Here is a 44,567-nt window from a genome sequence, read left to right on the forward strand (position 1 = left end):
AAAATACGACTTAACGGTAAATTGGGGAATTGAAGACTGGCAAACTATCGACTTTCTAGACGGAAAGCTCACCGCGGTTCCGGCTTTGCACGGCCATGGATGGATTCACAAGGTAATGGCTAATGGTGTTGGATTTTTCTTGGCGCTCCCCAATGAGCCTTCTATTTACATTAGCGGTGATACAGTTCTAACCGATGGTGTAAAACGAGCGTTGACTGAGTTGAAACCTGATATCACAGTAGTCGCGGCAGGTCGTGCTCGTATGGACGTTGGTCAACCGTTATTGATGTCTATTGATGAAGTGATGGAGTTTATCCGTCTTTCCCCTAACAAGGTGATTGCGAACCATATGGAGGCACTAAACCACTGTGCAGTGACTCGACCAATTCTTAAAGAAGCAATTGATAAAAACGGTTTGTCAGATAAAGTCCTTATTCCTGCTGATGGTGAGACCTTGGAGTTTTAGATACCTGAACTAATCCGATGACTCTCGATTTAAGTAAATAATCTAAATGATTTTTGTCCAAAAATGAGTTTAGTGGTTAGTGTATGATTGTGTGAACAGGTGAAATCGAACCACGATTTTGTCAGACTGAGTATGAACCAGTACATATAAAGTTAGATAAAAATATAGTAGAGACCACCAATTTTTGGTGATCTAATTTTTTCATTTAGCACCTGAACTCTTACAGAAAAATTAGATCTACATGTAAAAGTTAGATAAATGGCTTCTAGCCCTCGTTGTGTAAGGGGTTTCTAACTTTTAAGTCTAACTTTAAGTTAAGTGTGCTTTTTTGTAACGTCTGAAAGCTGTTCGCAGCTAACCGTTCAAAGTCACGTTACAAAATAATGTTCATCAAGAACATTGCACCAAACGCATTCAATACCGAAATCGCGATCATCACCGGGATGTAGCGACCTTCAGTACCAATTGGTCCCATAATACGGCCCATGTATTGCACCTGAGAGCCCATCAAGTAGATAGCTGGCGCCAAGATAGCTATATGGTTGCCGTTCAGAATACCTTGGTCAAACAGCGTGATAACCACGCCCACCGCGCCACCCATCGACATCCACGCACCGATCAATACCGCTGCCGCTTCGCCAGGTAAACCAAATACCGCCATAATTGGAGCAAATACACTGCCCATCAAATCCAGCGCACCCGTTATCTGCAATGCCTTGATGATCACAAACGCCATCAGAACATTCGGTACCGTAGAGGTAGTCGCAATAACCCAGCCTTTCTTAGCACCTTCAACGAAAATATCAGTAACCATTGGTTTCTTTGCTTTAACTTCGCTCATTATGCTACTTCCTCTTCCAGTTTTTGTTCTTTGTCTGATTTTGGTTTGTCTTCTTTGCCTTCAGTAATGTTTAGGTAAATACGGAACAGATTCGCGCCGACAAACTTAAAGATAAACATCACAGCGACAGCCAAACCAATTGACGATGTCACCGCTAAAGAGCCGTCCATCGCGGTTAGAGTGAACAGCACCGCACCTGAAGAGAAAAAGTTAACGATCGCCGCACCCGCCGTAAACTGGAACATGGTGAACACATCGGTTTCACGCTTAGTCAGATGTCCTTCGTCTTTCAGCTGACGTGTCATCGCTGCGCCAGCATCGGTACTTTGCAAAGAAGCGATCAGTGCCAAGCCTGAGTTACCCGGAATACCCATCAGAGGGCGAAGCAGAGGTGTCAGTAGTTTACGAGCCGCATCCAGTGCACCGTAGTGCTCAAGTACGTTGATCATACCCAGTGCAAACATCACGGTCGGAATAAGTGTCAAAGCAAAAATGAAACCGTCGCGAGCACCACTACCGCCTTTACCACGCAGTGACGTCGTTGCCGCTTGAATACCATCGGCCGTTTCACTCACATCGTAAGCGACCTTACCGAATGAACCGTTGAGCGTTGTAAAATCGAACACTCCATACCATTCATTGGACTGCATTAAGCCTGAAAAGAACACCATCGCGAACGCGAGTGCGATATAGCTGCCGATCGTGACTTTACGATCGGTTTTGGTTGGATTAGTCATAAGGACCTCTATACATCTCGTTTATGTGGAACAGAACACGTATAGATAGTGCAAACTAATGAGCGAAAGGTTAATGACCAAAATCAAATAGCGTATCGGTTTAAATAAAAGAAGCACAGCAACATATAAAACTGTGATTTGGATTTAAAAGCAGGACCATACGCTAAATAAATTAGAATATTTCACATACAAAACTAAAAAATCTTGCTTCAACAGCGCAACCAAAAACGCACACAATCGCCACACAAATCTGGCTTCTAGTGAGAAGTTTTTACCTAGTGCGATCTCTGATAATGCTGTAAGAGATCTCTTACATTGTTTTTCTGGTCAATTTTAATTCGATTATAATACAGAGACTTAAAAAGTGATTTTGCTTCCAGAACGCAACCGTTTTCCCTTAGTTGATTGAGTTTTGAGCCAAGCGCAAACAGTGAGCCATTTTATAAAGAATTTGAGCTTAATTCGAAATTTCAGCCCTCAGAGGTGCTATAGACTTCGCGCAGCCAATATAGAAGGAGAACGGTGATGACTATGGAAATGAGAACGCTTAAATATCAAGTAATGGGCAAAGGCATGTGGATCACTGCAACAGTATCTCGCGTAGTAGCGGACAAACTTGCGCTTGAATACCAATCCTATGGCTGGCCTGTTGAAGTATGTGCAGCAGAACAAACACTGACGTTTGATCTCAATGCTGCATAATGTTGGCAATTTCGAATAAGCTCTATCGGCACTGAGTCCGGTAGGGCTTTTTCTTTGGTCTTTAGTCTTTAGTCTTTAACTTAAGTGTGGAAGACAGTAATTTTGAGTATGTAAGACCGTATTTCGTTCACATCACAGTCTATTCCTTTCATTATAATCTATTGAATTATTAAGATATCTATCACACTGCACATGGTTATTTAGGTCTACTCTTTTACCCGTGTTAATAACTTATTAACTTCGGAGCGTAATCCATGTTAGGTATCCAGCTTTCTGCTGTTCTCTCTTTGTTACTCTTTTCTTCGGTAGCAGGTGCTGCCACTTCTCAGTTGGGAGAACCACTCAAGCTCACCAACTCATTCGCTGGCTACCTATCCCTGACCATTTTCGTTGTCGCCTACATCGTGGTGATGATGGAAGAGTACCTAAAGCTCCGAAAATCTAAGCCAGTGTTACTTGCAGCAGGACTGATCTGGATAATCATTGGTTTTATCTACCAAGAACACAACCTTGTTGAAGTCGCTAAGCAAGCACTCGAACACAACTTACTGGAATACGCTGAGCTGTTACTTTTCCTACTCGTCGCCATGACCTACATCAGCGCCATGGAAGAGAGAAGACTGTTTGATGCGCTGCAAGCGTGGATGGTGGGCAAAGGCTTTAATTTCCGCTCTCTGTTCTGGCTAACCGGTATTCTGGCCTTCTTTATCTCACCGATCGCCGACAACCTCACCACAGCTCTATTGATGTGCGCCGTGGTTCTGAAAGTCGCAGGATCTAACCCTAAATTCGTTAACCTAGCCTGTGTGAATATCGTGATAGCCGCTAACGCTGGCGGCGCGTTCAGCCCATTCGGTGACATCACAACGTTGATGGTGTGGCAGGCTGGTTATGTGAGCTTCAGTGAATTCATTCCCTTATTTATTCCTTCAGTGATGAATTACCTCGTCCCTGCAATGATCATGTCTTACTTTGTTCCCACAACCCAACCCGACACGGTGCATCAGCACGTTGAATTAAAACGCGGTGCAAGACGCATCGTGTTGTTGTTCATCATGACCATCGGCACTGCGGTTGCTTTCCATGCCGTACTCCACTTCCCTCCAGTAATGGGCATGATGATGGGGCTGGCGTATCTACAGTTCTTTGGTTATTTCTTGCGTAAGACCTTACCAAATTCACTGGCGAAGAAAAAAGCGGTGGCGATTGCCAACAATGATGGGGGGGCATTGAAGCGACTCGGTTCAGTCGTGCCCTTTGATGTATTTCGAAGAGTGTCCCATGCCGAATGGGACACTCTGCTGTTCTTCTACGGCGTGGTAATGTGTGTAGGTGGCTTGAGTCTACTGGGATACTTGGAGCTTGCCTCTGGCGTGATGTATAGCCAATGGGATCCAATTTGGGCCAACATCATGGTGGGGATCTTATCTGCGATTGTCGATAACATTCCGGTGATGTTTGCCGTGTTATCGATGGAACCTCAAATGTCGATGGGTAACTGGCTACTGATCACCTTAACCGCAGGCGTTGGCGGCAGCTTGTTATCTATTGGTAGTGCGGCAGGTGTGGCGTTAATGGGCGCGGCGCATGGCAAATACACCTTCTTTGGCCACTTGAAATGGATGCCAGTGATCATGATTGGCTATGCCGTCAGTATCGCTGCACACCTATGGCTTAATGGCGATCTTTTTTAATTCGGAGATCTTTTCTAGTTCGAACTGTCTTTCACAGGCTTATCTACAAGTGTCCAGACGTTACTCAATTGTATCGCTGGACATTGGTTGCAAGTTAGCATCTCGCCCTTCTGTTGAATGCGCATCACTAGTCTAGAGTCAGTTCGGCTGCTTCCAGAATTGAATTCAATGGTGATCAAGTCATCATCAACACGATAGGTTCGAGTCACGGAATTATCCGTTGTTTGATAAGTCACTTGCCCGGATTCAAAAAGTAGATAACTGTCATTATCTGCGTTCTCATACATACCTTTGAACAGAGCAAGCTGTGGAACCTCGAAAGGTCGGCTGGTATCAGTTAAACAACCTGTCAGCAATAATGCAGAGCTGCAGCCAGATATTAGTAAGGGGAATCTATTCATTTGGGCATCCTTGCCTAGAGAACATAGTCAAAGAATATGCAACCAAATCGATATTTCCCAGAAAGCGTTGATTTTAATTCAAAGTCATATTTTAAGAACCACTCGCCTTCACCATTAAGTAGTACGAGATATTCAGCCAGCATCTCGACAGGCTCATGGCTAAATCGCTTGCTAGTCTTGCTCTCTTCCCTCTATCACCAATAAGTGCTGTTTACGTTCTACGCCACCTGCATAACCCGTCAGTTTGCCGTTTTTACCAATCACACGGTGACACGGCACAATCACTGAAACCGGATTTTTGCCATTCGCCAAACCCACAGCACGAACGGCTTTCGGATTGCCTATCGCATCGGCCAGTTGTGCATAGCTCCAAGTCTCTCCATAAGGAATGGTCGTCAGCGCCTGCCAAACCGACTGCTGAAATGGCGTGCCCTTGGCTGCAATCGGCACAGAAAACTGAATAGCTTCGCCCGAGAAATAGCGATTAAGCTGCTCGATAGCCAATGCAAAGATCGGAAAGCTATCATCTTGAACACCCAACGGTTCCGGCTTGGTGGTATGTGTCTCGAACCAAAGGCCGAGCAAGCCTTCATCGTTCGCCTGTAACGTCACGGTTCCCAATGGGCTCTCATAGTAAGTAAAACGGTTGTCCATGATATCTCCTAGCTTAGTATTCCGATTAAGACTGATTCCAACAGTGGAACGTGGCGTAACTACCCCAAGGCGAAACACTCTCCGTGTTGATGGCGGGGCGATGCTCAATAAACTTCTTCACCACCAAGTCACCAACCAACAGATGATTAGGTTCGCTTAACCCGCGAAGCAGTGCATATTGAATAGTCCAAGGCCCAATCCCTTTTAGCTCAATCCATTTGGAAGGATGCTCAGCTTCATTGTCGACCATGTATTCTGCAAAACGCTTTAGGGTCTCTTTGCGGCTTCCCGGCATTCTCAAGAAGCTAACATCAGCGTCCGCTATCTGTTTTGGTGTTGGGAAGCTGGCTTTCTCATGTTCATCAGAAAGCTCTTTGACCAATAAGTTAAGCTGACCAATCGCCGCGGTTACCGAAACTTGCTGTCCTAGAATCGCTCTCACGCCTGCCTCCCAAGCACTCCACACGCCAGGAATACGGATACCACTCTTAGCCACCAAGTTAGGATCGATAGTCGTAAAGAACGTCTCAACCTTGGCAATATCGACATCAAGATCAAACATACGGCGGATATTCGCAATCAAGCTTCTTAATTGGCTTATATCATCCAACTCGAATTCAATATCCAAGCGGTTATCTTTGGCTAAAGTCGCCTTGAACCAACCCTTTGACCCGTTCACATTTACCGTGCGCTTATAATAATCTTCGCCAACGCCTTCTAAGCCCTCAATCATTCTTCGTCGATAAAACCTCAACAAGTGGTTCCAATCTAAGGGTCCATGAAAACCAAGCTGAATATGATTACTCTGAGTGTCACTTGGCTTCGCTCGCCTAATTTGGCTTGGCGAAAGCTGCAGCTCTTTTTGAAAGGCATCATTAAAACGGCGCGTACTATTGAAGCCACTAGCAAAGCCGACATCAGTAATGCTCATGCTACTGGTGTGCAGCAACTGCTTGGCAAACATCAATTGACTGTACAGACTATATTGCTTGGGTGACACGCCGATGTAATTGTCGAATAAGGTTCGTAAATAACGATCTGAAATACCTAACCGCGTTGCAAGGTCGACGATAGATCCTGAATTCAGAGCGCCATTATCAATCAACTGCATCGCACGTAAGAAAGTGGTTTCGACGCCCTTCCAAGCCGGCGAAAAAGGTGCGCTGTCTGGTCGACAACGTAAACAAGGACGATATCCCGCTTTCAATGCTTGAGCTTGATGGGAAAAATATTCGACGTTTTCTTCTTTGGGTGGTGTGGCTGGGCAAATCGGGCGACAAAAAATTCCTGTCGTTTTCACCGCTGTAAAAAACATCCCATCAAAGCGAGCATCTCGTGCATATCGAGCCAAATGGCACTGCTCACTGGTTAAGCTGCTGTTGTGATTGATCTTTTTCGACATGCCGTACTCTTCCCACTTACCATAGCGTTTGATCCGATACCTAAAAGTTTACCGTGAACCACCATTGTCGCTAGCCACTTTCGGAAGCGAAGGTCAGATAAATCACAAAAAAGGGTTTTAATTTTATTCAATTCGACTAAATTTAACCTAGAGAGGGCATTCTTCTCACAACGTCAACGATCGGTACTTAGCACGCCAAGATGCAGAGACCGATCGAATATAAAAAGGAAAAGGCTATGGTTCTACACACATGTCGTATTGTTTTATCAAATCAACAGGTTCTCACCAGTCAATCAGTCGAGCAGTCTCTAAGCTTTCTTGAAGACAAAGCGGACAACGGGATTTCTATGATCGAGATTGACGCAACGGATGGCAATCAAATCCATTCGTACATGTCACACTCTCTTGAAGAGTCTATTGAGAATCTAATGAACCTATAGGGCTTTTAATAAAGGCTACACATACCAGGCCTAAACGATATTTATGGAATTAGAAACGATCTCTAGTTCCGAAAAGAAGTACATTTCTGGTTTAAAACAAAAATGGCTCCCAACTATACAATTAGTTGGGAGCCATTTTTTATTGAATCTAATCAGCAAAGCCACTGCTTACCGCGAATGCCGTTACTCAGGTGCTTGTTCAGCGGCTTGCTGCAATGTGTAAGCCGTCGATGGGTCAATCTCATTAACCAACTTCTCAACCTGCATGATCGCATCAACCGAGGTACTGCTTTTACGGTAGCTCAGATAAATTGGGAGATACCAGTCTTCAACCCCTTTCACCTTGTGCAGCTGACCCGAATCGATAAAAGGTTCGACTAGAGACACCGGAAGATACGCACTGCCGCCTTTCTCTAAAATGAAATCGAGGGCGATACGGGCTGTAGAGGTACGTAGGTACGGTGCTGGCACTTTAGGGTGACGTTCTGCGTGTTCAGAACCAAAGCGCGTTCCCCAATCCACATAAACATACTTATGTTGAAATACAGATTCCAGATCATCTTGCTGCGTTGATACCAACACCAAAACCAAGTCAGCGACTTTTTTACAGTTCAGCTCTTCTGCTTTGATCTGATCGAACGCGAAAGCCATATCTAAGGTTCGTTCTAACAAATTACGGTTCAGTTGCTCGCGCCCCATCACCTCTGCCATAAAGCCGTAACCACCAAAAGAGTCGGTTACCACACTTAAACAGTTTTGCAGATACGCATCCCAAATATTCGGCGTGCCGCCCAGCGTTAACTGCAAGGCTTTACCACTCTCTAGCGACAGCTCAAATTTGGCTTGTTGTAGGGTGGACACCATCACTTCGGCATAACCAATCAAACGTTCACCGGAAGATGTGAGTTTGATGTTATTGCGGTCACGAATGAAGAGCTGAGTATCAAAATAGCCTTCAAGCTGTTTGATCCGCGCACTCACCGCCGCTTGTGTTAAATACAAGTTTTCAGCTGCACGCCCAAAATGGCGCACCCTTGCAACCTCAAGAAAGGTTCTAAATACTTTCACATCCATCAAATACATCTCTGTAATAAATCTGCTAACTAGCCGATCTAGGATTGTTTATCGTAAAGGCAAAAACATTTTGTTTCCTATTTTAGCCTTTTAACAATATTTTCGCGTGAGCAATAAACACTAATTTCTATCTAACCACATTACTGAGGCTGATATGTCTGAGACCGAATTCCGACACGGAAAAAAACGTTTTTATGACACCATTAAATTCCCGAGAGGGTTCGCTAAGTCGGGTGATTTTACTCTTTCAGAAGAGGAAATCCTAACCTTGTTTGGTGACACTATGCTTGCACTTGAAACTGGTGAACTAGCACCAATCAATGCAGAAGAAAAACACTTCATTAAAGTGTTGTCTCACCCTCATAAGGCAAAGTCCAAGTTAGAGCGTGTTTGGTTGAAGTACATTCAACTGGCTCGTGGACGCCGTCGCTTTCACACCCTAAACGGCTGCAAACGCGGCGACGTATCTAGGGAAGAATACGAAAGTGAGTTAGTGTTAGAAGATTAGTAAAATCGCTCAAAGTGATACCTCATCACTTTGGGCTTTTTTTTGCCTTCAAACACACATCTTCTTTGTAATTGGTAAGTTTAGCCAACCTATCCATTTTTACCAATATTTATATACAATTCATAGCGATAGCGTGACTAAAACACAGCTCTCGTTCAATCTTATGGGTATTCATCCCACTGAGATTCATCGTTCTTCATCCTGCCCCTGTCTTTTATCACGATAGCGCTCCATTGCCATCATTATTTTTCTAGTTTCAACTATACGCTCAACGCTTGTTTATACTCGAAACACGTTAATGCACCAAAATTCGTCAATGGTTCGAGCGATGCCATTATTGCAATAATCGTATCAAGGCATAGAAACACACCAACCCTTTCAGGTGCTGAATTAGATCAACATTGCTGTATATGACAAACGTATTAATCTTGTTTAACGCCACCAAATATCCATACAATAATTGTGCAATTTTGAGAGTTCCAGTCACAGTTACGACGAAAAAAGCAAAAACTTGACCTAAAACAATAGCGGAACTGGATAACTTATTTTATAATGCGAATTAATGTTTCAGAACACTATAAAATTTTATTTCTAGGGGCAAAATCAATGAGACTTATTCCATTAAGCAACAAAGCTAAAGTAGGTAAATGGGCTGCTCGTCATATCGCAGATTCAATCAACAAGTTCGCTCCAACGGCTGAGCGTCCATTTGTACTAGGTCTTCCTACTGGTAGCACACCTCTAACTACTTACGCTGAGCTAATTGAACTTTACAAAGCTGGCGAAGTTAGCTTCAAGCACGTTGTAACATTCAACATGGATGAGTACGTTGGCATCGACCCTAACCACCCAGAGTCTTACCGCACATTCATGCACGAGAACTTCTTCAACCACGTTGATATCCAAGCAGAAAACATCAACCTGCTAGACGGCAAAGCTGAAGATATCGATGCTCACTGTGCAGCATACGAAGAGAAAATCCGTTCATACGGCAAAATCAACCTGTTCATGGGCGGCGTAGGCATCGACGGTCACATCGCATTCAACGAACCAGGTTCTTCTCTATCTTCACGCACTCGTATCAAAACGTTGACTGAAGACACTCGTATCGCGAACTCTCGTTTCTTCGATGGCGACATCAACCAAGTTCCTAAATACGCACTAACTATCGGTGTTGCTACTCTTCTAGATGCTGAAGAAGTGATGATCCTTTCTCTAGGCCACAACAAAGCTCAAGCGCTTCAAATGGCTATCGAAGGTTCTGTAAACCACATGTGGACTGTTACAGCTCTACAAATGCACCGTAAAGCTATCATCGTTGCTGATGAGCCAGCTCAACAAGAGCTAAAAGTTAAGACTCTACGCTACTTCCAAGAGCTAGAAGCTGAGAACATCCAAGACCTATAATTCCTATAGTCTTGAATAGCAGGGCGTTTTTATAAAGAGAGCGTCTTGAATAGAAAAAGCCACTGAATGTGGCTTTTTTTGTGCCTGCTGCTTTTGTATTTAATGGGAAGATATTTCGGATATTTTTTAGAAGCACAAAAACAACAAAGCGATTTCTCCAACGAGAGAAACCGCCATCATTTTAATCTTTGTATTGAAACGAACGAACAGCTACAAGTTATGTAGGATGTGAAACAAGATAAGCAGAGCTGCAAACTAGAGCTAAGAGCTCAGCGCGTTATCTCGGCATAGGGTAGTGATAATGTCAGTGATAGCTAATACGATCGTCGACTTCACCTTTTGATTATGTCGCCCCAAGAACATTTCAAGCATTGGGCCAGACATCGTTTCCACCATCTCCGCGTCATATTCGATAGGCATAATACGCTGAATCGCGTGCACCTTGTTGAGCTCAAATATCACATCAACTTCTGTAAAGCTGGTGTCTTCACCCTGTATTTTCGCCCACTCTTTCAAGGTAACGAAAACCTCTAGATCGTCGTAGAGTTCTTTACTGATCACGCCAAGTCCGAGTAGCAACTTAGCACGAATCATGATCTCGCCTAACGGCCCACCACTGTTGAGAAGTGGCTCGACAACGAACTTAATTGCAGTGTCGTCTTTCTTAAAGATGTTTTTTAATACGGCATCTACCGTGTCGTCCAATGCATCATAAGCAGCCATTAGGCAGGCGCTAGCACTCTCAGCTTCCGAAAGGGCTTCGAGTAATTCAGTTTCATGGCTTGTTTGTATTGGCATAACGGCTCGACAATAAGAAAGTGCCACTGGTGTGGCACTTTGATGGTTTATCATTTCAATGCTAGATAAGCTTCTTCCGCTAGTTTAACAACTTCTGAGTCACTATTCAGCTCAGAATAATGCGCTAATGTCTCAGCAAAGCCTTTTTCTGCGAACATTGCTTGAAGTTCAACCGCTTGTGGGTCGTCTTCATTCTTGTAATGGAACGCAGCAGCGATTGCTTTTACTAGGTGAGCATTCGGTAGGCCGTACTCTAATGTACCGTTTAGAGGCTTAACTAGGCGGTCTTGCGGGCTCAGTTTACGAATTGGCTGACGACCAACGCGGTCTACTTCATCACGTAGGAACGGGTTAGCAAAACGACCTAGAATCTTTTGGATGTAGGCAGCGTGTGCTTCTGGATCAAAGCCGTAACGCTTAATCAGAACCGCACCACTCTCTTCCATCGTCGCTGTTACTTCAGCGCGGATTACGTCATCTTCGATAGAGTCTTTAATAGTCTCATGACCTGCAAGCACACCAAGGTATGCCGTTACCAAGTGACCTGTGTTTAGCGTGAACAGTTTACGCTCAACGAAAGCCATTAGGTTATCAGTGCATTCCATTCCTGGGATGTTTGGAATCTCACCTTTGAATTGTGTTTGATCTACGATCCACTCGCTGAACGTTTCAACCGTTACCGCTAGAGGATCTGTTTCGCCCGCTTCTGCCGGTGGAACAATACGGTCAACCGCAGAATCAACAAAGCCAATGTGCTCTTCAGTGAACGCTTTCATTTCATCAGAAAGGTGCTCTAACACGGCTGCTTTTAATTGGCTAGTACCGCGAACCATGTTCTCTGCCGCGATGATGTTCATTGGTGCAGTGTTGTTTGCTGCTGCACGCTTTTCAATGCCTTGAGCGATAGACTTAGAGATGATTTTAAGAACCGTAGGGCCCACTGCAGTCGTCACAAGATCAGACTCAGCAATGCAATCTACTACTGCGCTTGTCGCTGAGTTTACTGCTGTCACGTTCTTAACAACTTCGACAACACACTCTTCGCCAACAATCTTAACTGGGTATTCTTGGCGTTCAATTAACGCATTTACAACCGTTTCATTTACGTCAGCAAACGTAACCTTCATACCAGCATCAGAAAGAAGCTTACCAATGAAACCACGACCGATATTACCTGCACCAAAATGTAACGCTTTCATAATTTTGACCTTATAAATATTTGAATCTAGATAGCTAACTGCTCAACAACATGCCTTGACGATGTGCCCTAGGCATTAAGCAGTAAGCTATTCAGACTGAATCTTGTTAGAAAGATTAAGACCGAAAATGAGGCCAGTAGGGGGATACCGGCCTCCTTCACTCAGGAGCTTGACTAGAGCTTTTTAGTTTCCGTTGAGAATACGTAGAACATCAGCAGGGTTTGTTGTGTTCTGTAGGCATTCCACAGCTTCTTCATCATCGAGTGAATTGGTAATAGCCATCAGCACCATGTTGTGCTCATCGCCTTGTGCGGCAATACCGATAACCATCTTCGCGATATCATCTTCATCTTCGCCCCACTGAATACCTTCAGGGTACTGACAGAAAACGATGCCGGTTTTTTGTACGTACTGTTTCGCTTCGATTGTGCCGTGTGGTACTGCGATAGACTCACCTAGGTAAGTAGACACAAGCTCTTCACGAGCAAACATGCCATCTACGTATTCTGGTGATACGTTGCCAAGTTTTACTAATTGTTCACCAGCAAACTTGATTGCGTCTTCTTTTTGAGTCGCTTTAAGGCCAAGGAAGATGCTGTCGTCAGTGAGTGCAAGCTTGTTGCCTTCTTGCGCTGGAGCTGCTGCAGGCGCCGGAGCTTCTACTTTCGCTTCACCACTTTGAGCATCGACAAGTTCAGCAACTAGTTGGTCGTATACACCGCCGTCTAGGAAGTTGCTTAGAGACATATGCATCGCACCTGGCACAGTGCTACGAGCACGGTCTGTTAGGTCTTTATGCGTAATAACGATTTGCGAATCAGCCGGTAGGTTGTTGATTGCGTAGTTGGTCACTTCAATGTCTAGGCCAGCTGTTGCTACTTTCTTACGTAGTAGACCCGCACCCATTGCACTTGAACCCATACCCGCATCACACGCTACATAAACTGCTTTTACATCCGCTAGGTTTACGTTTGCTTCTGATGCTGCACCTTTAGAAGACGCTTTCATGTCTTTCATTTGTGCAGAAGCTTTCTCTAGTGAATCTTCCTCATCATCTTGCGCTGATGTTTTAAGGAGGATTGACGCTACAACAAACGATACTGCCGTTGCTGCGATAACCGATAGAATCACGCCGATGTAAGAGCCTTTTGGCGTCATCAGTAAGACTGCGAAGATAGAACCTGGAGATGCTGGAGAGATAAGGCCAGAATCGAACACTACGTTAGTGAATACACCCGCCATACCACCTGCGATTACCGCAAGAATTAGACGTGGGTTCATTAGAACGTAAGGGAAGTAAATTTCGTGGATACCACCTAGGAAGTGGATGATAGATGCACCAGCAGCAGATTGCTTCGCGCTACCTTTACCAAACACCATGTAAGCAAGTAGAAGACCAAAACCAGGACCTGGGTTTGCTTCGATTAAGAAGAAGATTGAACGACCAATCTCTTCAGATTGCTGGATACCTAGTGGAGAGAAGATACCGTGGTTGATTGCGTTATTTAGGAATAGAATTTTCGCAGGTTCAACAAAAATAGATGCTAGAGGTAATGCACCTGCTTCTACCATTGCGTTTACGCCAGCAGCAAGTCCGCCAGATAGAATCTTAACCGCAGGACCAATCACGATGAACGCGATGATCGCACAGATCATGCCGATGATACCCGCAGAGAAGTTATTCACTAGCATTTCGAAACCACTCTTCACTTTACCGTGAACAGCTTCATCGAATTTTTTAATTGCGATACCACCTAGTGGACCCACAATCATTGCACCCATGAACATTGGGATATCAGTACCAACGATAACACCCATTGTCGTGATGGCACCTACTACCGCACCGCGGTCACCACCAACCATTTTACCACCGGTGTAACCAATCAATAGTGGCAATAGGTATGTAATCATAGGGCCAACCATTGATGCTAACGTTTCGTTAGGCCACCAACCGGTTGGGATGAATAGTGCAGTAATGAAACCCCACGCAATAAATGCGCCGATGTTTGGCATTACCATATTGGATAAGAAACGACCAAAGTTTTGAACCTTAATCTTTGCTTCTGGTGATAACATAGGTAGAACCCCGTAATGTATTGGTTGGTCAAATGACCGAAAGTGTGTACTCAAAAGTCGATTAAAATGTATCACAACATTTCTAAAATGCACCTTAGCCCAACTTTCGTGACAACCATCACACACGAAAAACACTTTAGGGTTAACAAGAGCACTTTAGATCACAAAAATACCATGAATTAAAATTACAAAGCCAAATTAATGAGAATAAATATCATTAACACAAGATCTAGATCACGCTTTATCTTGTAATACTTAAAAATAAATAGTGATCAAAATCACACTTAATAAAATATAGCATCTAAGATCTATATAAACCGTATAAAAGAACATCGTGTCACGTATAGAAAATATGCACCCAGATGAGCAGAATCGCTAATCATGTAATTTAATTACAGAAAGAACCACATTTCCCACAAAATCAAAATCAGACATGACTTTCTACTAAAAACATAGACCAGTGAGCAGCAGTTGGCATTAGTAGATGTGATATGGTACTCGCCTGTGCTATCACATCATGTATCTCACCAAAACCCATCAGCGGATCACTCTGCTATTTGAGAAAAGACTATGTCAGACAAAATTTCCACATCCGCACTCGCTAAACAAAAAGGCATAGAAGCTAAAACTTTATTTAGCGATCTAAAAACAGCGGGTTATATCGTGCGCTCACAAGAGCGTTGGATTCTCACAGAACGGGGAGAAAGCTTTGGTGGGGAATATGTCGAACACAAGAAGTTTGGTGTCTTTATTGTCTGGCCAGAGAAACTGCTTATCGATTTGGACTCATTCTCAGGAAAAACACTCACCGCCACCCAGCTTGGCAGTGCCTTTCAACTCAGCGCAAAGAAAATCAACTTACTGCTCAACGAGCTTGGTTGGATAACAAAAGAAGAAGACGGTTGGCATGTCACCTCTACAGGCTTAAAAGCCGGAGGTGAACAAAGAGAAGACAAAGCGACTCAAAACTTATTCGTGGTATGGCACGACTCATTGGTTCGCAATAAACGTTTAAAGCAGTCTGTTGTTGAATTCCTAGGGCATGATGCTGAAAGCCACTCGACCGATGTGTCATTCTCCAGTTTTCGTCAGAAATTTGAGGCGAAGCACCGAAGCTTAGACGGGCATTATGTTCGATCAAAGGGAGAGCTGATCATTGATAACTGGCTTTATATGGCAGGAGTGGTCCATGCGTACGAGCGTCCGCTTCCGATATCAAAAGAAGTGATCAGCGATTTTTATCTACCAAGTGGCAAAGTATACATCCAGTTCTGGGGAACTGATTCTGCGCCAATCGCCGAAAATAAACGTGAAGCTACGAGAAAAATCTATGAAGAGCATGGTTTTGGTTTAATCGAAATCACGCCAGAAGATATCCCCAACCTAGACAGCGTACTTCCGCCATTATTGCGCCAATATGGTATCAAAGCGTACTAAGCTACTGAATCTAGAGATTCCACCTCCATTAAGATCACACTTATTGAATCATTATGGACATTATTAACCATAGTGATTTGATATGTTCGCTATTTTTCCCGAGTCATTCTTCTATTATCTTACACCCATCGACTTGAGCTACCGCAGATACTCGATTTATTGGGGCATGTTCGATAACTATTTAGACGTTCAATCTATTGAGATTCGTTTAAATTGGTTATCCGTTTATTGTTGACGTAACTGAACATAAAACCCTACAACATTTATTATTGATAGATATTAGGATTCAACATGACTCATCCAATCATTACTGATCTAAACACTCGTTACACAGCTAAAAAATACGATGCAGAAAAGCGCATCTCTGCGGAAGACATGGAAGTAATCAAAGAAGCACTTCGCTTGTCAGCTTCTTCTATCAACTCTCAGCCTTGGAAATTCATCATCATTGAGAGTGACGCAGCAAAACAACGCTTCCACAATACTTTCGAAAACATGTTCCAGTTTAACCAACCACATGCGAAAGAAGCGTCACACACGATCCTGTTTGCTCACGATCCTAAGTACACTAAAGAGAAATTCGCGAAGCGTGCTGATACAGAAGTAAGCTCTGGTCACTTACCAGCTGAAATGTACGAGCAATTCTTAGGTGCTTACGCATTCGCAGAAATGAACACAGACGAAACAGGTTTCAACGGTAACTGGACTAAGTCTCAAGTTTACATCGCACTAGGTAACACACTGCACACACTAGCTCGTCTAGGTATCGCTTCAACACCTATGGAAGGTGTAGATGCAGCTATGATCAGCGAAGAGTTTGCTGACGAACTAGAAGGTCACGTTGTTGATGTAGCTCTAGCTATCGGCTACCACAAAGACGGCGAAGACTACAACTACGGCAAACCAAAAGCGCGCCTAGCTCTTGATGAAGTCGTTACAACACTTTAGGGCGTGTTGACCTTTCGTGGTTAAATTTTGTTCGGATGGGGACGCCTAGTCAAAAGCGTTTTAATCGCGGTGAGGGAGAAGTAGCCTAGTCATTCTAAGCAAACCTCCCTCAACAAAGAGTAAAACGCTTTTTGCGGTGGCGCCCAGCTCGAACCCTTCGGGCAGCGTTTGCTGGTCATTTCTACTGCGTTATCGGCTTCTCATGTAGGCTAGCTACACATCGATGCCTCTGCCTTGTATAAATACCCAGCAACTCACTGCAAAGATCAGCTCGAAAGATCAACACGCCCTAGTTATTGATGTGACAGAGCCCTAACCGAAGGGGTATCAGGCAAGAAAACCTCGATAAACAAGAACAAAAAAAGCCAGTCAACAGACTGGCTTTCTTGTGTTCATCTTAGTGCGATGAGCTCATCGCGTTTAAACAAAGGCGAACATTAACCGATAAACGAGATGTAACCTTGAAGGATAATCAGGTTAACGATATCGATAAAGAAGGCACCAACAATTGGCACCACCATGAACGCCTGTGGTGAAGGACCAAAACGGTTCACCAAAGAGCCCATGTTCATTACCGCTGTTGGTGTTGCACCTAGGCCGAAACCACAGTGACCACCCGCCATAACCGCTGCGTCGTAATTAGAACCCATTACTTTGAACGTCACAAAGTAAGAGAAGATACCTAACACAACCGCCTGAACCGCCAGGATAACCAAGAACGGAATCGCAAGGTCAAATATGTTCCAAAGCTTAAGGCTCATTAGCGCCATTGCTAGGAACAGTGACAATGACACCGTACCAAGAATATCGACCGTTTCGCTGTCAGTCTTATGCAGCTTAGTCACTTCAAACACGTTAGTGATGAACACACCGATAAACAACGCGTAAACGAAGTCAGGAATCATCAACCAAGAAATTTCAAAAGTCGCCACCCACTGCTCTAGGTACTTCGCACCCGTGATACAGATAAGAAGGATGAACAACACTTCAATCACCTTCTTCGCCGTCACTTTGTCTTCTTCATACTCGTTGTAAGTAACAAGTTCAGGGAAGCGTTCATGTGTTTGCGTGCCAGTGCCGTACTCAGATTCAAGCTGGTTTTTATCAATCAGCTTTTGCGCCACTGGGCTACCGATAATACCACCGATGATCAAACCAAAGGTCGCTGAAGCCATCGCGATTTCTAGCGTATTTGCAATGCCAAACGTGTCTGCAAAAGTTTGAGACCAAGCCGCGCCTGTGCCGTGACCGCCCGAAAGGGTGATAGAGCCAGCAATCAAACCCATCAAGGGTTCAAGGCCTAGTGCCGTAGCTAAGGTTACGCCTACACCGTTTTGGATAATGATGTAAACCGACGCTACCCCTAAGAATAGGAATACCTTAGCACCACCTTTTATCAGCTGCGTGTAGTTCGCCGCAAGACCGACCGTTGCAAAGAACATCAACATAAACGTGTTCTGCAGGGGCAAGGAAAACTCAAGATCAAGGCCGTTAAAGTGCAGGGCTGTAATAGCAAAAGCGACAATCAAGCCGCCGACAATGGGCTCTGGAATGTTGTACTTTTTGAGAATCGGAAGCTTTGCATTGACGAAATGACCTAGAAACAAAACACTAATCGCGATTAGGAAGGATTCTAGTGGTCCAATTGAAATTAATTGATTCATATAACCTCTATTTTTTTACGTTCTCATCTTCCCTAATGAGTCTAGTTTTATCTGTAATTATTTGTGCTGCTCTACCTATATTTATACAAACTGGAGAGAAAGTGTGGATTCGAAAAGCGAACACATTACTGCGATCGCTTAGTACCATGTTAGTAGCACGTTAACTTTTATAGGAGATAAAAGGATTTGTGACAACAATCACCTCCTAAAAGTTGAAAACGGCGTGAGTACCTATGCCGCTGACTCTGCTTTCTTAAAACCTAAAAAAGCAAAAAGGAGCTATTTCTAGCTCCTCTTTAATCACCATCGCTGGTAATTAGAATTTTTTCGGTGCGTAACCAGTCATAACCTCAATGCGAAGTTCTTTACCGATCTTCGTCATTGGGTGAACAATTACGAGTCCTTTAACAGACTTTTTAAGTTTACCCATATCCGCTTGCTCAGCCTTAGTGATCTCACGGCTAAATGGCATATCAACCAGAGACTTACGCTCTTGGTTCACATCATAGCTTTCTTTGTGTTTAAGCTGGGCAATTTTCTTAGTTAGCTTCTTAATCTCTTCCTCGAACTGACGAACAACAGGACGATCATTACGAGTTTTAGCAGCATCTAACTTGTGGCGACACTTGTCTAGACGGTTGTTAATTTGTTGAAGTTCGTTTTTAACACTCATAATAATTTCCTAAGATTAAACAAGCCAATTCGGATTGGGGCGCGGAGTATAGCACAAGGGTTGTGTTGAACCGAAATTTATCTGTTAATTACCAATAGAAACGAATCACATCGACACCGCTCATTCAGCTTACTTATTCTTTGTGGCGAATCTCTAAGCGGATTATTCATTGATAGGATAGCGCCTACTTCAAAAATTGCAGTCCTCGATGCATCAAAATTCCGTCTAAACTTATACTCTAACGCAATAACTAAATCAGGGTACACAGCTTGGAGTTGTTACCCCCAGCACGACTCTGAATCGCAACGTAATCACAAGGATAGCCGATGACATTATTGAAACGAACATTGACCTGCAGCCTAGCCCTTAGCTCAGTGTTTGCCGCCACTTATGCATCTAGTGAACAAACAATCCAAAGTAACCTAATCGTTGAGTTCTCTTCACCACAAAATACTGAAGAAGAGCAGCTCAAACGTGAAATTCAAAACAGTGGCGTCAATGACACCGTGGTCGACCTATCAAACCAACTCTTCATGTTTGAGAAGCCATTAACCATTCAATATGGCGGGGAAGAAGGACCACTCTACGATCCACAAACCCATCAAGTACTGATCCCTTACAGTTTTTACGCTGAGTCACTCAATTACTTTGAGAAGAACCAATACGAAAAAGAGTATGGGAAATCTGCGCAAACCGGCGCTATTGATACCTTGCTGCACACCCTGCTACACGAGACTGGGCATGCGTATATCGAAGATCAGAACATTGCCATATTGGGTAAAGAAGAAGATGCGGTTGATAACCTAGCAACCATGCTACTGCTTAACTACGTAGAGCATGGGGCCGACGCTGCTATCAGCGCTGCAGACATGTTCGCTTTCGAGTCAGAAGACCGCCCAGAGTATTACGACTTGGGGGAATACATCGACGAGCACAGTTTCGACCTGCAGCGTTACTTCTCCACGTTATGCTTGGTGTATGGCAGCGATCCCGATGCCTATAAGAACTTGCTCGATGAAGTGGAAAACGACTATTTGAAAGACAGAAAAGAGTTCTGCGTTGAGCACTTTGACGTGATCAATGAAAATTGGCATCAGTATTTAAAAAAGAGTGACGATGCTTAGATGCTTAGATGCTTAAAGGTTAGTGTCGAGAACTAGGAAAACGGCTTTGGCATCAAATTCCAAAGCCGTCACTCGATAGATTGGCTTAAGTCTTACGTGTTAAGAGTTAAGAGTTAAGAGTTAAGAGCTTAAACCCTAGACGTTCACTTTGTACTTCAGATCTTGTGCTTCATCGCCCGTCATCCCTCGAAAACCCCAACAATGTGAAGGCTGCTCTTTAATGGTGATTTCAATATCAATCGGAGAGATAGCTAACTGCTTCTCTATCTCAGAAAATATCTTCTTAATTAAGCGCTTTTTGGTGTTTACCGCTCGACCTTCCATCATATTTATCTCAATGACGGTATAGGCTTCTGTTCTTCCTTCCGGGTAAAAGAAGTCATCTCGTTCCAATGGCACAAACCGATGTGCTCGCTTGTCATCGGGTAAACCCATTTCACTGTTCAAGCACTGCTGCAACACATTAGAGAGCTGCAACTTAATTGGATTTAAGCACTCTTTGATACCATAAATAACAATCATGACCATTCCTTTGATGCGATGTTAGGTATAGAAGAACGTCAGATAGAAGCATCGTCTGGCAACTACCCATTCGCTTACTATTTGTTCATATATTACCTAATGACGCGTATGAGAAAAGGTAAAAACAATGAATTTATGAACAGGTGCAACAAAATATCTATCCCTTTGCGAACATAAGCCGAAGCGAATTGATCGAACACCACCCTCCCCGCGTATATCTTCTCAAATCACATTTGAACTAAGGAGTACTATGTGCCGAATTCACCTAGGAAGACCACGCGGACAGACGCCGAACCAGAAACACCCGTAGAGTCTTCTCTGGAGCTCGCTGTGTTTCCCCTCCCCATCTTCCTTTTACCGGGAGGCAGACAAAGACTGCGCATTTTTGAGCCAAAGTATCTCGCGATGGTCGCTCACGCAGCGCAGGGCGATGGTTTCATTATCGCCACTCAAGACAAATCTAACTCTGATCATCTCAGCTCTTGGGGAACAAAGGTGACCATCGTCGACTTCAATATGTCGGACGACCAGATATTAGAAATTGATGTCGAAGGCGAAAAGTTGGTGCAATTGCATGGGTCGTTTCGAGACGATGATGACCTGATTAAAAGTAAGTTCAGCTTGTTACCTCACTGGCCTACCGATGAATATAAAGTGCCTAACGTGTTTACCGCTTTTTTGGTTCAGTTGTTTCGCGACCACGATTCGATAAGAACACTCTATCCCACTCCTGATTTTGAGAGCCCACAATGGATCTGTGCGCGATTGCTCGAAATGATGCCTATCCCACTGGAAAAGAAAACAGAATTTACTGAGCCAGCCAGTTTTCCGTCTCTAGTTCCTTTTTTGAATCAAATCATTACGGGGCAATAAGCACTTTTCTTCACTATAATTTTGTATAGTAGAAATTAATTTAAATTAAAGTGATCCCGACTTTCTCCTTTCACGTAATGCCCATCAAATTCGCATGATGGTTAGTTACTATGCAAGTGGAAAGCAGAAGTTCAGGGAACGGCAAGGAGCATGTCATTATTCCCGATAACAAAGTACCTACAGACAACAAAGTACCGACAGAGCTCTCGAGCTGGCTGGTGTTGGTTGGTACAGACCGAGACAAGCAGGCGTTCACCTGTTTGTTCAAGTTCTTCGCTCCTAAGATCAAGCGTTTTGGTATCAGTAAGTTGGGTGGCGAAGCTGCTGCAAACGAGCTAGTTCAAGACACGATGACTAATGTTTGGAAGAAAGCACATCTCTACAATGTAGATAAAGGCGCTGCGACCACTTGGGTCTACACGGTAATGCGTAATGCAGCATTCGACATGTTGCGCAAAGTGAAAGCGAAAGCCGAACAAACGATAGCCGACGATATCTGGCCAATCGATGCGATGGTAGCCGAGTCTCAAAGCGAAGATTTGCCATTCGGTGACCATTTGATGAGCCGACACGTAATGACTCAAATAGAAAAGTTGCCTCTCGCTCAGAAAACCATCGTCAAAGGCGTTTACTTTCAAGAGCTCTCTCAAGAGCAACTCGCTCAGCAACTTGGCGTCCCACTTGGAACAGTGAAATCACGTCTGAGACTCGCTTTAGCCAAATTAAAAGTTCACATGGGGGAACAAGACCATGATTAAACATCACCCAAACGCGGCAATCTTGAAAGACTTCGTCGATGGCACGTTGGCTGATTCAGTTTCTTTGATTGTTTCTAGCCATGTAGAGCTGTGTGAACACTGCCAACAACAAGTCAAGCAGCTTACAGCTGTAGCAGCGAATAATGCTTTTGACGCAGAGCCAGTATTCTCAAGTGAAGATCTAGACAGCTTCTCAATGGACGACATGGACTTTGATTTTGACGCGATAGAGCAAATCACAGCTGATACTTCTCAGTCTGTTGAAGTGACTCCAGAGGTTCAGAAAGTAACTGTTGCTGACACGACATTCACAATCCCTCGCGCTCTAAACTCAGTAGCGAGAAAGGACTGGATGAACCTAGGCAAAATTTCACGAGCAAGACTCGATTTTGCTGACGAAGCACACCACACCAGCTTGTTGCACATCGACAAAGATGGACAAGTGCCTTGCCACACCCACAAAGGCTTCGAGATCACGCTTCTTCTAGAGGGCAGTTTCGAAGACGAAATGGGCGTTTACAACAAAGGTGACTTCATCTGGTTGGATGGCAATCACACTCATCAACCGGCAACAAAAGAAGGTTGTGTCTGTTTAACCGTTTCAAGTGATGCGCTTTACTTCACAAAAGGTGTGAGCCAGCTATTCAATCCACTTGGAAAATATATCTATTAACCCAGTTGCAAGCTATAAATATACAGGATGGCATGTAGCTATCTTGTATATCGTCAATACATCTGAATAAAAACAACTACGGTGTCAAAGTAAAAATACACCCAGCTCTGTAAGTACGATTAGCAATGTTGAACTATAAGAAAAAGCTCAGAGCAAGAGCAAAGGAGTTGGCCAATGGAAAAGAAAATCAAAATCGGTATCAGTGCATGTGTTGCTGGACACAAAGTACGTTTCGACACAGGTCATAAACGCTCTCGTTTTTGTACAGACGACCTAGCAGACTACGTGGAATTGGAACCTGTTTGCCCAGAGATGGCTGTTGGCCTTCCAACCCCTCGTCCAACCATTCGTCAGACAAGAATGCTAGATGACATCATCCATGTTTCTCGCCCTGATGGCTCAGGTGATGTGACCAACGAACTGATCGAGTTCGGTCAAAACTACTCAAAGAAAAACCAACACATTGCTGGCTTTATTGTGTGTCAAAAAAGCCCAACCTGCGGTATGGAGCGCGTGAAGGTGTACCACCACCATGGTCGCGGCTCTGAATCGACTGGCGTAGGCATGTTCACCCAACAAATTATGGATGGTAACCCGTTACTCCCCGTTGAAGAAAACGGTCGCCTTAACGATCCCATTTTGCGTGAAAACTTCATGACTCGAGTATTCACATACCAAAAATGGCTCGATCTTGTGGATGAAGGTGTGACCAAACACAAACTGATTCAGTTCCACAGCGCCCACAAGTACCTCGTCATGTGTCACCACGTTGAGGGTTACAAAAGCTTAGGCAAACTGCTAGCGGGTAATGACTTAGAAATCGACGAATTGGCGGCTCAATACATCGAGGGCTTGATGACAGCATTGTCACATCACGCGAATCGAGGCAGTCACGCCAATACGCTGCATCATTTGCAGGGTTACTTTAAGAAACAACTGAGTAGCGCCCACAAACAAGAGTTGACCAACCAAATTGCAGCTTTTCGAGAAGGTGTTATCCCACTGTTAGTGCCGCTGACACTGATCAATCACTACCTGATGGAATACCCGAACGAATACCTAGAATCACAGGTTTACCTAAACCCGCACCCTCAAGAACTTAAACTGAGATACGGATATTGAGCGACATACTATGGATACGACGAGACCTGCGGATTCTCGATAACCCAGCGCTCGTCTCGGCAGTTGAAAACGGCGTAACAATCGCCGTTTTCATTTCAACTCCTCAAACGTGGCAGCAGCACCACCTTGCGCCAATCAAAGCTGATTTTATCTATCGTCATCTAAAACAACTCGATTCCCAGCTCGCTGAATTCGGGATAACGTTGCTTCACCTAAAAGCGACCGATTTTGACGACCAATCCAATCAACTCATCGAACTATGCCAGCAGCTTGATGCCAAGTGCGTCTACGCTAACTCTGAACCAGAGGTCGATGAACAAGCTCGCGATAAAAAGCTGATTTCAAGCGGCCTAAACCTCAAGATCAGCGATTGTGACGTTATGCTGCCACTCGGTAGCGTTCTCAACAAACAAGGCGAAATGTTCAAAGTCTTTACGCCCTTTAAGAACGCTTGGTTAAAAGAAGTTCAGGTGAAAGGCATCATCTGCAGTCCAGCTCCTGTCGAGTCAGCTGAACGTTCACAAACACAGCTTCCTGACGACTTACAAGCCTTAACCCTCTCCGCTGACTATGATTTCGATTTTCCGCGTGTTGATTCGAGTCGCTGGCCATTAAGCCAAGATGTATTGGGCAATGTGATCCCCAATTTCTTAGGCAATAAAGTCAACGACTATGCGCGCCTGAGAGATATTCCCTCAGTTAAAGGAACATCGGGGCTATCACCTTATTTAGCAATTGGCGCAGTGAGCCCACGTTGGTTAGCGATTCAATTGATTCAGCAACAACCCGATCTGTTATTTGATACGCAATTACCGGCCTTTTGTTGGCTCAACGAATTGATTTGGCGAGATTTTTATAAGCATTTGATGTTTCACCATCCTAAACTGGTTAAAGGCGCTAACTTTCAGCAAAAATACAATGGTTTAGATTGGTATCACGATCATCCTAGCTTCAAAGCTTGGTGCGAAGGAAAAACAGGATATCCATTGGTTGATGCAGCAATGCGTCAACTGGTTGAAACGGGCTGGATGCACAACAGGCTAAGAATGGTGGTGGCAAGCTTCCTAACCAAGCACCTGCTTATTGACTGGCGTTGGGGCGAACGTTTCTTTATGTCACACCTTATCGACGGTGACTTTAGTGCCAACAATGGTGGCTGGCAGTGGGCTTCAAGTACGGGCTGTGATGCTCAACCTTACTTCCGAATTTTCAATCCAATCACTCAGAGTGAAAAGTTTGATCCAAAAGGAATTTTTATTCGTAAGTACATACCAGAGCTGCAAAATATCCCAGATAAGCATGTACATTTCCCACATGACTTTATCGCTAAAAACGGAATAGACAGCGAATACTGGCAACCCATCGTTGAGCATAAAGAAGCACGATTGAGAGCCTTAGCCTTCTTCAAATAATTAGAGTGAATATTATGGATAACTCTCTATGGCTTGATAACTTTCTCAACATGTATCGAGAACTCGGAACCGACAATTTCGACGTGCTTAAGACGGTTTATCACCCTGATATTGAATTCCAAGATCCGCTGCATCATGTCAGCGGTATTTCGGCGCTTACGCACTACTTCGAGAACCTCTACACCCAAGTAACCAGCTGTTACTTTCATATCGAACACACTTTCGAAGCGAACGACGAAGCTTCCGTTTACTGGACGATGCAGTTTGCTCACAAGCAATTAAATGGGCAAAAGCCAATCGAAGTACAAGGGCACAGCCACCTTAAGATGTTCGACGGTCAAGTGGTCTACCACAGAGACTACCTCGACGTCGGTTCTATGTTGTACGAACACATTCCAGTACTGGGCTGCGCGATCAAATCCATCAAAAAGAGGGCGAGCCGATAATGCGTATTATGATCACAGGCGCGACCTCTGGTATCGGCCAATCCCTAGCTAAAGATTACGCTCAGCAAGGGCATCAGGTGATTGCTTGTGGCCGCAACTCAGACAAGCTGCAAGCCTTAGTTGACTCGCACGAGACAGACGTCGCGCATTCATCAATTTCACCGCTCTGTTTCGACTTGACTGATTACCACAACTTCCCAGAACTCGACCAAGACAAGCCGCTCGATCTGCTGATTTTAAATGCGGGTGATTGTGAGTACATCGACGACCCAGTGAATTTTGATGCCGAGCTTTTTGAGCGCGTCATCAACATAAACCTAATTTCAATTGGCTACGCCCTTAAAGCTTGGTTAAAAAACATCAAGCCCGGCGGCCGTTTGGTTTTAGTCAGCTCCAGCGCCAGCTTTTTACCTTTGCCAAGAGCCGAGGCTTATGGCGCTTCAAAGGCAGCCCTCACCTACTTAGGCAGAACACTTTCGGTTGATCTGGCAACGCACAACATTCATGTCTCAATTGTGCACCCTGGCTTTGTTGAAACGCCATTAACCGAGCGAAATACGTTCTCTATGCCTATGATTATTAGTAGTGAGGCCGCAACTCAGCGAATCGTAAATGGTATCGCTCAAGGAAAGAGTGAAATCGATTTCCCAAGACGATTCATCATGTTGATGAAGCTACTAAGAATGCTCCCAACTCCAGTTTGGCAAAAACTCGCTTCAAGGATGGTATAACAATGAAGAAAATCGCCATTATTGGTTCAGGTATCTCTGGACTCACTTGCGCGCATATATTAGATAAGCACCACGACGTAACAGTATTCGAAAAGAATGATTACGTTGGGGGGCACACCGCGACCGTTGATATTGAACATCAAGGCTCGGCGTTTTCGATAGATACAGGTTTCATCGTATTCAACGATCGAACCTACCCGAATTTCAATCAGCTTCTAGAACAACTCGATGTCGAAAGGCAACCGACTGAGATGAGCTTCAGCGTCCACAACACGACGACCAAGTTTGAATACAACGGCCACAGCATTAATTCGTTATTCGCGCAGAGGAGCAACATCTTCAAACCTCAGTTCTGGTCTTTAGTGTCTGACATTCTCAAGTTCAACAAGCTGTGTAAGGCTCAGTTTGAAAGCAATGAATTCACACCAGACGTTACCCTTGGCAGTTTCCTACGAGATAATCAATTTTCCGACTTTTTCAGCCAGCACTACATCTTACCGATGGGCGCGGCGATTTGGTCGACAAGCTTGGAAGAGATGGAAGAGTTTGAGCTCAAGTTCTTCATTCAGTTTTTCTACAACCATGGATTGCTCGATATCGCGAACCGTCCTCAGTGGTATGTGATACCAAAGGGATCGCGTTCTTATGTTGAAATCATCCTTTCACGCCTAAGTAAGACTGTTGCACTGAATACATCGATTAAACAAGTGACTCGCCAAGAAACAGGCGTCACGATTGAATTTGAAGATGGCAGCGCACAAGGTTTCGACGAAGTAATCTTTGCTTGCCACTCAGACCAAGCCTTACGCTTGCTTGGTGATGCAACAGAACAAGAGCAACAGGTACTGGGCGAGATCCCATACAGCCGCAATGAAGTGGTTCTGCACACCGATACTCGCTTGTTACCAGACAGAAAACTGGCTTGGGCAAGCTGGAACTACATGTTGGATGGCGACAGTAAACGACCTGCCTGTGTCACGTACAACATGAACATTCTGCAAGGCATCGAAAGCCAAGACACCTTCTGTGTCACCTTGAATCAAAGCGAAGCCATCGACCCAGAAAAAATCATTCGCAGCTTTGTTTATCATCACCCGGTACTTAATTCGAACACGGTCGAAGCTCAACACAAGCGTGAGCAAATCTGTGGCAAAAACCAGACGCACTTTGCCGGTGCTTACTGGTATAACGGCTTCCATGAAGACGGTGTCCACAGTGCACTCGATGTGACCAAACGCTTCGGTTTAGATTTGAGTACGAGTTCACCCCTATGAACAGTCAAACCCTGACACCCGAGATGGGGATCGCATCCGAAAAGAGTGAAGAGCTCAGCGGTATCTATTGGGGTAACGTCAGACATCGCCGCTTTGGCGACATCACTCATGAGTTCAGCTATCAGCTGTATATGATGGGGTTAGATCTTGATGAGCTGCCCCAAACCACAGCGCGCAGTGCGCTGTTCGGAACTCGTTGGTACAACCCGATTCGCTTTGTCGAATCGGATTATCTCGCTGAAAAAAAAGAAAATGTCACCACGGATGAACCAAAATCACTTAAGCAACGTATAGCTTCCAAAGTGCAACAACTTGGTGGGGTTTGGTCTGATTCAAACCGTGTGACGATGCTGGCTCAGTGCCGCTGTTTAGGCATCTACTTCAGCCCAATCAACTGTTTCTTCTGTTATGACGAGACTGGAGATTGTAAGTACATGTTGGCTGAGGTGAGTAACACGCCTTGGCGAGAAAGACACTACTATCTCATCGACATGCACCAAGAATTGAAGGTAAAAAAAGAGTTTCACGTTTCGCCGTTCATGGATTTGAACATGACTTATTTTTGGAAGATTAAGCCACCAGCGAAACGCACGTTAGTTCACATCGAAAGCCGCCGAGACGACAAGCTTTTCGATGCGACACTAGCCCTGACGAAGCAGTCAGTAACCAAGACAAACATTAGACGAACGGTATTCAAGATTCCGGCGATGACGATCAAAGTCGTGATGGGAATTTATTATCAGGCTCTCAAATTATTCCTGAAAAAAGTACCGTTTGTGGCGCATCCAGACTCAACATCTTAAGCGCTTAAAACAGAAATCATTTCTAGCTTGGGTTCGCTCCAATCAAGGAGCTGAACTCAGCTTAGTTGGCACAAAATATTAGAATGAGTTATCAGCGAGGTTTACATGGAACAGCTTGCCAAACAAAACAACAATATTGAACAACAAGCTAAAGCCGTTGCTGTTTCAAGCAACTGTAAATATCGAGCTTTAATCTTCAAGGTGTTAGAAAGCCTGCAATTCGCGACGCTCGAGATCATTGAGCGCGACCAGCATTCGGTGTTCGGTGATCGAGAAGCAGACTTGAAAGGTCGAATCGTGATTCATGATGCGACCTTTTTTAGAGATGTGGTCATCAATGGCAGCATTGGGGCATCTGAAGCCTATATCGATGGTAAATGGACCAGCCCAAACCTCACGCGTGTGATTCAAATCATGGCTCGTAACCAAGCCCAATTGGATGAGCTTGATGACAAGACACAATGGATTTCTCGCATCAAAAACCTATTGCTGCGCCGTAAGAATGCCAACACCGAGCAAGGCTCTAAGCGAAATATTCTCGCCCACTACGATATTGGCAACGAGCTGTATGAGCGCTTCTTAGATAGCTCGATGCAGTACTCTTCCGCAATCTACAGCGAAGACGCAGAAACCTTGTCGAAGGCTCAACAAAACAAAATGAAAACCATCTGTGAGCGACTAGAACTGTCTGAGAAAGATAGCGTGGTCGAGATAGGCACAGGGTGGGGCGGCTTAGCCATCTTCATGGCGCAACACTACGGTTGCCACGTCACCACTACCACGATCTCAGATGCCCAACATGCACTTGCTGAACAGAGAGTAAAAGCGCTTGGTTTAACCGACAAAATCACCCTGCTCAAAGAGGATTATCGCAATCTCACTGGTGAGTATGACAAGTTGGTTTCGATCGAGATGATAGAGGCGGTCGGACATGAGTATCTACAAACCTTCTTTGAAAAATGTTCCTCGCTACTTAAGCCCTCAGGCAAGATGCTGATTCAAGCAATTACTATTGCTGACAGCCGTTACGACAAATACCGCAAAGGTGTCGACTTTATTCAGAAGTACATCTTCCCCGGCGGTTGCCTACCTTCTGTTTCAGTGATGACCCAACACCTTGCGACCAGCACCGACCTTGTGGTTCAAGAAATTGATGACATTGGCCTGCACTACGCTCGAACGCTGAATGATTGGAACATCGCCTTTGAAAATAGTTGGGAAGAGCTAGAGTCTCTCGGCTATTCAGAAGAGTTTAAACGCTTATGGACCTTCTACTTCTGCTACTGTGAAGGCGCATTCAAAGAGCGCGTGATCAGCACTCACCATGTAGTCGCAAGAAAACCTCGTTACTTTGGAGAAAAAGATGAAGCGGTTTTGGATTATTAATCTCGTACTGTTTCAAGCGACCTGGGTTTGCAGTGCTTTCTTTACCGCGCAAGCCCCGTTCGTCACACCACTGATTGTAGTGGTTCACTTCCTTCTATCACCGACTCGCAGTAGCGATTTGAAGATACTCATTTTATTACCATTGGGGCTATTGCTTGATAGCCTCTTACTCCACTTCGGCGTGTTTGCCGTCGACTTTGAAATTGCGAATCAATCGTGGTTCCCGGTGTGGCTTGTCTGCCTGTGGATCATGTTCTTAATCAGTTTTAACCACAGCCTAAATTGGCTTTTAAAATGCTCGAAAGTGATCTTGTTTGTCATAGGGTTCGTAGCAGGTACTAGTAGTTATTGGGGAGGCATCAAAGCAGGTGCTCTTCTTACTACTTGGCCAGATGCATCGGTAGTTGCTGCCCTTGCAATAAGTTGGGGGATTTTGTTGCCCTTACTGGTGGCCGCCTACTCCAACTTAATACAACCTAAAATGGCAATAACGAGGTGACTTATGGCTTATCCACGCAACCCGACACAAACGTTCAAACCTGAGCGAGGTATTGTTCGCGCTCATCAGCAAGCAAAAAACACACTTCTAAGCTTTATTACTCTCCCGTTAATCTTTGCTGCGCTGTTATTTGCCGGACACGCTAGAGCCTCTGCTGTCGATGATCTGAACAAACGTGGTGAGGGTGAAATGAGTTACCTGTTTTGGACTCTCTACTCGGCAGAATTCTACGCGACTCCAACCAACTCCGAACGAGCTTTGAAGCTTGAGTATTACCGCTCTATCGATAGCAAAGACCTCGTAGACGCTACCGAAGATCAGTGGAACAAGCTTGGCTACTCTGACAGCAACATTCAACGTTGGTTGAAACCCTTGTACGCGATGTGGCCGAACGTGGAAGAAGGAAGCACACTCACGATTCGTGTCGCTGAAGATAACGTAAGTCGTTTTTATTTCGATGAACAACCGATCGGCACCATCCAAGACAAGCAATTTGGTGAAGCCTTTCTAGCGATTTGGTTGTCTGAAAACACCTCTGAACCCGGTCTTCGTAAACAACTTTTAGGTTTGAACAAATGAATCCAAAAACAACAATAATAAAATTTGCTCTGGCATTCTTTTCACTCACTTGGCTAGTGGGCTGTGGCTCTGCAAGTTTAGAAGACCATGTCGACACTACGCCAGAGCTCAAGCTTGAAACCTTTTTTAATGGCGAGCTAATGGCCTACGGCATGGTGCTAGACCGCTCTGGTAACTTACTGCGCCGCTTTGATGCCAAACTGATCGCGACTTGGGACGGTGACAACGGAGAAATAAAAGAGTGGTTCTCTTTTGCTGATGGCGAGCGCTCAACTCGCGTTTGGAATCTAATCAAAACGGGCGAAAACACCTATTCTGGGACTGCCAACGATGTCGTTGGAACCGCTTATGGTGAAACCCAAGGTTCTGCGCTGTATTGGAAATATGACTTAGAGATTGAAGTAGACGGCAGCACCTATGAAGTGGTGCTCGATGATTGGATGTTCTTAATGGACGATAAACGCTTGTTCAACAAGACTGAGATGTCTAAGTTTGGCTTTAAAGTCGGAGAGGTCATCTTATACATCGAGAAGATTTGATGTAACTGCCGTTTCTGATTCTTAGTTTTAAAACGATGACTACATCTACAGTACGTAACAAAACAGCCCACAACGAAAATTGTGGGCTGTTTTGTTTGATCCCTCGAATAGCATACCTGCATGCTCAAGCCATTGTGCTAAGATGCGCCACCAGCATACAAATGGACTAGACTGACACTAAGCAGTCCCCATTTGTTTCGCTAAGCGTAGATTCCCTACCATGAATAATTGAAAAGGCTTTAAAGCATGAGCAAGTTGACCTCAGCGGAGCGTAAAGCTCGCGACAATGAACGTTTCTCACAACGCGTAAACGACCGCAGAGAAAAAGGTGAAGACGTAGTTGCTTACGCACTGACCAACAAAAAAGCTGTAAAATTCCTGACTAAGTCAGAGAAAAAACGTTTCAACGAAACGAGAGCGACTCTGCAAGAAGAGAAGCGAGTGAAAGAACAAGAAGAGCTTAACCGAATCGAAGACGCGTTCACGATCAAACAGTTCGACGACGAATAATCACTTATGATTACTCAAAAGCGCTGGCTCTATGCCGGCGCTTTTACTTGTTAGTTCGTTGTTTTTTAACGCTGTTATTTCTTGCTAAACCCGTCGATTCTTAACGGCTTTCCCCCACTTTCTTAGCTCAGCCTTACCGCTCGACCGATCACCCAAGCTATTAACCTATCAACCAGGCTATCGATCAACTTTAGCCATAGATCTCAGAAAATCTTAGCCTAGCCCCTTACTATCTCGAATCAACTCTACAAACTTAAGACAGTATGATTTTAATTACCGGATCAAGCAGCGGTTTAGGCGCAGCGCTCGCGATACAATACGCTAACACTGCAACAGACGCTCAGCGTGTAGCCATTACAGGTCGCAACGCACAACGTTTAGCAGAAGTAGCGCAAGGCCTACCTACGAATACCATTAGCCAAGCGTGTGATCTCTGTGACCCGCACTCAGTGAGTGAGTTATTGGATGCGTTACCTGAAATGCCTAAACTGGTGATCCACAGTGCTGGCAGTGGCTACTTCGGTAAAATAGAACAGCAAGATCCAACCACCATCAGCGACATGCTGAAGAACAATATCGAGTCTTCGATCTTTTTGATTCGCGAGCTTGTGCAGCGCTACAAAGATCAATCGGTCACCATTGCAGTGGTGATGTCGACGGCGGCCCAAGGTGCTAAAGCGGAAGAGTCCACCTACTGCGCGGCAAAATGGGCCGTGAAAGGCTTTATCGAATCGGTGAGGTTGGAGCTAAAAGGTCACCCGATGAAAATCGTGGCGGTTTACCCTGGAGGAATGGCGACCGAGTTTTGGAATACAAGCGGTAAAGACATGGATACCTCGAGCTTTATGACCGCGCAAGAAGCCGCTCAGATGCTACAACAGGCGTTGACCAGCACAGAGCATGGCTTCGTATCAGACATCACGATAAACCGCGGCTAGTGCTTAGATAGAGCTACAAGGAAATAGAGCCGCGAGACAATTATTTGTGAGGGTGAGCATGAAAGTGTGCGACAATGCTCGGCGTAAATTCATATTCAAGGTTTATTATGAAACTTCTAGTTCGTAACCTATCGCGCTCTACATCTGAGCAAGACATCCGTGTGCTATTTTCTGAGTTTGGCTCAGTAAAAGAGTGCAGCCTAGTTTTAGACCAAGAAACTGGCGACTCAAAAGGCTTTGCTTTTGTTGAAATGCCAGAGCAAGAAGAAGCTAAAGCGGCACTAAACAAGCTGAACTTGTCAAAGCTTGGCAAAAACACGATTCGTGTAAAAGTAGCGAACTCTTAATCGAGTCAATGCTTCATAAGCCGCATGGCTTAGCTTAACAGCAGCACAGATGATAAAGCCCGTAACGATATGACGTTTTCCAGCGCAATATCGTTACGGGCTTTTTGCTGCTCGCAATTCTCTTTTCACACAATTTGAATACGCCTACAGACCTTCATGTTCATCAATAGCACGTCTTGCTTCGGCCATTGAACATCCAGATTCCATCACCAGCTGAGCCACAGTCATTGAAGGTGTAGCGGCCAACAGAGATGCCAAACACACCACGGGTTTAGGCAGCACTTTGTCGATTGCAATTGCTATCCAACCGTCTTTTTCATGGGTTAACATCGTTTTAAATTCAACGAGTTGATACTCTTGAGCGACCAACAGCCAATTACGCGAACGACGAACTCGTTTCAACTGACATCCACATTCCGCAGCATTCACCATCACTTGGCTTTTATCACTCACACGATGTACAAAACTATTCAATGGGACGCTAAACATAACTCTCTGCTAATCAATCTATTCCTACCATTCAAGAGCTCTCTACCTATCTCTCAAAACTTTCTAACTGTCACTCAATTAAAACCGTACGTAGGATTACACATACACAAAAAAACCGCCAGTGATGCACTAAGCAACCTCGCGGTTTTTGGATGTTAACGTGTGTGGTTTACGCTTTAGTTTCTACCACAATGTCCGTTTTTACCGAGTTCGCGATAAAGCAGTTTTTGTGCGCCAAGTGGTGCAGTTTGTCGAGCTGCTTGGCGGTGGGCTTTTTGGTACCTAAAAACACAATTTTAGGGCGCAGAGTCACCTTAGTGACCGATGAGCGGCCAGATTCATCTTCTTCCAGCACACCAATCGCATCATCGACATAGGAGTCGATCACGTACTTCTGCTTTGCGGCAATGCCCAAAAACGTCAGCATATGGCAGCTAGAAAGTGCCGCGATAAACGCTTCTTCTGGATCAACATTCGCTTCCACCGAAAACGGCAGTGGCACAACATGTGGAGAGGACGAAGCAGGCACAGTGACACCACCATCGAACTCCCACGTATGACCTCGACTGTATTGATTGTCGCTAAAGACTTCATCTTCTGCTTTTTTCCAGCGAATGATCGCTCCGTATTCAGACATAATTCCTTCCTTTTTTATGCTCAATAAATTAACGATCAGCTGGATGATTGACACCATCGTTGGTCACCACATCACCAATATCAAAAGGGTTCACCCCTTCCAAACAACCAATATTGAACCCGTATTCATTTGGGCTAGAGCGACGTTGATGGTGGGTATAGATACCGCAGTTTGAGCAAAAGTAGTGCTTCGCGGTGTTGGTATTGAATTGATATAACTTGAGATGCTCGGCACCTTTGAGGATCTTGATACCATCCAACGCAACAGAACCAACAATCGCGCCTTTTCGACGACAGATAGAGCAATCGCAGCGACGTGGTTTTTCTATCCCGTTAGGTAAGCTGAACTCTAGTTCAACCGCACCGCAATGGCAGGTTGCCTTGTGAAAAGGTTGGATAACCGTATCTCCGACGACTTTCATTTTTCTCTCCAATCACATCCTTATGTTGGTCGTATCATAACCAGTTCAATGTTCTCTGTCCGTACCCGGGTGTTGAGTTCGAGAGATCTGTCATGCGCTGCTTCTCGGCTAATCTAACTAGACTTTTCAACCAAATCGCCAAACCGCTCAAACAAGAAATCAAGAAACAACCGGATACGCTTGGGCTGATATTTCTTGCTGATGTACACCACATTCAAATCGGCACTCGACACCGACATCGCGGTGTTGAAGTTCTTCATGTAGCCATTAAGCAGCGTCACAAGGCGCTGGTTATTGATGTCGCCTTGCACATCCAGTACCGATTTAAGAGCAATGCCCTCGCCTTTTAATGCCCAGTAGCGAATCACTTCGCCATCGTCTGAAAATCGCTTTGGAACAACAGTAATCGACTTCTTCATATCATGATCTTGGAAGTGCCATGTCTTGAGCTCTTCATTGCTGCGCAGCATAGCTAAACAATCGTGATCAACCAAATCTTGTGGTGTTAACGGTGTTCCATGCTTGGCAAGATATTCAGGAGAAGCACACAGCACACGTCGGCTTGGTGACAAGCGTCTGGATATCAAACTGCTGTCGACCAATTCACCATAACGGACCACGATATCCATGCCAGATTCAGCAATGTTCGAGAGGTTATCGTTCAAGTAGAGGTAAGGGATCACGTCGGGATATTGCTGACAGAACTCAGAGAGAATCGGAAGAATGTACTGCTTTCCGATGTCTTTCGGCGCGGCGATTTTGAGTGGACCTTTGACCTCTTTGACGCCATTTTGGATCAGGTTTTCGGCCTCACTGACATTATCCAATATCTCCAGACACGCCTTGTGATACAGCTCGCCAGAGTCGGTTAAAGACACATGGCGCGTACTTCGATTCAACAACTTCACACCATATCGCTCTTCCAGCGCTTGAAGCCTTGCTGTCATGGTCGCAGGTGATAAACCCAGTTCGCGCCCAGCCGCAGCTAACCCATGATGCTTAACAATGCTCACGAACATCGCCATATCTGAAAACTTATCCATACGATTCTCGCTTCCGTCTCTTCGTCTTACTTCTCGATCTTAATGCTCGATCTGAATACTCAGCGACACTATTCAGATTAACCGAATAATGAATTTATATTTTAACCAATTATCAAATTTAGTCGAATAAATATAATGACAAACATCAACAGAACAACGCAGGAATTCAGAGCATGACTAACGAATCGACTAAACAAGAGAAACACACTTTCGTCATCATTGGTGGCACATCAGGTATCGGCAAGGCACTCGCGATGAAATTGAGAAACGAAAACAACACAGTGCACATCGCTAGCCGACATACAGGACTTGATATCAGCAATGAAAAATCAATTTGTGAATACTTTGAATCGATTGGCGTGTTTGACCACTTAATCGTAACGGCTGGCTCATCCGCTCCCGCAGGAAAAGTAACAGACGTAGCAACCGCAGACGCCAAGACAGCTTTTGACACTAAGTTTTGGGGCAGCTTAAACGTAGCCAAACATGCCGCTCGTTACATGACACCAAACGGGTCTATCACGTTCACAACTGGCATGTTGTCACGCAAAGTTGTTGCTGGTACTTACGTAAAAACCGCCATCAACGCCGCACTAGAAAGCGTGACTAAAATACTGGCGAAAGAGCTATCACCCATTCGAGTCAATGCCGTTAGCCCGGGTTTAACCATGACGGAAGCCTACAAAAACATGGACGATTCCGCTCGTACAAGCATGTACGACAACGCCAAAAATAACCTACCCGCAGGCAAGGTTGGCGAGCCTTCAGAGGTGGCTATGGGTTACCTATTCGCGATTAACAACCCATACGTAACAGGGTCAATCATCGACATCGACGGCGGCGCTCTACTCGGCTAACACCCCGCAAAGACATAAAGAACAATCGTGAGGGTGTTTATCTCAACGTCCTAACAAATAAGAATTTACATAGGTAACTCATCATGAAATCAGAAGCCATGACACAAGAAAAGATGCCATTCCAAGTTTGGATACTGACACTCGCAGCTTTTGCCATCGGCACCGCTGAGTTTGTTATCGCAGGCATCCTTCCACAAATTGCCACATCCCTTTCGATCACCGAAGGTCAAGCCGGCTACCTAATCAGTGCTTACGCATTGGCTATCGTTATTGGTGGCCCGATCTTAACCATCTACCTCGCACGTTTTAACAAGAAGATGGTACTGATTGGCTTAATGGCTTTGTTCATCATCGGCAATATCTTGTCAGCCTTAGCTCCTAGCTACCCACTTCTACTTGCAAGCCGCGTTATCGCAGGTTTAGTGCAAGGTCCTTTCTATGGCATAGGTGCAGTTGTCGCGACCAATTTAGTGTCTGAGAAAATGGCAGGTCGTGCTGTTGGTCAGATGTTCGCTGGCTTAACGCTCGCTAACGTTCTTGGGGTTCCCGCAGGAACTTGGGTCAGCTTGCAATTCGGTTGGCACACCACTTTCTTTACCGTGGCAGCACTTGGCACCATCGCCATGATTTCAATCTTAACGTCAATAAAATCTTCAGGTCACAGCGAAGCGAAAGACATCAAAACTCAGCTGTTGGCATTCAAAAATCCAATGCTTCTCATCAGCTTGGCGATCACCGCTTTTGCTTGGTCTGGCTTCATGACGCTTTACGGCTACCTTGCGCCTATCGCCATGCACATCACGGGTTACGGTCAAGAGTCTGTTACTTGGATCTTAGTGATTGTGGGTGTCGGCTTAATTATCGGTAACACCTTGGGCGGTCGCTCTTCAGATAAAAATCTAGGCAAAGCTTCAATGTATTGGGCAGTCGCGATGATCGCTTCACTGATTGTGGTAGGCCTAGTGGTAGACAACAAAATCCTATTCGTTGCAGCTGCATTTGTCTTTGGTATTGCATCATTTGCGAACGTTCCCGCTATGCAACTTCGAGTGATGAACCACGGTGGCGAAGGCCAAGAGTTAGCAGCAACCGCCAATATCTCAGCGTTTAACCTAGCGAATGCCTTCGGTGGCTTCCTAGGCGGCATGGTACTCGACAGCCAGCTAGGCGCAGGAATGATTCCATTCGCAGCCGTTGTTGTCCCAGTGATTGGTTTGTTGCTTATTGCGAAAGCCAACCGAGCTGAAAAGCCACAAAACGACTCTATCTTCAGCCCTGCGGAATCGAAATAGTGACCACCGCACGCTAAATCAATCAATACATTACCGACACAAGGTAAATACCATGAGCAAATTATTCGAAACAGCAGAACTCAAAGATCTAGAACTACAAAACCGTGTGGTTATGGCGCCCATGACTCGCGCTCGCACAAGCCAACCTGGAAACGTGCCAAATGAAATGATGGCGACTTACTACCAACAACGTGCCAGTGCAGGGCTCATCATCACTGAAGCGACACAAATCTCAGATGACTCTCAAGGGTACTCATTCACACCCGGCGTTTACACAAGCGAACAAGTGAAAGGCTGGCAAGGTGTCACCTCTGCCGCTAAAGAACAAGGCGCAGCGATATTCTGCCAACTATGGCATGTGGGGCGCGTGTCTCATCCAACCTTTCAAAAAGGCGAGTTGCCGATTGCACCTTCAGCACTGGCTCCGGTAGAAACTCAGGTTTGGATCTCTGATGAGAATGGAAACGGCAACATGGTGGATTGCATTCAACCAAGAGAAATGACCCAAGCCGATATAGATCGTGTGGTTCAAGATTTTACTGAATCAGCAAAAAAAGCGGTCGAGGCAGGGTTCAATGGCGTGGAAATCCACGGTGGTAATGGCTACCTTATCGATCAATTCTTAAGAACTAATTCGAACAAGCGCACCGACAACTACGGTGGTAGCCGCGAGAACCGACTTCGCTTTCTAATCGAAGTGGTGGATGCAGTCATTGAAGCAATTGGTGCTGATAAGGTGGGCGTTCGTTTAGCCCCGTTCATCACCTTCAAAGACATGAACTGCCCAGACATCGTGCCAACGATTCTAGAGGCATCAAAGGCACTGCAAGCTCGTGACATCGCTTATTTGCACCTTTCAGAAGCCGATTGGGATGACGCACCGGTTATCCCTGAAAGCTTCCGAATTGAGCTAAGAGAGTTGTTCTCTAACACCATCATCGTCGCTGGCAGTTACACACCAAAACGCGCCGAAGAAGTGTTAAGCAAAGGCTACGCCGACCTTGTCGCATTTGGTCGCCCATTCGTTGCGAATCCAGATCTCGTTTCACGCCTACAAAACGGCAGTGAACTATCCGATCTTGATGGCGCCACTCTGTTCGGCGGCAACGAAAAAGGCTACATCGATTATCCAGTGTTGTAGTGAATCTTAAATTGATAGAACTGCCTTAGATTTTCCTTCAGGCAAAAGAAAGGCTCGCATGACTAGTGCGAGCCTAATGCAGTTTAGGGGGTAAACCACAATCTGATATTAATCTGGGACTAATTATTTAACTTATGAGCCATTATGCACTTGTGCGCATTGATATTCTATTTTTAAATGATTCACTGCAATTAATCAATCGATAAAAGTTAGCGTTTGGTCAATTTAAACCACATAGATAACAGTGGTTTAGTTAGTGATGTCTAGAAAACCATCATAAAACCCATAAAAATCAGATCTATAAGCTTCTCATTTGCCAGTAGCCTTCACCATTAGTGGCGAGTTGGCTGTGTAAATAATCGAGCGTATCTGCGACCGTTCCCGCAATGCCTTGTGGTGGATTGAACAACAGCAAACCACTGCCGATCAGGCGATCATCACCCTTGGGCTCTCTAAGGCGAAGTTCCGACTTGATCGGACTTGGTAGCAAGCCATCTTTTACCGCTGTCACGCAGTGGTTCAAAATCAGTGAGCTCTTATCATCCGTGTAAAGCGGGTACCAAATTAATGCTGATACCTTCTCAGACTGCTGATACGCCTTAACCAAGGCATCAATCACCGCGAGATATTCAGAATCGGTTTCATAGGGTGGGTCGATAACAATCAGATGGTGGTTGTCATGTTTAGCAACGTCATCAGGTAACGCTTTGAGCCCGTCGCCTGCGGTGATAGTTAGCTTACTTGAGACATCAAGATCGCGTTGCAGCTTCTCAATGTTGGTTTGTAATAAGTCGGCTTCATCTTGCTGAATGTCTGAAAAATAGAAGCTATCTTGGCTGCGGCCTTGTTGGTAGGTGATGGCTGCAGAACCCGGATAGAGAGAGATAAGTTGGTTCGGATTGTAGTATTCCAGCACCGACATAAAAGAAGCGAATGCCGGAGGAAGATAAGCCTTGTTTCGCCACAAGTACCCAACCCCTTCAGCAAACTCACCAGCATGATTACTTGGTGCAGTGTTGAGGTCATAACACCCTGTACCAGAGTGGGTGTCGATAACATTGAGGCGTGAATGTTGCTGCATTAATGACTGAACAAGTGCACTCAATACTGGATGCTTTAGCGCATCACCATGGTCGCCTACATGACATTGATGTCGATATTCCATTCCCTTGCCTCATTTCTACGAACGTCATCTAAACATACTTCATATCATGAGGGCTTGCCTGCTCAATCCATCGTTTTTTGAAATAGGCTCTCTTTTCTGTAACTGTTTGACTCTTATAAAAAATAAAGCCCCTCGTTTTGTTATAAACGAAGGGCTTATTGACGTTACTGACTAAGTCGTACTGTTAACCAATAGATAACCTAACGGTACTCGCCCTCAACTTCTACTGGCGCTTTCACTTGGTAGTGACAAGGCTGTAGACCAAGTAGCTTAGGCAGTGTGATACCGACAGACACTGAAGACCACGTACCGCTGACAATACCGACAACCAATGCAATTGCGAAACCTTGCAGTGCCGCGCCACCAAGCAGCCAAAGCGCTGATACGGTGATTAGCGTTGTACCTGAAGTCACCATGGTGCGTGAGAAGGTCGCTTTAACCGATTCGTTAAGCAGGTTATCAGTATCACCGTTTGGATTGCCGCGCAGCATTTCACGAACACGGTCGGCAATGATGATCGAGTCATTCAATGAGTAACCCAAAATCGCTAACACCGCCGCCAATACGGTCAGGTTGAACTCAAACTGAGTAAAAGCGAACAGACCCAAGATGAGCGTCACGTCATAGATGATCGCGGCAAGCGCGCCGAGAGCCAAACGCCATTCAAAACGAACACTCAGGTACAGCATGATCATTAGGAAACACACCAATACCGCCAAGCCACCTTGGTCAACCATGTCTTGACCCACTTGAGGGCCAACCACGCTGCTGTTGAGCACTTTGACTTGGTCGCTTACAGAAGACAAAGCATCCACTAAGTTTGGCTGTGGAGCGTCTGTCAGTTGGCTATAACGGATTGTCCAGCGATCCTGTTCTGCCATACCAACCACTTGCACATCTTGTTGGAAGGCCGTATCAAGTTTTGTTTTTAACGCATCTTTGGTGACTTGATCAGAGAGCTGAACCTCAGCAACCACACCACCTGTGAAGTCCAAGCCCCAGTTAAAACCTTTCACCGCCACCAGCATCACAGAGCTCATGAACAGCACAATAGATATCGCAGACATCACCTTACGAAGGCGAGTCATATTCTTATCCGAAATATAGCTATTTGAAAAATAGCGGTCTGAAATAGTCATTTTTGAAGTACTCATGCTTAAATCCTTACATCGTGGCGTTGGTCACGCCCCCAAACCAAATTGATGATCGCTCGTGAAGCAAAAATGCCCGTGAACATACTGGTTAGAAGACCTAAGCCTAGAGTCAGAGCGAAGCCCTGAATCGGTCCATTACCAATGGTGTATAGAGCCACAGCAACGATCATGGTGGTGACGTTAGCATCGAAAATTGACGAGAATGCGCTATCGAAACCACGATCGATAGAGCTAGCAAAGCTGCGCCCTTCTTTCATCTTGTCTCGAATACGCTCGAAGATAAGCACGTTAGTGTCTACCGCCATACCGACGGTCAGTACCAAGCCCGCAATACCCGGCAGAGTTAACACCGCACCCGGTAGCAAGGCAATCAAACCAAACAACGTGGTCATGTTAACCACCAATGCACAGTTCGCGACCCAACCTAAGCGGCGGTACCATAGCGCCATAAACGTTAGCGTAAGGCCAAGACCAAGTGCCAAAGCAGCAAAGCCGTTGGTTACATTTTCAGCACCCAAAGATGGGCCAATAGTACGTTCTTCAATGATGGTCACAGGCGCAGTCAATGACCCCGCACGCAACAGTAACGCAAGCTCTTGTGCGTCTGCCAAACTGCCTGCGCCAGTGATTCTGAAGCGGCTACCCAGTTGAGATTGGATGTTTGCCACACTAATCACTTCACTGTCTTGCTTGCTGTTGCCCGCTCTATCGCGGCTATATTCGCTGTACACCGTTGCCATTGGCTTACCGATGTTATGACGTGAGAACTCAGACATTTTCTTACCACCAGAAGAATCCAGCGTAATGTTGACTTCTGCACTGCCCATCTCACCAATGCCACTGCGAGCATCAATAATGTGTTCGCCACTCAACACAGCCTTGCGGTCGACGACCACACGGTTGCCGTCTGAATCTTTCAGGGTTTGAGTACTGCGAGTGGCATTGTCGTACACCGAATAGAACGCCAATGATGCCGTTGCACCAATCACGTCTTTCGCTGCAGCAGGGTCTTGTACACCCGGCAACTCGATACGGATACGGCTTTCACCTTGGCGTTGAATCGATGCCTCCGTGATGCCTAGCTCTTCAATACGGCTGCGCATGATTTGCAGGTTTTGTTGAACCGTAAGGTTGCGTAGCGTTCTTTGCTCTTCTTCAGACTGAGTTAACGTTAGCGACTTGTCTGAGCGGTTACGTAGCCATTGTGGGAACTCTTGACGAATCAGCTTCTGGGCTTTTTCGAAATCGGCGTCGGTACGGAAATCAAACTGAACTTGGTTGTTCACCACTTTACCGCGGGCATAACGCACCTGACTGGTCACCTCCTCGACCATCGCTTGAGCTTGCGCGTGATAAACAGGCTCCATATCCACTTCTAATAAGAACTGCACACCACCACGTAAATCAAGGCCTAACTGAATCGGCGCAAAGCCCATGTCAGTTAGCCATTTAGGTGCTGCTGGTTCCATCGCTAGCGCAACCGTCGCGTTGTCCAATAGGCGCTCATTCAGCACCTCTTTAGCCTTCGCTTGTTGTTCTGCGTCTTCCAAGATTACGACTAAACGTTGGTCTTTTTGAAATGCCGATTTGGCTTGAATGCCTTCGCTCGCAAGGTATTGGGTAATTTGGCTAGCATCGATGGTCTGTTCAGAACGGTTGTTAATTTGAACCGACGCATTCTCGCCATACCAAGAAGGTAAAGCACTCAGAACCATGATGATGATAGTGGCGATAAGCACCACGTATTTCCACTTTGAGTAGTGGTTTATTTGTTTTCTTTGAATGCGTTTTTTCACAGTCAAGATCTCTTCTTTGAACTAATATTTTGCGAACACGAGCAATGGCTAATCGCAACCAGAACAAGCTGATTGAATGGTAGTGATGCTAAAGCTGATGTCGCTATGTTTGTCTTGGTTAACTGGCAAGTTCAATGGGCACTAGGCGACCATCGATACGACCAATTTAGGGTCAAACGATTAGCTAAGAAGTTCTCGGAAATGCGAGTATTGGATGTTGCCCTCTTTCCACCCCGAAAGCCGGGAAGACGGAGAACTCACAATACTGGTCCAGTGCAGCTTGGAATCCAACAACGGCGTGTTGAAGAGCAGGGAAGCCAGTATTGAGGGGGGAGAGAAGTCAATCAGTAGATGATAAGCAGGCTCAAGATCGGCCACGCTTTCTTGCTCGTTACTGAGCATACGTCTGAAGTTTGCTGCTTGAAGGCTTGATTCGGTGTCGTGATAGTTAGAACTGTCACCAGAAGGCACGGTGCCAAACTGAGTCTTATCGCACTCTAAGTAGCTCGACGGATTATCCGTATCAGCTTGTTTACAAAGATCATTCTGTGAAGATTGCTCTTGAGCCGAGTATATTTGAAATGGCTTAGAAGGAAACGAATAGCCGTTAGAATTCACTAAGCCAAAGCTCAGTAAAAACAACATTAAGACTAATCGGGTACCCAGTTTAAGCAATCTAATATCCAAACAACATTCTCGTAGATCGTCAATCTACAATACAAATGAAACGCTGTCTTGATTTAAAACATTTTTTTAGAAAATGATTCGATGCAACCGATTAAGCACCCTCGCAATTTAGATTTACATAGATCTAAAACGGCTTAACAACTGGTGATGGATAGATGTTATGAATAGTAGAAAATCGAGTAGGAGGAGGCCTCACGGCCTCCGTCCTCTCACACCACCGTACAAGCG

The 44,567-nt window shown here is 45.1% G+C and carries 47 protein-coding genes and 1 pseudogene; 28 read left to right on the top strand and 20 right to left on the bottom strand.

What is annotated here, in order from left to right; genetic code table 11:
* A pseudogene (locus AB6E52_RS15395) lies at positions 1 to 466 on the top strand (MBL fold metallo-hydrolase); the annotation flags it as partial.
* A 373-nt stretch (positions 467 to 839) separates the two neighbouring features.
* Here the strand turns inward: AB6E52_RS15395 and AB6E52_RS15400 are convergent.
* Both AB6E52_RS15400 and AB6E52_RS15405 read right to left on the bottom strand, forming a co-directional pair.
* Positions 840 to 1,307, bottom strand: a complete 468-nt coding sequence (locus AB6E52_RS15400; protein WP_004737023.1) for a YjiG family protein — start codon at positions 1,305 to 1,307, stop codon at positions 840 to 842.
* Positions 1,307 to 2,044, bottom strand: a complete 738-nt coding sequence (locus AB6E52_RS15405) for a nucleoside recognition domain-containing protein (protein ID WP_017061525.1) — start codon at positions 2,042 to 2,044, stop codon at positions 1,307 to 1,309. Before AB6E52_RS15405 ends, AB6E52_RS15400 begins: the two co-directional genes overlap by 1 nt.
* 525 nt (positions 2,045 to 2,569) lie before the next feature.
* On the opposite strand from AB6E52_RS15405, the gene AB6E52_RS15410 reads away from it, so the two are divergent.
* The gene (locus AB6E52_RS15410) at positions 2,570 to 2,746 is read left to right on the top strand and encodes a hypothetical protein (RefSeq protein ID WP_017061524.1); all 177 of its coding nucleotides are present in this window, start codon (positions 2,570 to 2,572) and stop codon (positions 2,744 to 2,746) included.
* 254 nt (positions 2,747 to 3,000) lie between these two features.
* Complete coding sequence (gene nhaD, locus AB6E52_RS15415) at positions 3,001 to 4,440, top strand: sodium:proton antiporter NhaD (protein WP_017061523.1); 1,440 nt, start codon at positions 3,001 to 3,003, stop codon at positions 4,438 to 4,440.
* Positions 4,441 to 4,454: 14 nt separating this feature from the next.
* On the opposite strand, the gene AB6E52_RS15420 is transcribed toward nhaD, so the two are convergent.
* The 3 genes from AB6E52_RS15420 to AB6E52_RS15430 all read right to left on the bottom strand — a co-directional run bounded on the left by AB6E52_RS15420 (position 4,455) and on the right by AB6E52_RS15430 (position 6,897).
* A complete protein-coding gene (locus tag AB6E52_RS15420) occupies positions 4,455 to 4,841 on the bottom strand; it encodes a hypothetical protein (RefSeq protein ID WP_017061522.1) in 387 nt (128 codons plus the stop codon).
* A gap of 171 nt (positions 4,842 to 5,012) precedes the next feature.
* Positions 5,013 to 5,495 carry a methylated-DNA--[protein]-cysteine S-methyltransferase gene (locus tag AB6E52_RS15425; protein ID WP_017061521.1) on the bottom strand — a complete coding sequence of 161 codons (483 nt, stop codon included), beginning with the start codon at positions 5,493 to 5,495 and terminating at the stop codon, positions 5,013 to 5,015.
* A gap of 25 nt (positions 5,496 to 5,520) precedes the next feature.
* Positions 5,521 to 6,897, bottom strand: coding sequence for an AlkA N-terminal domain-containing protein (locus tag AB6E52_RS15430; RefSeq protein ID WP_017061520.1), 1,377 nt, complete (start codon positions 6,895 to 6,897; stop codon positions 5,521 to 5,523).
* Positions 6,898 to 7,133: 236 nt separating this feature from the next.
* Between AB6E52_RS15430 and AB6E52_RS15435 the strand changes: the two genes are divergently transcribed.
* Positions 7,134 to 7,337, top strand: a complete 204-nt coding sequence (locus tag AB6E52_RS15435) for a hypothetical protein (protein WP_017061519.1) — start codon at positions 7,134 to 7,136, stop codon at positions 7,335 to 7,337.
* A gap of 183 nt (positions 7,338 to 7,520) precedes the next feature.
* Here AB6E52_RS15435 and AB6E52_RS15440 read toward each other — a convergent pair whose 3' ends face one another.
* The gene (locus AB6E52_RS15440) at positions 7,521 to 8,411 is read right to left on the bottom strand and encodes a LysR family transcriptional regulator (RefSeq protein WP_017061518.1); all 891 of its coding nucleotides are present in this window, start codon (positions 8,409 to 8,411) and stop codon (positions 7,521 to 7,523) included.
* A 154-nt stretch (positions 8,412 to 8,565) separates the two neighbouring features.
* Between AB6E52_RS15440 and AB6E52_RS15445 the strand changes: the two genes are divergently transcribed.
* Both AB6E52_RS15445 and nagB read left to right on the top strand, forming a co-directional pair.
* Complete coding sequence (locus AB6E52_RS15445; protein ID WP_017061517.1) at positions 8,566 to 8,919, top strand: DUF413 domain-containing protein; 354 nt, start codon at positions 8,566 to 8,568, stop codon at positions 8,917 to 8,919.
* A gap of 606 nt (positions 8,920 to 9,525) precedes the next feature.
* On the top strand, positions 9,526 to 10,326 hold the full coding sequence (gene nagB, locus AB6E52_RS15450) for a glucosamine-6-phosphate deaminase (protein ID WP_017057618.1): 801 nt from the start codon (positions 9,526 to 9,528) through the stop codon (positions 10,324 to 10,326).
* Between the two features lie 261 nt (positions 10,327 to 10,587).
* Here the strand turns inward: nagB and AB6E52_RS15455 are convergent, their stop codons facing one another.
* The 3 genes from AB6E52_RS15455 to AB6E52_RS15465 all read right to left on the bottom strand — a co-directional run bounded on the left by AB6E52_RS15455 (position 10,588) and on the right by AB6E52_RS15465 (position 14,399).
* A complete protein-coding gene (locus tag AB6E52_RS15455; protein ID WP_198592367.1) occupies positions 10,588 to 11,124 on the bottom strand; it encodes an MltR family transcriptional regulator in 537 nt (178 codons plus the stop codon).
* Positions 11,125 to 11,174: 50 nt separating this feature from the next.
* The gene (locus AB6E52_RS15460) at positions 11,175 to 12,323 is read right to left on the bottom strand and encodes a mannitol-1-phosphate 5-dehydrogenase (protein WP_009846102.1); all 1,149 of its coding nucleotides are present in this window, start codon (positions 12,321 to 12,323) and stop codon (positions 11,175 to 11,177) included.
* Positions 12,324 to 12,506: 183 nt separating this feature from the next.
* Positions 12,507 to 14,399 carry a PTS mannitol transporter subunit IICBA gene (locus AB6E52_RS15465; protein ID WP_017061513.1) on the bottom strand — a complete coding sequence of 631 codons (1,893 nt, stop codon included), beginning with the start codon at positions 14,397 to 14,399 and terminating at the stop codon, positions 12,507 to 12,509.
* Between the two features lie 570 nt (positions 14,400 to 14,969).
* Between AB6E52_RS15465 and AB6E52_RS15470 the strand changes: the two genes are divergently transcribed.
* Both AB6E52_RS15470 and AB6E52_RS15475 read left to right on the top strand, forming a co-directional pair.
* Positions 14,970 to 15,836 (top strand): hypothetical protein, encoded by an 867-nt coding sequence (locus AB6E52_RS15470; RefSeq protein WP_017061512.1) that lies wholly within the window; start codon positions 14,970 to 14,972, stop codon positions 15,834 to 15,836.
* 291 nt (positions 15,837 to 16,127) lie between these two features.
* A complete protein-coding gene (locus AB6E52_RS15475) occupies positions 16,128 to 16,784 on the top strand; it encodes an NAD(P)H-dependent oxidoreductase (protein WP_017061511.1) in 657 nt (218 codons plus the stop codon).
* 437 nt (positions 16,785 to 17,221) lie between these two features.
* On the opposite strand, the gene gltS is transcribed toward AB6E52_RS15475, so the two are convergent.
* Both gltS and AB6E52_RS15485 read right to left on the bottom strand, forming a co-directional pair.
* Complete coding sequence (gene gltS / locus AB6E52_RS15480) at positions 17,222 to 18,448, bottom strand: sodium/glutamate symporter (RefSeq protein ID WP_017060972.1); 1,227 nt, start codon at positions 18,446 to 18,448, stop codon at positions 17,222 to 17,224.
* Positions 18,449 to 18,764: 316 nt separating this feature from the next.
* Positions 18,765 to 19,121: a YibL family ribosome-associated protein gene (locus AB6E52_RS15485; RefSeq protein ID WP_017060971.1), complete on the bottom strand. Its 357-nt coding sequence runs from the start codon at positions 19,119 to 19,121 to the stop codon at positions 18,765 to 18,767.
* Between the two features lie 326 nt (positions 19,122 to 19,447).
* Between AB6E52_RS15485 and AB6E52_RS15490 the strand changes: the two genes are divergently transcribed.
* Positions 19,448 to 20,245: a DUF4344 domain-containing metallopeptidase gene (locus tag AB6E52_RS15490; RefSeq protein ID WP_102320408.1), complete on the top strand. Its 798-nt coding sequence runs from the start codon at positions 19,448 to 19,450 to the stop codon at positions 20,243 to 20,245.
* Positions 20,246 to 20,380: 135 nt separating this feature from the next.
* Here AB6E52_RS15490 and AB6E52_RS15495 read toward each other — a convergent pair whose 3' ends face one another.
* Positions 20,381 to 20,767, bottom strand: a complete 387-nt coding sequence (locus tag AB6E52_RS15495; RefSeq protein ID WP_102320407.1) for a tautomerase family protein — start codon at positions 20,765 to 20,767, stop codon at positions 20,381 to 20,383.
* 252 nt (positions 20,768 to 21,019) lie between these two features.
* Between AB6E52_RS15495 and AB6E52_RS15500 the strand changes: the two genes are divergently transcribed.
* From AB6E52_RS15500 to AB6E52_RS15575, 16 genes are all read left to right on the top strand, one after another.
* Positions 21,020 to 21,640, top strand: coding sequence for an LON peptidase substrate-binding domain-containing protein (locus tag AB6E52_RS15500; RefSeq protein ID WP_017065084.1), 621 nt, complete (start codon positions 21,020 to 21,022; stop codon positions 21,638 to 21,640).
* 110 nt (positions 21,641 to 21,750) lie between these two features.
* Positions 21,751 to 22,398, top strand: coding sequence for a sigma-70 family RNA polymerase sigma factor (locus tag AB6E52_RS15505; protein WP_017060967.1), 648 nt, complete (start codon positions 21,751 to 21,753; stop codon positions 22,396 to 22,398).
* On the top strand, positions 22,391 to 23,071 hold the full coding sequence (locus tag AB6E52_RS15510; protein ID WP_102320406.1) for a ChrR family anti-sigma-E factor: 681 nt from the start codon (positions 22,391 to 22,393) through the stop codon (positions 23,069 to 23,071). The genes AB6E52_RS15505 and AB6E52_RS15510 overlap by 8 nt, the downstream gene beginning before the upstream one ends.
* Positions 23,072 to 23,245: 174 nt before the next feature.
* Entirely contained in the window at positions 23,246 to 24,193 is a 948-nt protein-coding gene (locus AB6E52_RS15515; protein ID WP_017070215.1) for a DUF523 and DUF1722 domain-containing protein, read from the top strand.
* The gene (gene phrB, locus AB6E52_RS15520; RefSeq protein ID WP_102320405.1) at positions 24,190 to 25,605 is read left to right on the top strand and encodes a deoxyribodipyrimidine photo-lyase; all 1,416 of its coding nucleotides are present in this window, start codon (positions 24,190 to 24,192) and stop codon (positions 25,603 to 25,605) included. The genes AB6E52_RS15515 and phrB overlap by 4 nt, the downstream gene beginning before the upstream one ends.
* A 14-nt stretch (positions 25,606 to 25,619) precedes the next feature.
* On the top strand, positions 25,620 to 26,051 hold the full coding sequence (locus AB6E52_RS15525) for a nuclear transport factor 2 family protein (protein ID WP_102320404.1): 432 nt from the start codon (positions 25,620 to 25,622) through the stop codon (positions 26,049 to 26,051).
* On the top strand, positions 26,051 to 26,782 hold the full coding sequence (locus tag AB6E52_RS15530; RefSeq protein ID WP_017061282.1) for an SDR family NAD(P)-dependent oxidoreductase: 732 nt from the start codon (positions 26,051 to 26,053) through the stop codon (positions 26,780 to 26,782). The genes AB6E52_RS15525 and AB6E52_RS15530 overlap by 1 nt, the downstream gene beginning before the upstream one ends.
* A 2-nt stretch (positions 26,783 to 26,784) precedes the next feature.
* Positions 26,785 to 28,056, top strand: coding sequence for an NAD(P)/FAD-dependent oxidoreductase (locus AB6E52_RS15535; protein WP_102320403.1), 1,272 nt, complete (start codon positions 26,785 to 26,787; stop codon positions 28,054 to 28,056).
* Positions 28,053 to 28,859, top strand: a complete 807-nt coding sequence (locus tag AB6E52_RS15540; protein ID WP_017061280.1) for a DUF1365 domain-containing protein — start codon at positions 28,053 to 28,055, stop codon at positions 28,857 to 28,859. Before AB6E52_RS15535 ends, AB6E52_RS15540 begins: the two co-directional genes overlap by 4 nt.
* A 105-nt stretch (positions 28,860 to 28,964) precedes the next feature.
* The gene (locus AB6E52_RS15545; protein ID WP_017061279.1) at positions 28,965 to 30,245 is read left to right on the top strand and encodes a cyclopropane-fatty-acyl-phospholipid synthase family protein; all 1,281 of its coding nucleotides are present in this window, start codon (positions 28,965 to 28,967) and stop codon (positions 30,243 to 30,245) included.
* Entirely contained in the window at positions 30,223 to 30,744 is a 522-nt protein-coding gene (locus AB6E52_RS15550) for a DUF2878 domain-containing protein (protein ID WP_102320402.1), read from the top strand. Before AB6E52_RS15545 ends, AB6E52_RS15550 begins: the two co-directional genes overlap by 23 nt.
* A gap of 3 nt (positions 30,745 to 30,747) precedes the next feature.
* Positions 30,748 to 31,323, top strand: a complete 576-nt coding sequence (locus AB6E52_RS15555) for a chalcone isomerase family protein (protein ID WP_017061277.1) — start codon at positions 30,748 to 30,750, stop codon at positions 31,321 to 31,323.
* Positions 31,320 to 31,862 carry a DUF3833 domain-containing protein gene (locus AB6E52_RS15560; protein WP_017061276.1) on the top strand — a complete coding sequence of 181 codons (543 nt, stop codon included), beginning with the start codon at positions 31,320 to 31,322 and terminating at the stop codon, positions 31,860 to 31,862. The genes AB6E52_RS15555 and AB6E52_RS15560 overlap by 4 nt, the downstream gene beginning before the upstream one ends.
* Positions 31,863 to 32,108: 246 nt before the next feature.
* Entirely contained in the window at positions 32,109 to 32,372 is a 264-nt protein-coding gene (locus AB6E52_RS15565) for a hypothetical protein (protein ID WP_017061275.1), read from the top strand.
* A gap of 263 nt (positions 32,373 to 32,635) precedes the next feature.
* On the top strand, positions 32,636 to 33,310 hold the full coding sequence (locus AB6E52_RS15570; protein WP_102320401.1) for an SDR family NAD(P)-dependent oxidoreductase: 675 nt from the start codon (positions 32,636 to 32,638) through the stop codon (positions 33,308 to 33,310).
* A 107-nt stretch (positions 33,311 to 33,417) separates the two neighbouring features.
* The gene (locus AB6E52_RS15575) at positions 33,418 to 33,657 is read left to right on the top strand and encodes an RNA-binding protein (RefSeq protein ID WP_017061273.1); all 240 of its coding nucleotides are present in this window, start codon (positions 33,418 to 33,420) and stop codon (positions 33,655 to 33,657) included.
* 144 nt (positions 33,658 to 33,801) lie between these two features.
* On the opposite strand, the gene AB6E52_RS15580 is transcribed toward AB6E52_RS15575, so the two are convergent.
* The 4 genes from AB6E52_RS15580 to AB6E52_RS15595 all read right to left on the bottom strand — a co-directional run bounded on the left by AB6E52_RS15580 (position 33,802) and on the right by AB6E52_RS15595 (position 36,247).
* A complete protein-coding gene (locus tag AB6E52_RS15580; protein ID WP_017061272.1) occupies positions 33,802 to 34,146 on the bottom strand; it encodes a ribosome recycling factor family protein in 345 nt (114 codons plus the stop codon).
* A 169-nt stretch (positions 34,147 to 34,315) separates the two neighbouring features.
* Positions 34,316 to 34,783, bottom strand: a complete 468-nt coding sequence (locus tag AB6E52_RS15585) for an OsmC family protein (protein ID WP_017065091.1) — start codon at positions 34,781 to 34,783, stop codon at positions 34,316 to 34,318.
* Between the two features lie 28 nt (positions 34,784 to 34,811).
* Positions 34,812 to 35,204, bottom strand: coding sequence for a GFA family protein (locus AB6E52_RS15590; protein WP_102320400.1), 393 nt, complete (start codon positions 35,202 to 35,204; stop codon positions 34,812 to 34,814).
* 113 nt (positions 35,205 to 35,317) lie between these two features.
* Positions 35,318 to 36,247 carry a LysR family transcriptional regulator gene (locus AB6E52_RS15595; RefSeq protein WP_102320399.1) on the bottom strand — a complete coding sequence of 310 codons (930 nt, stop codon included), beginning with the start codon at positions 36,245 to 36,247 and terminating at the stop codon, positions 35,318 to 35,320.
* A gap of 173 nt (positions 36,248 to 36,420) precedes the next feature.
* On the opposite strand from AB6E52_RS15595, the gene AB6E52_RS15600 reads away from it, so the two are divergent.
* The 3 genes from AB6E52_RS15600 to AB6E52_RS15610 all read left to right on the top strand — a co-directional run bounded on the left by AB6E52_RS15600 (position 36,421) and on the right by AB6E52_RS15610 (position 39,537).
* Entirely contained in the window at positions 36,421 to 37,104 is a 684-nt protein-coding gene (locus AB6E52_RS15600) for an SDR family oxidoreductase (RefSeq protein ID WP_102320398.1), read from the top strand.
* Between the two features lie 83 nt (positions 37,105 to 37,187).
* Positions 37,188 to 38,396 (top strand): MFS transporter, encoded by a 1,209-nt coding sequence (locus tag AB6E52_RS15605; protein ID WP_102320397.1) that lies wholly within the window; start codon positions 37,188 to 37,190, stop codon positions 38,394 to 38,396.
* Positions 38,397 to 38,448: 52 nt separating this feature from the next.
* Positions 38,449 to 39,537, top strand: coding sequence for an alkene reductase (locus AB6E52_RS15610; RefSeq protein WP_102320396.1), 1,089 nt, complete (start codon positions 38,449 to 38,451; stop codon positions 39,535 to 39,537).
* 298 nt (positions 39,538 to 39,835) lie between these two features.
* Here the strand turns inward: AB6E52_RS15610 and rlmJ are convergent, their stop codons facing one another.
* From rlmJ to AB6E52_RS15630, 4 genes are all read right to left on the bottom strand, one after another.
* Positions 39,836 to 40,702: a 23S rRNA (adenine(2030)-N(6))-methyltransferase RlmJ gene (gene rlmJ, locus AB6E52_RS15615; protein WP_102320395.1), complete on the bottom strand. Its 867-nt coding sequence runs from the start codon at positions 40,700 to 40,702 to the stop codon at positions 39,836 to 39,838.
* 200 nt (positions 40,703 to 40,902) lie between these two features.
* Complete coding sequence (gene secF, locus AB6E52_RS15620; RefSeq protein WP_102320394.1) at positions 40,903 to 41,856, bottom strand: protein translocase subunit SecF; 954 nt, start codon at positions 41,854 to 41,856, stop codon at positions 40,903 to 40,905.
* A gap of 2 nt (positions 41,857 to 41,858) precedes the next feature.
* Positions 41,859 to 43,658 carry a protein translocase subunit SecD gene (gene secD / locus AB6E52_RS15625; protein ID WP_102320393.1) on the bottom strand — a complete coding sequence of 600 codons (1,800 nt, stop codon included), beginning with the start codon at positions 43,656 to 43,658 and terminating at the stop codon, positions 41,859 to 41,861.
* A 174-nt stretch (positions 43,659 to 43,832) separates the two neighbouring features.
* On the bottom strand, positions 43,833 to 44,297 hold the full coding sequence (locus tag AB6E52_RS15630) for a hypothetical protein (RefSeq protein ID WP_102320392.1): 465 nt from the start codon (positions 44,295 to 44,297) through the stop codon (positions 43,833 to 43,835).
* Positions 44,298 to 44,567: the final 270 nt, after the last annotated feature.

The sequence above is a fragment of the Vibrio sp. 10N.247.311.13 genome, from assembly GCF_041467595.1.
GTDB lineage: Bacteria > Pseudomonadota > Gammaproteobacteria > Enterobacterales > Vibrionaceae > Vibrio > Vibrio crassostreae_C.

What these genes read in the sequence shown, in the direction of transcription:
- AB6E52_RS15400 (WP_004737023.1), bottom strand. Translation starts at nt 1,307, where the DNA reads ATGAGCGAAGTTAAAGCAAAGAAACCAATGGTTACTGATATTTTCGTT.
- AB6E52_RS15405 (WP_017061525.1), bottom strand. Translation starts at nt 2,044, where the DNA reads ATGACTAATCCAACCAAAACCGATCGTAAAGTCACGATCGGCAGCTAT.
- AB6E52_RS15410 (WP_017061524.1), top strand. Translation starts at nt 2,570, where the DNA reads ATGACTATGGAAATGAGAACGCTTAAATATCAAGTAATGGGCAAAGGC.
- nhaD (WP_017061523.1), top strand. Translation starts at nt 3,001, where the DNA reads ATGTTAGGTATCCAGCTTTCTGCTGTTCTCTCTTTGTTACTCTTTTCT.
- AB6E52_RS15420 (WP_017061522.1), bottom strand. Translation starts at nt 4,841, where the DNA reads ATGAATAGATTCCCCTTACTAATATCTGGCTGCAGCTCTGCATTATTG.
- AB6E52_RS15425 (WP_017061521.1), bottom strand. Translation starts at nt 5,495, where the DNA reads ATGGACAACCGTTTTACTTACTATGAGAGCCCATTGGGAACCGTGACG.
- AB6E52_RS15430 (WP_017061520.1), bottom strand. Translation starts at nt 6,897, where the DNA reads ATGTCGAAAAAGATCAATCACAACAGCAGCTTAACCAGTGAGCAGTGC.
- AB6E52_RS15435 (WP_017061519.1), top strand. Translation starts at nt 7,134, where the DNA reads ATGGTTCTACACACATGTCGTATTGTTTTATCAAATCAACAGGTTCTC.
- AB6E52_RS15440 (WP_017061518.1), bottom strand. Translation starts at nt 8,411, where the DNA reads ATGGATGTGAAAGTATTTAGAACCTTTCTTGAGGTTGCAAGGGTGCGC.
- AB6E52_RS15445 (WP_017061517.1), top strand. Translation starts at nt 8,566, where the DNA reads ATGTCTGAGACCGAATTCCGACACGGAAAAAAACGTTTTTATGACACC.
- nagB (WP_017057618.1), top strand. Translation starts at nt 9,526, where the DNA reads ATGAGACTTATTCCATTAAGCAACAAAGCTAAAGTAGGTAAATGGGCT.
- AB6E52_RS15455 (WP_198592367.1), bottom strand. Translation starts at nt 11,124, where the DNA reads ATGCCAATACAAACAAGCCATGAAACTGAATTACTCGAAGCCCTTTCG.
- AB6E52_RS15460 (WP_009846102.1), bottom strand. Translation starts at nt 12,323, where the DNA reads ATGAAAGCGTTACATTTTGGTGCAGGTAATATCGGTCGTGGTTTCATT.
- AB6E52_RS15465 (WP_017061513.1), bottom strand. Translation starts at nt 14,399, where the DNA reads ATGTTATCACCAGAAGCAAAGATTAAGGTTCAAAACTTTGGTCGTTTC.
- AB6E52_RS15470 (WP_017061512.1), top strand. Translation starts at nt 14,970, where the DNA reads ATGTCAGACAAAATTTCCACATCCGCACTCGCTAAACAAAAAGGCATA.
- AB6E52_RS15475 (WP_017061511.1), top strand. Translation starts at nt 16,128, where the DNA reads ATGACTCATCCAATCATTACTGATCTAAACACTCGTTACACAGCTAAA.
- gltS (WP_017060972.1), bottom strand. Translation starts at nt 18,448, where the DNA reads ATGAATCAATTAATTTCAATTGGACCACTAGAATCCTTCCTAATCGCG.
- AB6E52_RS15485 (WP_017060971.1), bottom strand. Translation starts at nt 19,121, where the DNA reads ATGAGTGTTAAAAACGAACTTCAACAAATTAACAACCGTCTAGACAAG.
- AB6E52_RS15490 (WP_102320408.1), top strand. Translation starts at nt 19,448, where the DNA reads ATGACATTATTGAAACGAACATTGACCTGCAGCCTAGCCCTTAGCTCA.
- AB6E52_RS15495 (WP_102320407.1), bottom strand. Translation starts at nt 20,767, where the DNA reads ATGATTGTTATTTATGGTATCAAAGAGTGCTTAAATCCAATTAAGTTG.
- AB6E52_RS15505 (WP_017060967.1), top strand. Translation starts at nt 21,751, where the DNA reads ATGCAAGTGGAAAGCAGAAGTTCAGGGAACGGCAAGGAGCATGTCATT.
- AB6E52_RS15510 (WP_102320406.1), top strand. Translation starts at nt 22,391, where the DNA reads ATGATTAAACATCACCCAAACGCGGCAATCTTGAAAGACTTCGTCGAT.
- AB6E52_RS15515 (WP_017070215.1), top strand. Translation starts at nt 23,246, where the DNA reads ATGGAAAAGAAAATCAAAATCGGTATCAGTGCATGTGTTGCTGGACAC.
- AB6E52_RS15525 (WP_102320404.1), top strand. Translation starts at nt 25,620, where the DNA reads ATGGATAACTCTCTATGGCTTGATAACTTTCTCAACATGTATCGAGAA.
- AB6E52_RS15530 (WP_017061282.1), top strand. Translation starts at nt 26,051, where the DNA reads ATGCGTATTATGATCACAGGCGCGACCTCTGGTATCGGCCAATCCCTA.
- AB6E52_RS15535 (WP_102320403.1), top strand. Translation starts at nt 26,785, where the DNA reads ATGAAGAAAATCGCCATTATTGGTTCAGGTATCTCTGGACTCACTTGC.
- AB6E52_RS15540 (WP_017061280.1), top strand. Translation starts at nt 28,053, where the DNA reads ATGAACAGTCAAACCCTGACACCCGAGATGGGGATCGCATCCGAAAAG.
- AB6E52_RS15545 (WP_017061279.1), top strand. Translation starts at nt 28,965, where the DNA reads ATGGAACAGCTTGCCAAACAAAACAACAATATTGAACAACAAGCTAAA.
- AB6E52_RS15550 (WP_102320402.1), top strand. Translation starts at nt 30,223, where the DNA reads ATGAAGCGGTTTTGGATTATTAATCTCGTACTGTTTCAAGCGACCTGG.
- AB6E52_RS15555 (WP_017061277.1), top strand. Translation starts at nt 30,748, where the DNA reads ATGGCTTATCCACGCAACCCGACACAAACGTTCAAACCTGAGCGAGGT.
- AB6E52_RS15560 (WP_017061276.1), top strand. Translation starts at nt 31,320, where the DNA reads ATGAATCCAAAAACAACAATAATAAAATTTGCTCTGGCATTCTTTTCA.
- AB6E52_RS15565 (WP_017061275.1), top strand. Translation starts at nt 32,109, where the DNA reads ATGAGCAAGTTGACCTCAGCGGAGCGTAAAGCTCGCGACAATGAACGT.
- AB6E52_RS15570 (WP_102320401.1), top strand. Translation starts at nt 32,636, where the DNA reads ATGATTTTAATTACCGGATCAAGCAGCGGTTTAGGCGCAGCGCTCGCG.
- AB6E52_RS15575 (WP_017061273.1), top strand. Translation starts at nt 33,418, where the DNA reads ATGAAACTTCTAGTTCGTAACCTATCGCGCTCTACATCTGAGCAAGAC.
- AB6E52_RS15580 (WP_017061272.1), bottom strand. Translation starts at nt 34,146, where the DNA reads ATGTTTAGCGTCCCATTGAATAGTTTTGTACATCGTGTGAGTGATAAA.
- AB6E52_RS15585 (WP_017065091.1), bottom strand. Translation starts at nt 34,783, where the DNA reads ATGTCTGAATACGGAGCGATCATTCGCTGGAAAAAAGCAGAAGATGAA.
- AB6E52_RS15590 (WP_102320400.1), bottom strand. Translation starts at nt 35,204, where the DNA reads ATGAAAGTCGTCGGAGATACGGTTATCCAACCTTTTCACAAGGCAACC.
- AB6E52_RS15595 (WP_102320399.1), bottom strand. Translation starts at nt 36,247, where the DNA reads ATGGATAAGTTTTCAGATATGGCGATGTTCGTGAGCATTGTTAAGCAT.
- AB6E52_RS15600 (WP_102320398.1), top strand. Translation starts at nt 36,421, where the DNA reads ATGACTAACGAATCGACTAAACAAGAGAAACACACTTTCGTCATCATT.
- AB6E52_RS15605 (WP_102320397.1), top strand. Translation starts at nt 37,188, where the DNA reads ATGAAATCAGAAGCCATGACACAAGAAAAGATGCCATTCCAAGTTTGG.
- AB6E52_RS15610 (WP_102320396.1), top strand. Translation starts at nt 38,449, where the DNA reads ATGAGCAAATTATTCGAAACAGCAGAACTCAAAGATCTAGAACTACAA.
- rlmJ (WP_102320395.1), bottom strand. Translation starts at nt 40,702, where the DNA reads ATGGAATATCGACATCAATGTCATGTAGGCGACCATGGTGATGCGCTA.
- secF (WP_102320394.1), bottom strand. Translation starts at nt 41,856, where the DNA reads ATGAGTACTTCAAAAATGACTATTTCAGACCGCTATTTTTCAAATAGC.
- AB6E52_RS15630 (WP_102320392.1), bottom strand. Translation starts at nt 44,297, where the DNA reads ATGTTGTTTTTACTGAGCTTTGGCTTAGTGAATTCTAACGGCTATTCG.